This window comes from Phyllobacterium myrsinacearum (assembly GCF_014138285.1).
Classification (GTDB): domain Bacteria; phylum Pseudomonadota; class Alphaproteobacteria; order Rhizobiales; family Rhizobiaceae; genus Phyllobacterium; species Phyllobacterium myrsinacearum_A.
The window spans coordinates 288358-344612 of sequence record NZ_JACGXN010000003.1 but is presented as its reverse complement, the minus strand read 5'-3'; the positions used below and the strand labels follow the sequence as shown (position 1 = coordinate 344612).

Here is a 56255-nt window from a genome sequence, read left to right as displayed (position 1 = left end):
CAAATTGTTTTGGTTTCCCGATCAGCAAAGCTTTGGATCATAACGTGAAAGATACCTTGTTCTGCCCTATAACGCAATGCGTTATAGGGCAGATTCCGAGTGCGAGGTCACCTCGCCAAAATGGCTGCAGGATTTCAAGGACGCCATCAACCTTGGTTCGACGGAAGATGCTCAAGCATTCTTACGTTCGGTTCTGCAAGTTTGGCACGATCGGTATCGGATTCAAGATCGAGGCAGATTGCGGGGCGTTGTTCGGCAATCTCAAGCGCCAGCGTTGACTTCCCAACTTGTCGAGGCCCCAGAAGTGGACGGCAGGTGTGGTTGAGGAGTTCTTGGAGTTCGGCGGTAATTCTGCGCTTAATCATCCTTGCAATATTGGATAGTAATTCCAGTATTGCGACGATATTGCCGCGATGCTCTCATTTTATCCAGTTATATCTAGGCTGGAAGCGGGCATCCAACCCATCATTGGAAATCAACATAAAGCTTCTTCATTGACTTTAACAGCCTTATGGCCTTTTGACCTCGTCATGCGTTTGCGAGGATCAGGGCGAGCAAGCCGGGGAACTTTGTTTCAATCTCGGCCCGCCTCAATTGAGACTTACGGCAGTTCCCATAATCAATCTGACGTATTAGCCCCGCCTCGCGAAGAACGCGAAAATGATGAGTACGCGTTGCTTTGCTAACAGGCAGGGCAAAAGAAGAACAGTTGCGTTCTGCACCATCAGGTTCGCGTGCCAACTCGGCCACGACGTGACGGCGAAGTGGATCGGCAATCGCCATTAGGATGGGACCCAGTGTCAACTCCTCCGATTCTGGGTGTCCGCCACTGTCAGCCATTGGAAATTCCATAAGGTATTAATTGCATCGTACCTACAATTCGGTTAGGTATGATGTATATCAAACCTGCCGGAGCAGTTCAATGGTGCAGCTATCAATAGATGAAGGCGAAAGGGCCTCCAGCGCACCCCAATGTGGTCCGGAACAAGGTGGATATTCAGGGCGCGCAGCGCCACTCGTTGCTCTTAGTCTGGGTGTAGCATTGGTTCAACTGGATGTGAGCATTGTCAATGTTGGTCTCGACCAGATGCGAGGCCTCATGCACGATGGTGTCACTGGACTTCAATGGGTGGTAAATGGTTACACGCTCGCTTTTGCGAGTTTGCTTCTCACTGGCGGAGCTCTTGGCGACCGGTTTGGCGCCCGCAGGATCTATCTCCTCGGTATGGGGTTGTTTACGCTGGCATCTCTGGCGTGCGGTATTGCCAGCACGGGATCATTTGTCATCGCGTCGCGTGTATTGCAGGGTTTGGGGGCGGCGATGCTGATGCCCTGTTCGCTGGCGCTTCTCGTGCACGCCTATCCCGATGAAAGAGAAAGAGCCAAAGCGATTGGAATCTGGGGTTCAGCCGGTGGTCTCGCCATGGTAGCGGGACCAGTGATGGGGGGTATTCTGATATCCTTCTTCGGATGGCGGAGTATATTTTTGATTAACCTTCCGATAGGGGGCATCGCTGTTTGGTTGACAATGCGCTACGCCGTAGAAACTCAAGAGAGACACAATAGGGGCATTGATCTGGCAGGACAGATTCTAGCGGTTGTCGCTCTGGCAGCACTAACGGGAGCCATCATCGAGAGCGGGCCACTTGGCTTGGGGCACCCGGCGGTGATAACAGCTATTTGTGTGTTCAGCATCGCGAGTATCAGCTTTGTTGCAGTCGAGATGCGGATGCAAACTCCAATGCTGCCCCTTGGCCTATTCTGCAGCCCGATATTTTCAGGAGCGGCTTTCATAGGCTTTGTACTGAATTCCGGCTTTTATGGCACACTTTTCCTGCTCAGTTTATATTTTCAGGATAGTTTAAAAATGTCTCCCCTGGTCGCCGGTCTCGCCTTCCTGCCTATGATGGGACTAATCGCCCTAACCAACATCGTTTCCGGTCGTATCGCCGTGCGTTGGGGTAATCGGCTCCCGATCACATTGGGTCTGGGCTTGACCACCATGGGTTTCGTTGGTCTTGCCACCAGACTGAGTATCGAAGCCGATTATAGAAGTATCTGGTGGGCGCTTCCACTCATTGGTTTGGGAACAGCTCTCACTGTCCCCCCAATGATCGGTGCACTACTCGCAACAGTGGAAAAGAAACACGCTGGTATCGCCTCCGGCGTCCTTAATGCTTTGCGCCAGACTGGTGGCGCCATCGGGGTAGCTGTATTCGGCGTCCTCGGCGCCGGCGCAGCGTCGATTGATGGAATGCGTCAAGCCATGCTGGTGGCGGCCGTTGCAACCCTGCTTGCAATGTTTGTTGCTCTGCTTTGCATCCGGCCAAGTCGAAATTAATGGGAGGAGCATGGTTTCGTTCGAGAAGCACGATCCGTCCTCATCATTAAGGCCAACACCTATCTCTTAATGAGCGTGCCCACATTAATCACCACGATTAGTGAAGCCGGGTGATTTCAATTGCTGGATAATAAAGAGACCGGAAACCGTGTGCCACAATCTGGGGCAACAAACACAACCTCTGTATCCTAAATAAAGTGCCAAACTGATGCACTCTGGAGTGAACCCCTCGGGCTGGACCAGCGAGGCGCATCAAACTAAACCGCCCGACGGGCAAGTTGGGTTTCAAATTCTTCTGGTGCTCGATAGCCGAGCGCCGAGTGAAGGCGCCTGGAATTGTAGACATGTTCTATGAACGTCGGCAACCGCTCGGCGACATCCGAGAAGGTCCCGTAGCCAGCGGGGTAGATATCCCGCAACACAGCAGGCGATCCGTATCGCTGCGGAAGAGTTCGCCAAGCGCGGCCTGTCCCCGCGATCGTGTAAGGAAGTAAGCGAATGATAGATCGACGTTCAGGGGGCAAGAAAAAGAGCTGTTCTCTTAGGTGCGCTAAGATAATTCAAAAATAAATTCAATATGTTGTTTGCTATCTGCAAAGATGGGAGGTATCAGTCAAGTCTTCTAAACGTCTTCGGGAATTGTGTAGGCAGCCAGCTCGTCTGGTGTACCATTTGGGAATGCCTGTTTGAGAAACTCCAGGAAAGCCGACACGCGGGCACTAAGCAGCCTTCGCGATGGATAGAGCACCCATAGCGAGATCTCCGATCCTTCGATATCGCCCCAGTGCAGCAAAGTGCCATCGGCCAGATCATGGCTCACCAACGAGATCGGCAAACGTGCGGCGCCGACGCCGGCTCGCACTGCATCTCGAACCATCAGGAGTGATGACAGGGCGAGGACCGGCTCGATCTTGATCTTCGCAACCCCTTGCAAGGACATGATATTCCAAGTCTGTCGATCGGCGGTTCCCCGCACGACGCCCGGCACTGGCAAGTCGCCGGCAGTCCGGGGAAGATCGGGGCTTGCAACCACAACCAGGCGGTCGTGGAGAAAGGCGCGGCCGACGAGGCTTTCGTCCGGATCCGGATTGACCCGGATCACGAGATCATAGCCTTCCTCAATCATGTCTACAGCCCGGTCTTCCGTGGTGATCTCCAGCCTCACTTCCGGATATTTGAGCGCAAAACCCGCCGCAATCTTGCCCATGGCGGTATGCGACAAGTGGAGTGGGGCGCTGATGCGCAATCGGCCACGCGGCTTCTCAGCACGAGATGCAATGGCGGCGGCCGTCTCTGCGAGCTCCGTCAACAGCGCGGCTGTTCGCTCAAATAGGGCGCGTCCTTCCTCGGTAAGCTTCAGGTTGCGAGCGCCCCGTTCAAAGAGCCGAAGCTGAAGTGCGGCCTCCAGTTCCGTGACGCGTCGAGACAGCGTTGCCTTCGGCCGGCCGGTGGCGCGCGCTGCTTTGCCGAAGCCCCCATGGCGGGCCACAAGGTTGAAGTCAGTAAGAGCAACGAGATCCATTGTCCGTTCCACTAGTGAGACGCAGTGTCTAGATTGATGGTCTATTGGATTGACAATGAGCCATCCATATTCGGGGTGTCAAGCATAACCAACCCGGAGAAAATCCAATGACCATTCTCGTTACCGGCGCCACAGGCAACATCGGCAGCCAAGTTATCCAGCACCTCGTCGACCGTGGCGCAGACGTCCGCGCTCTCGTTCGCGATCCTTCCAGGGCCAGCTTCCCGGCGGGGGTCGCCATCGTGAAAGGTGACTTCCTCGACGTCGACTCGCTGCGTAGCGCTTTCAACGGCGTATCTACGTTGTTCCTGCTGAATGCCGTCGTACCGGATGAATTCACCCAGGCATTAATTGCGCTCAATGTCGCCCGCTCGGCCGGCATCGAACGGATCGTCTATCTCTCCGTAATTCACCCGGACGTCTACGTGAACGTGCCGCATTTCGCCGGCAAGTTCGGCGTCGAGCGAATGATCGAACAGATGGATTTCCACGCTACGATTCTGCGTCCGGCCTACTTCATCCAGAACGATCTGACAATCAAGGACGTCATCACCGGCTACGGTGTCTACCCGATGCCCGTCGGCGACAAGGGCCTTGCCATGATCGACGTGCGCGATATCGCGGAGATCGCCGCCCTGGAGCTGTTGCGCCGCGAACAGGCTGAACAGCCGCTACCGCTCAGCCGCTTTAACCTGGTCGGCCCCGAGACACTCACCGGACCAGATATCGCCGCCATCTGGAGCAACGTTCTTGGTCGCCAAATCAACTACGGCGGCGGCGATACGCAAGCGTTCGAGCAGAACCTCGGACAGTTCATGCCCGCGTGGATGGCCTACGACATGCGTTTGATGGGCGAACGTTTCCTGACAGACGGCATGCTTCCCGAAGGTGGCGACGTCGAGGGCCTGACGGCACTACTGGGCAGGCCGCTCCGCTCCTATCGCAACTTCGCCTCCGAAACTTCTGCTTCTGCCTGATGTAGTCGTCGCGCATTCCCAAACAAGGACCATCGTCATGATCTATTGGATCGCAATAGTGCCGATAAATCCGGACGGCGTAACAAAGCTGACCCGCGAGCAGGCCTGGAAGGGCCTGCTCTGATCACCACCAACCACAACGCCGGAAGGGCGGCCTTTTGAGAGGCGCCCCGTCTGTTCAAAGGACCGAAATCATGACCACGTCAGCCACTGAAACACATTTCGCTGCCGGACCGAAGATCCTGGTCCTCGGTGCCACCGGGCCGACAGGCCGCCATATTGTCAGCCAAGCTCTCAGCCGCGGCTACGATGTCACCGTTCTGGTGCGCTCGCCGGAAAAGGCCACGGATCTAGAAGGAGCAAAGCTTGTGGTGGGAGACGCCAGGGATGAGAAAGTGCTGCGCCAGGCCGTCAAAGGTCGGGATGCCGTGATCAGCGCACTCGGCACACCTGCGAGCCCGTTTCGTGAGGTCACCCTTCTTTCCACAGCGACCCGAGCGCTTATCAGTGCCATCAAGGCAGAGCGGGATTTACGTCTTGTTGTCATCACCGGTATGGGCGCCGGCGACAGCGCAGGACACGGCGGCGTTGTTTTTGACAAGCTGATCTTCCCTCTGCTCCTGCGCAAGGTCTATGCCGACAAGAACCGCCAGGAAGCCATCATCAAAGACAGTGGCCTCGATTGGACCATCGTTCGGCCATCGATCTTGAACAATAAGGTCGGACGCGGTGCGATCCGGACGCTCACAGACTTGAGTGACTTCCATGGCGGCGCCATCGCGCGTCAAGACGTTGCGACGTTCGTGCTGGATCAAGTGACCTCCAGGGAGTGGTTGCGGAAATCGCCGTTGCTTACGTGGTAATGACCGAGAAAGAGGTGGATGCGTTCAAATGTGGCGAGCTGAAGTCAGCACGGTCCCGCGCGTCGGCCACACGCTCTGGACCGAAGAAGCGCCGAGAGCAGTTTCCCAACGGCGGGAGTTGGTCCATAAGCCGCCATCATCCTCGGCTGACAGCACTGCGCCGTGAAGGTCCGACTATCGGAGCGTGGAACTTCCTCAAATTGGTTGCTGTCGTTATGCTCCCCGCTCTCGGGTTTACCCTTGCCGTCCTGCTCGTCCAGTAACGCCTGCCGAATACTGAAAATCCTGACCCGGCTCGAAGTATAACATTTGACATAGTGCACGGAACAAATCCTCACTCGAAATCTCTAAGGCGCATTTTTGGCGAATGGACAGTTGATCCAGCCCTTTGAGGTCAAGGGTTCCGATGGCGACGGCTACTGGCTGGTGCATATAGAAAGCCGACGAAACGCCCCCAAGATCGAGGTATTCCGGGCAGTTCAACGAGAGGGTCTCTTAGCATCGCGGACAAGATGTTCTGCCTGTGCGGCGGCATTGAGGATGGATATATGTCCGAGGAAATCGTCCAGAATCGTCGCGACACCAAGAAGCAATTGCTGATGCGCCTGTTTCAATGGCAGCGTAAGGCAGCGAAATGGATGATCACTGACAAGCTGCAATCTCATGGGACGGCAAAGCGCCGGGTGATACCGCATGTCCGGTACATCAAGTTATCGTCACCGTATGAACACCAAGGCAGAGTGGAAAACCGACACCAATACACTCGCCTGAAATTTATGGTTACCAAAATTGCTGCAATCGTTCTTGGATAACGTGGGATCACCAGCACGAGTTTTGAAGGAGACTGTCGCAATCCAAAGATTGTCCCTTAGCGAACAGAGCCTTGACGATGATCGCTATCAGGCATTCACTCAATCCGTCTCTGGCCTCGTTGAGCCTACGCGCCGTCAATAGATGGGCGCCAACGTCAAAACGTGTGGGCTCACTTGGCTCAATATCAGAGCGTTCGCGGCCGAAAGGAGTAAATGCGAATGACGAAGCATGGAAGGCAGCGCCGCAAAACCGATGACCAGTTTATTCTAGACAAAGCAATGGAGCGCGCTTCGGGCGTGCTTGGACGACATGCAGATTATGATCGAGTGCGATCCGCAATTACAAAGTTTCTAGACCTTGGCGAGCGTGACTTTGGTCGATTGGCCGACATGGCGGTCAAGGTGGAACTTTCTGTAGCTCGATACGAGGCGACCCAGCGTGCCGCCAACACCAGCGACATAGTCTCAAACGATATACGCTCCCGTATGAATTAAGCTATGTTCATCAGGTTTTCATATTCCTGTTCAGCTACGCCATAGTAACCACCAGCGTCCTTAACCAATCCAGCACGATTTATAATAGTTATCTTTCCTCTGGACGAGCGGATATAGCCTTTCCCTTCGAGAACATGCAGAGTTTCCGTCACCCACGGCCTGCGAACACCAAGCATCACAGACATAAACTCGTGCGTAAGAAACAAGTCGTTGCCGTTTGTGCGGTCATGCACCATCAGGAGCCATCGTGCCAGACGTGTTTCAGCGTTTGCTCTTCCGTTAATAAGAGAAGTAGTGGCTGATTGGATTATAACCGATTGAATATACAGAAGCAGACGGCGGCGAAGCGTATCGCTCGAATCCACCGCAGCACTAAGCTTATCCGTCGAAATTCTGTATCCCATACCTTCCAATTGAATATAGACGGGTAGCGGGCTCAACGTGGTCCCGAGGATTATGGAAGATCCAGTCATCCCCTCCCTGCCGGCAATACTAACTTCGATATCTTTGCCGCCGGGAGTTTTTGCTACGGTAGAGGCGATACCGGTTTCCAGGAAAATAGCATATTTGATTTCCTCACCAGGCGTTTGGATCACATCACGCAATTTATACCTGACTAATTCAAGATCGGGCGCTAATAATTGGTAGTCCTCTGGCTCAAGCCGCGCGAGCAGCCTGTTTTGGACGGTAAATTGGTTGATATTCATCAGGTCCTCCCGGCGAGGAACAAGATGGCGATCCAACGCTTCTTCAAAAGAAGATTGAGTAGACGATTGAACAACCGTATCAAGGTATTGTCCGCCAGAGGACAAAACATGCGATGGATTCTAACCAAGCCTCTGAGAGTACATCAATGGTTCAAACCGCAAAGTATCGTAGGCTGTTGCCCGGCCATCCTATACCTCCTGATGCAGTTCGCATAAGGATATTTCAGGAACGTGGTACGACGGTTGCAGAGGTGGAGTGGCCAAGCAATGAGCTGACCAATGCAGGGGACTATTTTTATGCCACTCACGTGCCATTGGCCTTTGAGCGAGCGCTGGATGTTCAAGAGAATTATGGATTTAAAGAAATAGTCGTTATTCTCGACGAGCCGGTATCCTGGGATGACAAATGGGGTGTGCTCGAAAGTGAATAGGCTACACAGTGTAGTAATGCCTGAATTGCGCAGCAGGAGGCGTTTCAGCCTGATTGTGATCACACGTTAGCTTCTTAGACGTCATGATCGAAAGCCCTTCTGTCCCATCGATTATTCTCGTCTATCACAACAATTTCCGCGAAATTATAGTGTTTTGCCGCGTCATAAGCTCTTTCAACGGATGAGCCCGGCTAGTCGCGGACCAACGCTCGCGCAACTACGAACTCAGCATCGGGTCCCGCACCCATGATAAGCGCGGAGGCGCGATTGCGTTGCCACGGTCGCCCGACATAGAAGAGGCCTTTCAAAGGCGATACTCCTTCGTATTGAAGGACGGCGCCATCGTCGGATTTCGTTCCAGCAATGTCGATCCAGCTGTTTTCGTCCACATAACCAGTCGTCCAAATGACAGACGAAATTTCCGTTGAGGTCTCATCTGCGAATATGGCGGTTTGGCCTGCTGCTGAGAAGAGGCGCGGTTTGATGGTGATCCCTAGCCTTGTTAAATTACCGAGGCTGCGTTCACGATCGGGGAATGGATCGGCCTTGCGCATGAATCGTCCAATGACGGAATGCGGGCGTGCTTGCAAGAAGCGAAACTTTTCAAGCCACCACCAGATATTTCGGCCAAGTATGGTCTCTGGAAGCAGTCGGCGCTGGCGACCCGTGGCAAGAAGGACTTCGTGGGTCGTCGCGAGATCGGCTGCAATATCGCGGCCGCTAGCGCCGTCGCCTATGATGAGCACTGGTCCGTCGGTCACCTGCATGGGATTGCGATACGAGGATGTGGTAAGTTGAGTGACTCGGGATGAAAACCCGTAAGCTTCGGTAGGCAGCTTTGGTCGCTGGAAGGCGCCCACGGCAATGATTACCCTGCGGGCTGTGATGGCGCTTCCATTTGCAAGCCGCGCAACGAAAGCGCTCCTGTCCAGTTTCGCCAACCGGACGATAGGTGTCCCAAGCCTGATTGGCAGTTCCAGCTTTCGAGCATAATTTTGCAGATAGTCTGCAAATTCATCGCGGTGGGCATACCCATCCGGGTCGCCTTTCAGTTCGAGACCTGGCAACTGGCTGAAGGCGCGAGGCGTGAACAGGGTCAGTGCGTCATAACGGTTGCGCCAACTGTCGCCCAACTGCATGCCCCCTTCTACGATCAGAAAATCAACCCCGGTCTTCTTGAGGTGGTAGCCTGCGGCGAGCCCAGCCTGTCCTCCGCCGATCACCAGCACATCGAGATCACCGAGTTCTCTATCTTTTTCTGCCACCTGGCCGGTTCTCCTCACCAATTTGGGCAAAGCCGTACACCCTCTAGTCACTAGAGGATCAAGGGCTGAAATACCCATTGGACGAATAAGGTGCAAAATATCTGATGATATCGCGGTGCAGATAAGGGGGTATAGAATGTTGCCGACGATAGCACGAGTATCTCTTCGGGCTCCATTTGAAGAGGGCAATCGCTATTAGGGGTGGAGAGCCAGAACTGTTCTTCCCAGACACGCTAAGGTTGAACGGACCGTAAACCTTCGTCGGGAACGCGCATAATGGGGCCATGACAAGAACATATCGAGGCTTACGGTTTAATGGTTCCAGGTGCTCATTGTTCGGCTTGCCAGGATTATCGATTGTAAAGTGTAGCCTCGGTTCCTACCTAAAACTCCGGTACGGGGCGCTGAGCCTAGATTACGTCCAGGATGAAACGAGGACTTAATGAGACTTTTTTTCACGGCCGGTGGTCTTGGCGTCTGGACTTTGCTGGTTTACGCAATTTATTGGGTGTCTGACGGAGCTATTGGCTTGGGAGTGGCCAATACCGGTTCAATCGTAGAAACCGGTAGACAGGTCGCAGGCAATGAAGCTGGTCGATATCTCGAGAATATGAATGTCGATGAGTTCACTCAGAAGGGCCTTTCGCTCCTGCAGGGTATTATAGGCCCATTGTTTGCGATCGTATGGATGATCGGTGCTGCACTCCTCGTAAGTATTCCATGGCTTGTTTCACGCTTTGCCGGATTCTTTAATGCGCAACGATCAAAATGAGTAACTCGCCAAAAGAGCGCGTTTCTATCTCGCGCTTGCAAAGCGACCGCTCAGGGAAATTACATCTGTGTTTGCTGTGACGCTGTTAAGAAAATGAACATTCAGGCTGATCATTTATCCCAAAGCGAGGGAATAGCTTCAACACGACTGCATGAACTGGCAAGCTCAGTCAATTGCGGGACGGTCTTGAAATTGGAGAAGTGCTATCGTCCATGGGACAGACAGGCACTTCCTTTTTGATCCTATTTCTGGCGTTGCCAGCCATTACCCCTATCCCTGGCCCGTTCGGTATGGTGTTCGGCACTGTATTGGCGCTGATCTCGCTGCAAATCATGGCTGGTCGCCAGACCATTTGGCTGCCGGGAATATTAAGTCGAAGACGGCTCTCCCACTCGATCATCAGCAATATCGTTCGCTATGCAGCACCCATCATCAAACGAGCAGAAAGTTTTATGCGTCGCGATCGGCTTGCAGCTTTCACCGGCCATTCAGTGCAAATGCTACTGGGCATACCGATTTTCTTGCTTGCTGTTATTATTGCTTTGCCGATCCCCTTCGGAAATCTTATCCCGGTGCTAGCCTTAATCGTTATAGCTGTTGCCCTGATGGAGCGCGATGGTTTGATTACATTGATCGGGCTCGGGCTATCCTTCCTCGCCATCGTCGCAACTTTCGGATTGATTTATGCTGGCTCTTCACTACTCGCGGGAATACGGGCATCGATCTTTAGCTGAGCTGCATTTCCAGCTCTTACGTGTACTTCGAAGGGCTAAATGGGGGATTAGGGAATTTATGGCTCCAACTGAAACTATCTAAAACTGATGATTGTCGGCAGATACACAGCGATCTGGAACAGCCGAGTATAGATTTGATCCTGATCAGCCGCTTATCGCATCATTCCTTACTTTGGTGGTACTGGTTTGAACCGGAAGTCGTCGCTCCCGGTCTCAATGTTTTAAGTGGTCGACCAAAAGGCCCGAATATGGTCGCACTGGAATATAACTATGCGGGTTTTATAGTGGCCGTGTCATGCTACCTCGGCCGAAAAACGTTTGAAGTGCGCGATTAGACGCGGATGGTGGCTATCAGGAGTGTTTGTTACTGCAAGCTGCCTGCCGGATCGTCTTTCGCGACGGAGCCATTCACTGATTGTTTCGGTGCATGTGTGATCCAAAAACTGAAGATCAACACAAACGATTTCAACCATTTTGTCCTTCGGCAAGGCTTCCAATGTGGTGAGTAGTCTCGGCACGTCCTTGTACGTTCCTGCCCCCTTCAACCTGACACTGATCACGTTGTCCTTATCGTCCTCGCCGATATGCAGCCGTTGACGCAGATATGGCAGGATTTCCATAACTGACAATGCCAAACCTGTTGCAACGCCGATCAGTAGGTCCTGAATAACCACCAGAGCAACGGTTGCTACCCATATACCAACCGGTATCCACCCGTGATGATCAAAGAGGTGGCGGACATGATGAAGACTAATAAGTCGCCAGCCTGTAACGAGAAGAACCGCAGCGAGAGCTGTTAAAGGCACCATGCCGAGCAACTGCGGAAACATCGCCACGAGCGCAAGAATCCATACACCGTGCAAAATCGTTGAAAGACGAGTTCTGGCTCCCGCTTGAATGTTGGCAGACGATCGAACGATAACCCCGGTAATGGGCAAGGCCCCCAGTATGCCACATATGCTGTTTCCTACACCTTGAGCAAACAGCTCTTTATTAAAATGCGTGCGCTTGCCATCATGCATGCGGTCGACCGCCGCCGCGGACAGGAGCGTTTCGGCACTTGCAATAACGGCAATGACCAATACCGTGATCATGATCCCCGGTTGGGCGAGTAGCAGGAAATCTGAGATGTTCGGAAATGACAATCCTTGCAGCAGGGTGTCCGGCACTTCAACTCTTGCAATTGGCAAATGAAGAGCAACGGCCAACACAGTGCCAAGGCCAACACCAACCAGTGCCCCTGGCACGAGTGACAGTGCCTTTGGGCGAAATTTTTCCCAAGCGACCATGGCCGCGAGCGAGACAACGCCGATACCAAGCGCTATCAGCGCGTTGGCGTCTCCACGCCATAGATTGCCGACGCTGTTATCAAGTGCGGCTACATTCTCCAGGCCGCCGGCAGATGGTTCTGCACCCATCACCACGTGAATCTGTCCCAGAATGATCAGTATTCCGATACCCGCAAGCATACCATGAACGACAGCCGGAGAGATGGCACGAAACCAGGAGCCTATTTTCAAAAACCCGGCCAATATCTGCAGAAGCCCGGCGGCAATCAAAACTGGCCCAAGCATTGCCACGCCATACTGCTGCACAAAACTGAAAACGATGACTGCAAGTCCGGCGGCCGGACCAGACACCTGAAGTGGCGAGCCTGCCAACAATCCGACAATGATACCTCCGACGATGCCGGAAACGATTCCCATGGCAACGGGGACGCCTGACGCGACCGCTATGCCAAGACACAGAGGCATAGCCACGAGAAAAACAACCAACGAGGATGCCAGATCGCGGGATAGTGAAGTGTTGGTCATCAGCTCATTACTCCCCCAGCGCGATTTGCTGTCTGGTGTGTGATGCGAGGCCTGCCACGCCCTGTTACGGCTGCCGGCAACGGTTGATCTTCCTTTACTTTTATGAATGCCGAAACTGCGCCATCGTAGACCTGAACCTCGCCGGTCTCGATGTCGAAGAACCAGCCATGCAGGACTATTTCATTGGTGGCGAGTTTGGCGGCAACCGAAGGGTGTGTACGCAAGTGGTCAAGCTGCACTATGATATTTTCCATTGCGACAGCACGAACACGATCAGGTCCGGAAAGGTCGGCAGGATATGCCTCACAAACAATGGAATAGGCCGCATGACTATGTTTGAGCCATGCAGCCACGTTGGGCATAGGGGTCAGAATTTCAGGGTGGCAGAGACCTTTCATGGCTCCACAATCGGAGTGCCCACAGACGATTATGTCACGGACACCGAGCGCAACAACTGCATACTCGATCGCAGACGATACGCCGCCATTGGCTGTTGAAAACGGGGGGACGATGTTACCCGCGTTGCGACAGACAAACAGTTCCCCCGGGCCCGATTGGGTAATGGTTTCCGGCATTACCCGACTGTCTGCGCACGATATCATCAGAGCCTGTGGCCGTTGTCCCTCTTTTGCAAGTTTTTGATAGAGAGCGGAGTCATTCGGAAAGACTGCGCCGTGGAATGTCGAGATGCCTTTTAGTAGATTACCCATGGTGAGTACTCTCTCGTTGCCAAGCGTTGCGTGAACATCAAATGTATCATTTGACGAATTCATTGCGGCGAAGGGAGGATTCCTTCGCACATGCGAAGGTAGGTAGGAATGATACGCAGTAACAGGGTGATATTATATATTGATACCAAAAATATATCACAAGTTAGTTACTTTAGAAAGCTGGATACAAAAGAATATTATCATATACTATAGAAATTATACTATTATTTTTGAAGTATATTTATAGTTTGATCGAAACCGTAATGTCGCGGGTAAGCCTCTGCACTTTCCCGTTTTGGAAGAAGCCGAGCTTTATGGCGCATCGTTCAATAGGGTAATTCCCGAGCAGTGTATCAACGCCATTATTGATACTGACAACCGCTTCGCTGCGGATGACTTTGAGAGCAGTGCTACACTTTTGACTAGTGTGTTCGAGTGCGCCGAACAGTTGGATTTCTTGTTGGCAAGGGCGAGCCAGTTCCATAAATCCCGTTGCGTGATTTGCCATCCACCAAACGTGTCGATGGCAATGGCAGAACGGGCCGCGTTCTGAATCTGCTCTACCTCGTTGACAAGGGGCTGCTCGAGATTCCCATCCTCTATCTCAGCCGTTACATCATACAGCATAAAGCAATCTACTGTCAGCGCCTTATGTCGGTAACGACCGATGGCGACTGGGAACAGTGGATCCTCTTTATCCTCGACGCGATAAAGGAAACAGCATTTTGGTCCACAGCAAAGATACGAACCATTCGCGATCTTCTTGACGCGACTGCCACCCAGTTGCGCGAGGAACTGCCAAAGATCTATTCCCGCGAACTTGCTGAAGTCATATTCGTCAACCCCTATTGTCGTATTGGCGATCTTGTCGCTGCGGGTATTGCAAAAAGACAAGCTGCTTCCACCTACCTAAAATGCTGGTTGGTGTTGGTTTGCTCCAGGAAGTCCGCTCCGGGCGCGAAAACCTGTACATCAATCCAGCCCTGTTGGACCTTCTGTCTGAACGAAGCAAACGCAGCTCTAAATAGGGGCGGTGACGAGATTGCTACGGAACAAGTTGCTAGAGGCAACTCAGATTGCGATGACAACGACGGACAAGATAGTCGCATCGCTGTGCATGGCGGGTTCAGTTACTAGGTATGCCAGCTTCGCTTAGGTGATACCGAGCCGTTTACGAAGGTCAGCGTTTTCTGCACGGAGTTTGGCAGCCAATTCCTTACGAAGGCGTTTGTTGTCTTCCTCCAGCTGAAGAAGCTCAGCCAACTCATCTGTCGCCGAAACAGGCTTAGCTGTGATCCTCCTTGCCGTTTGCCCCACATTCTTGCTTCGCGGCTTGCGTCGCTTAACTACAGGAGATGCTGCTTCTGCGGCTGCTGCGATGGCAGCTTTTGTACGCCTTGGTGCACGTTGTTTCTTGGACGCCGCAACGCCACGGTCTGTAGATGCCGTTACGTTTGCCGTTGGTACATTTTCGTCAGCCATCAGTCATTCTCCCACTTTAACCTGAATGATTTTGTAGCCCAGCGCCAGAGCGAGTCAATATTCTTGTGGTGAGGGTTATCCCTTCTACTTCTGATCTAATGATCATTATCTTCTCTTGCTCGATCTCTCACGCCGGCAAACTGCGAGCCTCATGGCTTAATCCATCACTTTATCACGACTTACGGGTTTTTACTGGTGGCTTTCTTCTGACCTGCAAAAGCCGCAGGTAGTGAAGAAGCCCCGGCATAGCCAAGTAAGCGACGAGGCAAATCCAGTTGAGAATGCCAAATCTGTTTCTCAGGTTCACGGTATATCAACCGACACCCGAGGCTTCATGTCTAGCGGTAATGTCATTCATCTCTGCAGAATCGTCTTAACAGACAAACCCGATTGACAGGGGATGCATCGCTTGCTGGAGCCATGCAAGTCTGGCACGGTCAATGATTGAACACACGCATCCAGACCGACCATCATAATTGGGGATCTCCATGAAATACCACATCGCAACGGCCCTTAAGGCCACCATAAGGACGATCCGGCTCCGCCCGCCGCCGCTTGTGTCGTAAGCACCGCGGCCGCGGTCTCACCTTACCAAATGAGACAGGGAAATCATAAGACAAGCATAAGCATTTGTGGGGCGGTCAGGCGGCAAGTGCTGCTTCTTCGTATTTTTGATTGTTGTTTATCATGCTCGTGTACCATCGCTGGAAGGACGATCGACCGGACCATCCATCCCACTTTGAGTGTAACAAATATCCTCTGCAGTCTCACATGAAGTGACACGATGCGCACTTCGGTCTCACGTAAGTTATTGAAAACATTTAATGCGTGAGTCTTAGTTTGAACTATAAATCGACACTCGTGACAATGGCAATTCCCAGAACGAATTGTCACGAAGTATCTTTCTTCCTTTTGCAGATGAGGCGTCCATGCGGAGATTCAGGTTAACTGATTTCCTCCGGAATAAAGCCGCCGGTCTGGTGTTTCCACAAACGGGCAAACAGGCCATCCTGTTCGACCAGTTCGTCAGGCCTGCCTTCTTCCACGATGCGCCCCTGATCGAGCACGACGATCCGGTCCATCCTGGCAATGGTTGAAAGGCGATGTGCGATGGCGATCACCGTCTTCCCGTCCATCACCAGATTGAGCTTTTCTTGAATGGCCGCCTCGGATTCACTGTCCAGGGCGGAGGTTGCCTCGTCCAGAACCAGGATTGGCGCGTCCTTCAGCAGCACGCGCGCGATGGCGATACGCTGGCGCTGACCGCCGGAGAGCTTGATGCCGCGATCCCCGACGAAAGCCTCATAGCCTTTGCGGCCTTCGACGTCCGCGAGATCGGCAATGAACACGTCGGCCCTTGCCGTCTTTGCCGCCTGTTCGATCTCATCCTGCGTCGACCCAGGCCGGCCGTAACGGATATTGTCGCCGACCGATCGATGCAGCAGCGCGACGTCCTGCGCGATGACGCCGATGTTTCGGCGAAGGCTTGCCTGCGTGACCGTGCGGATGTCTTGCCCGTCGATCAAGACCGTGCCGTCTCGTATGTCGTAGAAGCGCAGCAGCAGGTTGACCAAGGTGGTCTTGCCGGCGCCGGAGAGGCCAACCAAACCTACCTTTTCGCCGGGCCGGACTGTCAGGGACAGATCATTGATAACAGACTTGCCGAACTTGTAAGCGAAGCGGACGTTTTCGAAACGGATCTCCCCATCATTAACCGTCAGTTCAGCTGCGTCCGGTATGTCGGTGATGGTAGGCGGCGTCGTCATCACCGGCATAGCATCCTTGATGGTGCCTATTGCCTGGAAGATCTGCTGGCCCATCTGCAGGAAGGTGAACGTGTGCCCTGACAGCCGGTGGAGAATGTAGACCGCTGCCACGAACTCTCCGACCGTGAGAAAGCCGTTGACGAGCCCCGAGAAACCGATCGAAATCATCGCCAGCCAGAGCGCCATGTTGAGCGCCACAACGATCAGTTCGGATGTCCGGTAGATGCGTTGTTCCTCGTGCTGTGTCCGAACAGCCTTCTGAAGAATGCGGCGGATTGCGCCCGCCTCGCTATCCTCGGCCGCAAACTGTTTGATCGTCTGGATATTGCTGTAAAGATCAGTGATGGTACCGGCGACGAGACTGCGCTGCTTGGCGGTGCGACGTGACCGTTCGGCAAAGGTCGGCGCCAGCCTGACGGCGAGCGCAATGTTGAGCGCGATCCAGACGAGGACCGGTAAAGCAAGCTGCCAGGACAACGCGCTGAGCAGTGCCAGTGAGCCGGCCATCTGCAGCAGGAAGCGCGGGATGGACTGAAACGCGGCAATGATCTGCTGTTGGACGGCAGACGCCACCTGCGATAGCCGCGAGGTTACCTGTCCGGCGAAAAGATCATGAAAAAAAGCGAGATCCTGCCGCTCCACCGCCTTGTGCCCCTGCCACTGGATGGCGGCGGGCATGCCGACGCCGAGCGTATGCGAGGTGAGAGTGTTCGTAAGGAACGAGGCAACCGGCATCGCCGGAAAGATCAGGAGGCCGAGGAAAGCAAGCAGTGGCCATTCGCTATGCAGGAACGCGGGGGCGCCCATTTCTGTCACACCATCGACGATGATCGAAAGCCCCCAGACAATCGCCAGATTAATAGCCTCGACCGCCATGGAGCAAAGCGCCAAGGCGATCAAAACACCGCGGAACATCGAGATGAAGTGAATGAGAACCGCCACCGGTCCCTTGGTAGGCAGCGGCTGGTAAGGAATGTCGAGCGGCCGGATCAGCCTTTCGAACGGACGGTAGATTACATCTGAAATCGACACGGCTCACTCGGGGTAACAACGGGAAGGAGGGCGAGGGACTCAGCTACGCTGGCGGGAATGGCATCTCGGCTGGGCATCTTAGCAAATGTCAGGAATTTCGCCACAGCAACTCTCATTGCAAGTTCAAGCAAACAATCGGGTGGTGTGGAATTATTGATCACGATAGTCGAGCCATTGACCAGGAGGGCTGCGTCCTCGGTGGCATTTTCTCTGGGCAATTGTTTTCGATGGCCTTGTCAGCCGTCAGATTCGATTCTATTAGAACCGGGCACAGGACGACCTGTGTCGATGCGCACCATCGGGGACGGCCCCTCCATAAAAGGGGGTTCCTATGGCAGGTCCGATCGAGCAGTTCGAAATCAAATCACTTGTCAGTTTTGGCGAAATCGGCGGTTGGGAAATCGCCTTTACGAATTCGTCAGCCTATATGGTTGTAACGGTCGTAGTCGCAAGCGTATTTCTCTTCCTTTCTACGAATGGCAGGAAGCTTGTTCCAAACAGATGGCAATCGTCTTCTGAAATGCTCTATGAGTTTGTTGCAAAAACCTTGCGCGATAATGCAGGGGAACAGGGAATGCGTTTTTTCCCTCTTGTCTTTTCCCTGTTCATGTTCGTACTGGTGGCCAACCTCATCGGTATTTTCCCTTATGCATTCACCGTTACCAGTCATCTCATCGTAACGTTTGCACTTGCGATGATCGTTTTCTGCACGGTCACGCTCTACGGCATTGTCCGGAACGGCTTTGGTTTCTTCAGGCTTTTTATGCCCGGCGGCGTGCCGCTTGTGCTTGCCCCCATTATCGTTCCGATTGAGATGGTCTCTTATATATCGCGGCCGATCAGCCACTCCGTGCGTCTGTTTTCGGTGATGCTGGCAGGACATATCACTTTGAAAGTGTTCGCGGGATTTGTCGTCTCCCTTGGCGGATTTGGTGCGATCGGTATCCTTGGTGCGCTCTTGCCCCTGGCCATGACCGTCGCGCTCACTGCACTCGAAATGATGATGTCTGTCATTCAGGCTTATGTCTTTACGATGCTTACCTGCATGTATCTAAATGACGCGCTTCATCCGGGACATTGAACCGGGTGTAAGCGGAGATCCATGGATCTACGCTTTCGATCAGAGGACGACCTCCCCAACCGGGTTGAATGTTCGGGACGGCCCGAGTTTTGAAAGGTTTACACTATGGCTTGGGTCTATCTCGTTACGGCTGGAATACTGGAAATCATTTGGGCCTATTCGATGAAAAAATCGGATGGTTTTACGGTCTTAATCCCAACGATTGTGACGATCATATTCATGTTTGGCAGCTTTGCTTTGCTCTCTTTGGCCATGCGTACGCTACCTTTGGGCACAGCCTATACAATCTGGACTGGAATAGGTGCAGTTGGGGCTTTCCTTGTGGGTATCCTGATACTTGGTGAGCTGGCCAGCCCCATGCGGATTGCCGCGGCAAGCCGGATCATTGCAGGACTTGTGATGATGAAACTGTCATCGAGCGCCTGAAAATGAGCTGGCCGGAGCCTTGCTCGCGCTCGTCAATAAAGACGTTTGCCTCGGTCATATTACGCTATGGAGTTTATCCATAGCTTTTGTTCGCAGGGATAAAATGGTTCGCCCGCCATGGTCACGTATTCGGCCCGAGGCAACTATCAAGCCAGTTCAAAAATTGAATTGGTGCAGTCTGATGCGATCATGACTTTGACGACCATTGCGCCGGATGCATAGGTGGAATGAGGGATTGTGCCTGTTTTAAACCGATTGAAAGGCTTATATCCCACTCATCGAAACGACGCCGGGGCCAAGCAAGGCTGCTGACGTCAGACAGCCCTCAGAAAGGGGATTATCATGAACGTAGCACGCTCCTTCAACAACTGGCTCAAGTTCCGTCAGACCGTTACCGAACTTGGCCGCATGTCCAGCCGTGAACTGCAGGATCTGGGTATTGACCGCGCCGACATCCGTAGTGTTGCCCGCGCATCGGTTACCCGCTAATCACACTGGACCAACTGACCAGCAACTGTTCGACGCCCGCTTTCAATGCGGGCGTTTTTGTATGGCGACAGCGTGCCTCTAAGACTGAACCACGATTTCCCCTTAGCTTTCAACAAACGGAGAAGGCCCCAATGACTGGCGAGACCGTGTCATAGAAGAGGCCCGACAATAACGGGGATGGGATTGCCGAGCCTCGCGTTGACACTGGAGAGCGACAACGACCAAAACGTGGGCTTGAGATGTGGCATTTTCAAGAAGAGACCCATGAAGGAACCCCGGGCTCAACGGAGCTCGCTCGCCATATCAAAGTGCAAACTGACGGCGACGGTTCTGGATATAGTCCAGCAGCGCCCGCAGCTTTGGCGCAAGATTCCTTCGGCTCGGATAGCAAATGTAAAATCCTGGAAATTTGGTGCAGAAGTCCTCTAACAACGGAACAAGCTCACCACGCTCGATATGCTGGCGAAATGTTTCCTCCATGCCGAAGGTGATCCCCCCACCGGCCACGGCGAGGCGGACCATAAGTCCCATGTCATTGGTTGTGATTTCAGCCCGAACATCGACGGTGAACTCTCGTCCCGCTTCGGTAAACTCCCAACGAAAAGGGGCGACGCGAGGGCTCGGCCGCCAGTTGATGCAACGATGGGCCGCCAGATCGCGCGGATGATTTGGGGTTTGCCGGCGCTTCAGATAGCTTGGCGCACAAACCGCAAGCTGACGTTGGTCGCCGGAGACGGGAAGGGCGATCATGTTTTGTTCAATGACCTCCTCAAGTCGTACAGCCGCGTCGTAGCCCTCTTTGATGATATCAATCTCATCGTCAGTGACGAGCACATCGAGTTCCACGTCTGGAAAAGCCTCCGCAAACCCCGCCAGAAGCGGGCCTGAGAGAAAACTTTCGGCAATGGATGATACCGTCAGCCGCAATTGCCCGCGTGGCTGGCGTCCCAGATCGCGCGCCGCGCCCACGGCAGCCTGAATCGTGGCGATAGCCGGGGCAATTTCGGCAAGAAGCTGTTCCCCCGCCTCTGTCAGACTGACGCTGCGTGTCGTGCGGTGCACAAGCCCGATGCCTATCCTGTCTTCAAGCCGCCGGATCAACTGACTGACCGCAGAGCGCGTCACCCCCAGATGGTCTGCTGCGGCACGGAAGTTCCGCTGCTCGGCGACCACCGCGAATACCGTCAACTCATTAAGATCCGGCTTCATTGTTTATCCCCTCTAACCACTGCGTCGAGTAATGACAGTATTCTCGATACAATAGAACGGGATTAGTTTCCAGGTCCAGCCCAACCAGTCTTCCCAAAAGGGTTGCTGGCCGGGAAAAGCAAATGGAGATAACAATCATGGCCCTTGAGAAGACTATTCTTATTACTGGCGCATCCAGCGGCATCGGTGCCGGAATTGCGCGCGAACTCGCTGCGGCTGGTGCCACACTCATGCTCGGCGCCCGCCGTACTGACCGGCTGGAAGCTCTGGCAGGGGAACTGCGCAGCAGCGGCGCCCGCGTCGAAACGCGTCGACTGGATGTGACGGATCGCGCCGATGTTGCAGCTTTTGCCGAGGCGGGCCGCGAACTCTTCGGTCAGGTCGACGTTATCGTCAACAATGCCGGTATCATGCCGCTGTCGCCTCTGGCCGCACTGAAGGTCGACGAGTGGGACCGGATGATCGATGTTAACATCAAGGGTGTGCTCTATGGCATCGCGGCCGTACTGCCTGAAATGGTTGCACGCGGCTCCGGTCATATCATCAATATCGCTTCGATCGGTGCGCTGGCTGCATCGCCAAACGCTGCTGTCTATTGTGGAACGAAGTTTGCAGTGCGGGCGATTTCAGACGGCTTGCGTCAGGAACATACCAATATCCGTGTCACCTGCATTCATCCCGGGGTGGTTGAAAGTGAATTGGCCAATACCATCACCGATCCGGATGCGGCCGCCGCAATGAAGATCTGGCGCGCGGTTGGGCTTCAGCCCGACGCCATCGGCCGGGCAGTGCGTTATGCAATCGAGCAGCCTGATGACGTCGACGTCAACGAGCTGGTGGTGCGACCCACGAGCGTGACACTTTATTGATGCGCGCGCTCCTGAAGCCAATGGCGGTGGTCCTCGCGGCCGCCACTTCTTCCTCTTTGCATGCGGAGACGACGATGACAGAGAAGACGCATCCTTATGTTGGCATGTGGGTGACCGACGACAATCATGTGCGGCACGAGTTGCTGCCCAATGGCCGCTACGACGAAGCGCGCGGCCTTCGAGAAAGCGCCTATCAGGGGCGTTACGAAATAAAGGGTAATCATATTGAATATTGGGACGATACAGGATTCACTGCAGATGGCGACTTCGTTGACGAAGACACCTTGCATCATGGCGGTATGGTGCTACGACGCGTTCGTGACAGGCGTTGACCGCGCAATGAACATTTCATCAAGGCCCCCGGAACTGACCAGAGACATTCTTACACGGGTATGTGGTTCACTTCCGATGCCCGTGTCAGCCACAATTTGTTGCCGAATAGGCCGAATGTAGAATGACCCTGTTTCAACATCATTTGCTGAAACCGGTAGAGTTGCCAAACCCGACAACATCTACAGGGTTGTCAAACCCTCTCAATGCATGATTGCCGAATGTGTTGCATCGTACGCCGGCCTTACCGGCAAGGTCAGAAGTCATGAGCAGCTCTGCACCGAGATCCTTGGCGAGGACTTGCAGACGGGCGGCCCGGTTGACCGGTGAGCCGATGATCGTAAACGAGAATCTGCCAGCTGAACCGATGTTGCCGTGCACGACTTCCCCTATGTCGATTCCAACTCGGGCACGCAATTGCGGATTCTTATCTCGTGACGAGCTGGCGTTCAACACGTCCAATGCTTTTAGGCCTTCCAAGGCAGCATTTACCGCCGTGGCACACAAGGCCCTCTCGTTGGCAGGATCGGGAATCGGGAAGAACATGACAACGCCATCACCAACATATCCAGACACCTGCCCGCCAGCGCGCGATAGAGGTCTCGTGACCGTCTCGAAGAAAAGATTGAGATCGCTGATGAGCGATTGGGCATCAAGCATCTCTGTCATATGGGTAAAATCGACCAAATCACAAAAAAGCACAATGGCGCGAATTTCCTCGACTTCACCAAGCCCCACGCGTCCGTCAAGCATTGCTGTTGCAGCATTGCTCCCAAGATAGGTCTGGAGCAGGGTGCGCGCAGCAGCGGCGTTTAACCGTGCGCCCAGCGCCAGCGCGAAAACGGGCGTCACGAGATGAAGCAAGTCAATGTCTGAGGGTTTGAATCCACCGGGCTGTTCCGTGGCGAATAAACTCATCACATCATCAAAAAAACCGATCGTGACATCGGGTTCAAGATGGTTGGCGAACGCAATTGCATCCGTATCTCTTCCCTGTAGGGCAGATGCAAATCGACCGGTTTCAGCATTGAGGCGGAGCACCGTTATATCCTCCTCCAGCATATGCGGGAACACATCGACAGAAAGATTGGTGTTTCCCGTATTGACTGTATTTTGATGCCATCGCACCCGGTGCAGTTCCACTTCAGGATCGACGACGTCACAGGCAATCTCAATAGTTGAGATGTTCACACCGGCCTCCAACAGTTTTGTACCCAGAACCGCTGTAATCTCGATATCAGTCATCCCATCCAACGACGCCTTGACGAGATTCTGGCTGATCTGCAGAAAATATGACGCCAGGCAACTGGACTTAAGGTGTTCATGCGGGAAACGGGCATGGTTGTCGTCAGTTTCTCTCGTCGTCATTTGCCTCGGTCCTGTTTTCCGGCGTGTACGTCCGCAATTTTGCATAGGGAAGCAGAGTCGCTGAAAATCGATGCAATCGCTGGGAAAATCCCGGTTTGCTTCCCAACTTCACTGCGTCTTCTTCGGACATTGCATGGCGGAACGGTAGTTAGAGTGTTCATCGTGGCTTACGGTCTGAGGTGAGCTTTGGTTCGTGCCCGTTTAAAAGTACAACCGAATAGCCATATTTCATACTCACATCCTCTCGAACTACCATGAACCATTGCCCAAATCTTGGATTTCCTTGAGAAAACAGTCGCAACAGGCTCGCTCTGCGGAACTGTTGACCGCAAATTGGAGGCCTGCCGTTTGGGTTTTGGCGAAGATGCTGGTGCCAAGGCGCGATGAGAGAAAGTCAGCAAATTTCGAAGTGTGAAAGTGCAGGTGTATTGCAGCCCTGGTTGTGCCGCTCACTCTGTTGACACTCGCTCCGAGTCTACTTAATGAAGGCAGACGCCAATTGTATTGGCCGTAAGCGTTCAACGTTAACCAACGCACTCAACGATCCTCGTCGATCGGAGTGCGTTTATGTTGCGCTCTGTCGATCGAGGAAGTGCCGGAGAATATCATGGCTTTCCAATTGACACGCGATCCGCAGCAGGGCCGCTTATTATTGCTGACTGCGGTTCTTTTCATTTCTTATCTTTGCGTCGGCATGTCTCTTCCAATCGTACCGATCTACGTATCCAAGGAACTTGGACTCAGTAACGTCTGGGCTGGCCTGGGCGTCGGCATTGCGTTTTTTGCCACTATTGTCACTCGAGGACATGCGGGTAGCTTTTCTGACCGGCGTGGCCCCAAAGCCGCAGTAGGGCGAGGTCTTGTATTTTATGTGGCGGGGGCGCTCACCACACTGACGGCGGGCCTTCTGTTAAACATGCCATTAAACGCTTTTCTGATCCTCCTTGCAGGTCGGCTCCTTCTTGGGCTCGGCGAGAGTCTGGTCGCAGTCGGGGTGATCGGCTGGGGTATAGGCCTGGTCGGTCCGGCCCGTTCGGGCAGGGTACTGGCCTTGGTCGGTGCAGCCATTTATGGTGCTCTCGCCATTGGCGGGCCCATCGGTTTGGTACTGCTGGACCGTTTCGGTTTTGCCGTCGTGATGGGAATCAGCGCGATGCTGCCGTGCCTTGGGTTACTGGCAATTTGGCGCATTGCCGCTGTTGCTCCGCATCCCGATGCCGAGCGTCCGCCCTTCTGGAGCGTGATTGGCAGGATTTGGCAACATGGATCGATTATCTGCCTGCAGGGAATTGGCTTCGCAGCCATCGGGGCATTCTTCACGCTCTACTTTCGTGACCAAAGCTGGAGCTATTCAACACTGGGTTTGACGGCTTTCGGCGGCGGTTTCGTTCTGGTTCGCGTGCTGTTCGGTCATCTGCCGGACCGCGTGGGTGGCCTGGCAGTGGCGGTCGGGTCACTGGCTGTCGAAACAGTTGGTCAGTTCTTGATTTGGGGTGCCACCGATCCGATCCTCGCTCTTCTGGGTGCGTTTCTGACGGGCCTCGGCTGCTCATTGATTTTTCCGGCGATGGGCAGGGAAGTTGTCCGTCTTGTGGATCCGCATCTGCGCGGTACAGCCTTGGGCGGGTTCTCGGCGTTTCAGGATCTTGCCTATGGCTTGACTGGTCCTTTGGCAGGTCTTTTGGCTGACAGGGCTGGATATGGCAGCGTATTCCTGATCGGTGGTGCGGCAGCAGCAGCCGGGTTTCTTATAGCGGTCTTCCTTCGACGCGCACAGACAACCCTCGCCGTACTCCAGTAGCGCAAATATGGTTCTCCACCACTCGGCGGAGGACCATCCGACAGAACGTCGCATTTTGCGGACGGATGCACGTCCATAGCGGTCAGATGCAATCGTTCTTCCATACCGCCCGACCTTGCCGGTACTGGTTACATCGGCGAACACTCGGGGCTTGAATGATGACATGGGCACTGGTTTCTCACGCGTCTGCCATCACCCTTTCAATATCGCGATTCCTCATGATCATGATCATCGTAAGTTGATTGCTTGCGTCAGCCCTCGTTCATCCCCACGTTAACAGCAGTACCATGTTTATTGGTACCTTCCTTGGCCCCGTTTAGGTCGTCCAACAACGAGTAGAAGGAACATGCTCTATGACTATCGAAAACCACCTTGCATCGCTTCGCACCAAACATGAAGACCTTGAGCGTGAAGTGGAAGCGCTTGAGGCAGCTCCGGCGGCGGATAACCTTCCCATTGCTCAGCTTAAAAAAGAGAAGCTACAGCTGAAAGAGAAAATCACGGCCTGCGAAGCGGAAGTCGCCGACCAAGACGAGGTTATGTCTCGCTAGACATTGAGATAATAAATGCATCGGAAATGTCCGGGTTGAAACCCGGGCTCACCGATAGGATGACTGGATTTCGGCGCCGTATGAGCCGATCCGGGAGATACAGACGATTGCTAGGATAGCTCCACCGAGTAACAGGAAACCGGTTGTTATAAGCGGCAACTCTTTCCGGTTTGAACGAGACCTGATGCAGACCGCTGGCTTGGGCCGGCAATAAGTGCTTGTCTACAACTGCGCTTCGACGGCTGCCTTATCTATAACAGACCAAACGTGTGCAATTTTTCCGTCAATAAACTCATAGAACACATTTTCGGAAAAAGAGACCCTCCTTCCGTTTATGGCAAGCCCAAAGAACTCGCCCCGCGGGGTGACGTTGAAGTTTAGTCGGCTGGCAATATAAGGCGGATCAGACGTTAAAAGCTGGGTGTGGAATACAAGATCGGGGATTTCCCGGAAATCCCTTTCCAGCATGGCGCGGTAACCTTCCAGGCCAACTGTCCTGCCATTGTATGTAGCGTCATTTGCGACGAAGTTTCCAAGATTTTGCCAGTCTTGACGGTTGAGGCAGTCAATATAGCCTCGATAGGTCCCCGTGAGCTCCTTTTTATTCATTGAGTTACTCCTTCAAGATGATGGCGGCGGTGTTGCGTTCGCGATGTCCAGTGAACGTTGCAAAAGTATTTCGCGCACCTGGTCTGCGAGTTCAGGGCTAAGTCCAAAGACCCATGCACGAGTTGCGGTTTGTTTTCAAAGTGCGGGATTTACCACAACGACGATAATATCCGCCGCAGATGCGGACACAATATGTTCGTTGAAGGAACGCCCCGATCAGAGTTCATTGTGCTGAATGCTCAACACCATAGCCATTCAACGCGTCAGCGAATTTTCGCATCAGTCTGACAAGCGCATCGATGTCATCGGTATCCCAGCCTTCGAGAATTGATTTACCGATCCTGTCGCGGGCGCTATCAACCGCATCCGTCATCAGCTTTCCCTTTGGCGCAATTACCGCCTCACGTACGCGCCGATCCGTGGCACCGGCCTGACGGGTGACAAGATCGAGGCTTTCCAGTTTCGCTACCTGCCGACTGACGGTCGTATAGTCACGCCCGACACGATCCGCCAGATCGACAACGCCGATCGGGCCGAAACGTTCGATCAGCACCAGCAGCGGAAAAAGCGCCCTGTCGAGCGGAATCCCGGCCTCCTTAATCATCATCTCGTCGCGTTGGGGCCGGTTTATGACACTGACGATGTCCAGCACCGCCATATGCAGGTTGCGGAACTGCAGTGTTATATGTGTATTTTGCACATTATTTCTTGACGTCATCGACTGGCTCCATTATATGTGCATTATACATATAATTGTCTTGTTCAAAAGGAAATAGGGCATGAAAGCCGCAGTCGTACAGAGCGCAGGGCAAACGCCTGTTTTTGCCGAGTTCAACACGCCCGCCGCCTCTACCGATGAAAATCTCATCGTGGTCACTGCATCCGCAATCAGTCAGGTTGTGAAGAGCCGGGCCTCTGGAGCGCACTACAGTTCGGGCAGTCAATTCCCGTTCGTGGTTGGGATCGATGGCGTGGGTCGACTGGATGATGGTCGACGCGTCTATTTCATTTTGCCGACGGCGCCCTATGGCAGCATGGCGGAAATGGCTGTCGTGCGATCTCACCAATGCATTGTGCTTCCGGATGCCCTGGATGACATAACAGCGGCTGCGATCGCCAATCCGGGTATGTCATCATGGGCCGCCTATAGCGAGCGCGCGCAGCTGAAACCAGGTGAGACCGTCTTGATCAATGGCGCGACCGGGACTGCGGGCCGCCTGGCTGTCCAGATCGCTCAATATCTTGGCGCCGCCAAAGTCATTGCTACAGGTCGGAACACCGAAAGTCTCAAAGATCTTGAAGCACTTGGTGCGGACGTCATCATTCCGCTTACCGGGGATAGATCGGCCCTTGAAGACGCGTTCAGGGAACAGTTCGCCTCGGGCGTGGATGTGGTCATCGACTATCTATGGGGTGACAGTGCCGAAAGCCTTCTCATCTGTGCCGCCAAGGCCGGCAAGGACGCAGTTCCGATACGTTATGTCCAGATAGGCTCGATCAGCGGCCCCGAGATAAGCCTTCCAGGCGCTGTGTTACGTTCATCCGCTATCACCCTTATGGGTAGCGGCATCGGAAGTATCGCTCTCGACCGGCTCGTTAACGCAACAGCGGAACTGCTGCACGCAACTGTTCCCGGAAACTTCAAAATTGCCCACAAGGTCGTCCCTCTCTCCGAGGTCGAAAACGCTTGGCCGCTTGATGACAGCAACCGGCGGACGGTCTTCAAGGTCAAAGGCGGGGCTTAACCGCGGCCAATGACGTTACACTGCTAGATGAATTGCTTTATATCTCAAAATCTCATGTGTTGAGTTCGTGAATTCGGACACTTGGCAGAACCTTCTGTGCGATCTCGCAAAGATGTCTGTGGTGCGTAAGATAAATGACCTGTCCGATATCAGCCATTTCTGCCAATAGTCGAAACACCTCCTCAGAGCGCGGCTCGTCAAACGTCTCCATGATATCATCGGCAATGAAGGGTACGGATGGGCGAACTTGTGCGAACTCCTGATAGCCCGCAAGACGCAGTGCGAGGTAAAGCTGGAACTGTGTTCCCGTTGACATTGCGTCTGACATTTTCGAGGCGCCGTTCTTGGAAACACCGATCAGGATTTCCTTGTCTTTCTCCGGCTTGGCAGCAAGGCCTGAATATTCGCCGCGGGTAATCAAACGAAACGCGTCCGATGCTCTGTTCATCATTGAGGAGCGATGTTTGTCGCGATAGAGATGCAAGGCATTTTCGGCAGCGAGTGCGCCGGTCTTCAGTCGCAGATACTTTTGTGCCAGTTCCTCGATTTCAAGGAAGATTGTTCGCCGCTGCGCTTCGATCCTGGCGACAGCATCGTCTCCGCCAACCCGTTCGATTTTTTTTCTGGCCAAGGTGAGGTCGGCGAAGAGCACACGGGTTTGTTCTTCCAAATCATTGGAACGGGCAGTCAGTTCTGCTGCTTGCCGTTCAATCTCCGAGATATCGACTTCAGCAAGCATTGCTTCTGCCTCGTCAAAGGTCGCAACGCGCAACTCTTCTGCGACCTGATCGGCGATTTCCGCAACACGGCGTTCAAGCCGAACTTTATCAGCGGTCTGTTCGAGCTTGCCACCAACGTCTGTCAGCGTCTCGACACCGAAGAAGGAGGTCAGTTCGTTTTTGCGTGCTTCATGGATGGCAAGTTCCTGTTCCAGCTTCCGGTGGTTTTCGGAAAGCCGCTCACGCTCTTCCAGTTTCATCGCATGGATACTTCGAGCACTCTGGCTGTCCTGATATCGCCTTATAAGGGTTTCCGCTCCCTGCAAACCTTGTGCGGGATCAAAGGTCTCGCCGAGGACTTCCAGGATGCCAGACACTTCTTGGCTGAAGATAGTCTGGTCATTTTCCATGGTAACGATGCGCTGCACCAGTTGATCCCGCTCGCGCAAGAGAGCAGGCAGATCAGCAAGCATGTTGAGAATCTCACGTACTGGCGGCACTTCTGACGTCTTGGCACCAAACCAGGTTTTTGCCAGCACCGCTTTCCAATGAGTGTCCCACTGTTTTGCTGCGTTATCGGCTCGTGAGAAATCCTGTTGGCGCTCAGCGAGCTCTCGTTTCTGTTTGGCCAGATTTGCAACGACGTTTTCTGCCTCGGTGCGTGCACTGACGGCTTCCGACAAAAATACGCTCGCAGCTTGCATCAATGCGGCTGGAGACATGGTTTCGATACCGTCGATAGCAGTGATGCACATCGCACGAACCAGAGCCGAAACGTCATCGCCCAGTTCAGACTTTGCCTGACGGATATCCTCTTCAACCTGCTGCAGCGCATTCCATGCGGCCAGTGTTTCCTTGCGGTTGGCACTCCATTGCCCAAGACATGACAGCCAATCTTCGATCGTTGCGTTGTCTGGCAATGCGATAGCATGGGGCGCAGTGGCGTGAATGCGGGCCTGAAGCTGCGACAGCTCGTCTGACGCTTCAGCCAGCAATTCCTGTTCGCTTTCAATGGACGCGGCACTGATTGATGCTGCCTGCGTTGCCTGACGCAATTCGGCCAAATCGCGTGATCGTGCCAGCCGGGTCTCACTCAGATCATCATGCGTTCGCATTTTCTCTTCGAACGCCTTGGCTGTTGCCCTGTCGAGCTGCTTGAGATGTTGATCCCAGGCTCGCGCGCGAGCTTCACGGGATCGATGTGCTTCAACATCATCAATATGGCCTGCTGCTGTTTGGATTGCGTCGATACGCGCCCGAGCCTCCCGCTCTTCCGTTACAAGCTTGCGAATGCTCTCCTTGTGTTCCCGGATGCGTTTTTCGATTAGCAGGGCTTCACTGCGCCAGGCTTCGATCCGACGAGGGTCTGGCAGATCGAGGGCAAGCAGTTCTGCTCCATCTCCTGTCCATCGCGGCAGACTGTTCAAGAGGCTGTCGTAGTTACGGGACAACTGACCTCGATCCCGTTCGGCTAAGCGCAGGCGTGCCTGATGATCACTTCGCTGCAATGTGCCAAGTGCGAGCTCCACGGCTCGAATATCCTTTTCACCGATCAGTGTGCCACGTGATGCGAGAGCATCGTTCTCTTCGACTGTCCGTTCAAGCAATTGCGTGGCTTTGGCGAGTTCACGCGATGCCGACTGCAGCGTTGCGTCAATGCCGGAACGTGTCTCAATAAGACCGCGCAATTCTCCAATAAGGACAGCAGGAAGGACAAGTGCCTCCGGTATCTCGTTGCCATCTTGCTCCAGTGAACTGAGGAGATTTGTTACGGCACTGTTTTGATCGTTCAAAGAGGCCCGGCGTTTTGGCAGGTCTCCTTCAGCACTGCGATAGCGCGCACGTCCGTCCTCAAGTGCGAGAATGCGCGCGGCGACTGACTGGAGCCGATCATCAATCTCGATTGCGTCGATCTCGGATTGAAGGCGAGCGAGCTCCTTTCCTGTTCCATCGATCTGCGTTTGTATCCTTGTCTGATCCTTCGTTAACTGCGGAAGTTCCATAGTCCATTCAGCTGGTGGTCGTGGCAGATCGGCAAAATCGGCAAGTTGGGTTGTGAGGCGCGAATACTCACCGGCCAAGGGGAGAGCCCGTATAATGCGCGATACGTCACCAAGGCTCGTCCGGGTTTTACCGAGCTCCGCCATCGTCCCGTCATAGGCCGATTGCGCTTGATTGCCGGTGGTCACAAGATTTGCATAGGCTGAAGCAAACGTATCGATATCATCGCGCTGTGCCTTAAGATCGGCCAGCCTTTGCTTAAGCTCAGCAACAAGCGTGTTGCGTCCTCGCTTCTTGTGAATGAGGTTGGCTTCCTCCGCTGTTGCTGCCAATGTCTGGCTCAGATCGGCAAGTCCTGCACTGGCAGAAAACAACAGTTCTCCCAAATCACCCTTGCTTTGAATGATGGCGTTGCCGCCGTCTTTCAGTGATTGCTCGTCGAGGGAGAACATGGTGCGGTAAGCTTCGCGGCCGATGCCGGCAAGCGGTGTCCCAAGCAATGCCTCGTTGACCGGCTGACCGCGTTCATCCTGCAGGGAGCCTGTTCGCACTTTTGTACGGATCAACTGACGGGTCTGTCCATCAAACTGAAGCGAGCCCCCGATCTGCATCACCGTGTAAGGATGCAGGAAGTTGAAACGGCTGCGTTCTTCAATACCGAAGAGGAAGTCCAGATAAGCCGCAAAGGCGGTCGATTTCCCGGCCTCGTTCAAACCATAGACAATGTGCAGATCAGGTAACCCGGCGACAGCCTCACCAAAATCAATGGTATAGTCGGTGAACTTGCCATAACGGGTAAGATCAAGCTTGCGCAGCCGCATTATTGCGCCTCCCGGCCGGGGGATTTGAGCCGTGCGATAATATCTTCGCCACTCTGTGTCATCAGCTCATCGACGAAGGTCTCGAATTCAGCTTCGGAGTTGCCGGCAAACTTGCGGCTTTCGGGTGGCAGGTCGTCAAGCAGGTCCTTGATCATCTGGCGCACATCCTCGCGAAACCCATATGAGGTCATGACGTCGGAATGCATCAGTTGCCCAAGCTCAACGAGGGGATCAGCGGTTGCTGCACTCGCCGTCTCGTCGGCTGAACTCACGCCCAGTTCGATCTTCTCTACCCAGGTGTGACCAATGCCTTGTGCCCGTTGTTCCGCTTCTGCCTGTAACAAGTCGGCATCACGGCGAAGCTGCCATGCAAGTGGTGTATTGCCGATAATCTTCAACCTGCCAACCAGATGTTCCGACCTTGTTTTGCCGCGCTGCTCAACCAGTGCCGTTTCAATGGCAGTGACAGCATCCCGCCATTCCCGTGTGTTGGTCACGTCAACGGTCACGCGTTCGAACTGGGCAATGCTCGTCAGGCGTTCTTCAACTGTGATCGATTGGTCATCGCCAACAGTGACGAGCGATACCGATTTCTCGCCTGCTTCATTGATATCCCGGCCTTGTGGCATGCCGGGCATGATTACAGTCTTTGTGCCAAGATGGTGCGTGCGCAGATGGATATGGCCAAGTGCCCAGTATTCAAATCCGGAAGCATGGAGGTCCGACACGTTACATGGCGCATAGGCGTCGTGCCCCGGAGACCCGGCAAGACTGGTGTGCATGATCCCTATGTTCACGGCACCCGTCACAGGTGGCTTGAATTTCGGCAGAAGACTCTCCGGTGCATATGGTTTGTTAAAGCTCAAACCGTGCATGGCAATGTGGAGACCATCTTGTCGCAGCTCAATCGCTTCGGCCCTGGCGCCAAATATCTTGACGGATGGTGGCAGCACCAGTTCCTGGGTGATCTTCGATAGCGCATCGTGATTGCCACGGATCGTGTAGATGCTGATGCCGGCCTCGTGCAGCCTTTGCATTTGCGTTGCCAGAAACCGGGCGGTTTTCATGGAGGTCTGGTCGCCGTCATAGAGATCGCCAGCGATCACCAGTGCATTGACCTGTTCTTCGAGGCAAAGGTCAATAATCGCAATTAGCGCCTGGCGCGTGGCGTCACCGATCAACGAGCCAAGATTAGGGTCGCGCAGTGACAACGACCGCAGTGGCGAATCCAGATGAATATCAGCGGTGTGGATGAAACGGAACGGCATGAACCCTTTGGATATCCGGCAATGTGGCAAGTTGCAAACTATCGCATGTCACAACCTGTGCGTCACGTGAGGAGAGGCCGGGAAAGGGAGTTTTCCAGTGGATCATCCAGAAATACACGAATTCAGATTTTCGGTGAGGAACATGTTTCCTGGACGGAGCGTTGGCGTCCGAGCTGCAACATCGCGATGCTGCCAAGGATCAGGATGACTGCCGCCAATTCCAATATGCCGACATCTTCGCCATTGATCCATCCAATCAGCAGCGCGACGACTGGCGTGATATAAGTCGCGCCTGAGGCGGCAACAGCCCCAAGCTTCTCCAGCAATTGGTAATAGAGCAAAAAGGCAGTTCCGGTTCCCAGGACACCAAGACCAATTACCAAGCCGATAGCCGCGTGCGTATTTTGAGTTATCCGCCCGATACCTGTGAGGTTTGTCACAAGGAGAAGGATAAACAGCGCGAGTCCCATCTGCCAGGTAACGAGTGCGAGTGGTGGTAAGTTAAGCGGTGACAGGAAACGGCGAACATAAACATACGACAGTCCAAGGATGACCGCGCCGGACAACATCCAGAAAACACCCATGGGATCGATACGGTTACTTGCGCCCTCCCAGGGTCGTGCAATCATAACAATGCCGGCAAAACCCAGCGCGACACCAAGTGCCATCAATCTGTTGAGTTTTTCCGTCCGCAGAAATACGAGCGAGGAGATTGCAGTGAACAAAGCAATGGATCCGCCCAACACACCCGCAATGCCTGAGGGAAGCAATGCCGTGCCCTTTACAATGGCAAAGTAGTAGAGAGCCGTTGCCACAGAAGCCATGGCCAGGAAATGCGGCAGATGGCGCAATTGGCTACGATCGATCGCGCCTTTGCGCCATGCCGCAAATGCCAGTGGAAGAAAACCAAAAAATACCCGCAAAAGGACTATTTGTTCAGGGCTGATGAGGGCTGTAGCCCACTTCATATAGATGAAGTTCGATCCCCAGATGAGACCGAGTAATATAAATGCACCATAGGTAAGTATCATGACGCAAATCCTGCGATCCTGGCGGGGCCTGAAGAACTGTCTTGTGAAATGTATTGCTGGATCCCTCGCGCTCGAACAGAATGGATGCGTCAATTCGATGTTATGTAAGCGACACCCCGAAGGAAAGTATTCATGCGTGAGCGCTGGCCAATAAAAGCCGTCCGGAAAAGCGAGGAAGCTCCGAGGCTATCCGTCGGATTCATTTTGGCGCGGCATTTCACGCTTAATGCTTTCGCCAATTTCGTCGATGTTCTGCGGCTGGCGGCGGACGAAGGCGACCGCAGCCGACCGATCCGCTGCGAATGGAGTGTGTTATCCAACACGATGAACCCCGTGGCTTCCAGCAGCGGTGTGATGGTCGAGCCCAACGAGCGGCTTGGAGATCCCAGCAAGTTCAACTACATCGCGGTTGTGGGCGGACTTATCGATGAGATCCCCAATCTTAATCCCGAGTATCTTCGGTACCTTCAGCGTGCCGCAGCGGCCAAAGTACCGCTTATCGGGGTTTGCACCGGCGCATTTGCTCTCCATCATGCCGGGCTGATGGACGGTTATCGTTGTTGTATCAGCTGGTTTCACCATACGGATTTCCTGGAGCAGTTCGATGGTCTCCGTCCGGTTTCCGATCAGATATTCATTGTCGATCGTGATCGTCTCACCTGTCCAGGCGGTGCGAGCACGGCACATTTGGCTGCATTTCTGGTCGAGAGGCACATCGGCAAAGCGCCGGCGATTAAAAGCTTGCGCATCATGATGATCAACGAAGCAGAGGTAGAAGATTCCCCGCAGCCGAGCCCAATACTCGATCTGAGCACGAACGATCCCTTTGTCAGGAAAGCGCTGCTGTTGGCGCAGCAGAGCCTCGATTCACCAATCTCTGTGGATCAGATCGCCAAGCATCTGGGTATTAGCAAGCGGCGCCTCGAACGGCACTTCCAGAGGGCACTCGGGACCTCGCCCCAATCTGCCTTCATTGACATGCGGCTCTCGCTAGCGCGTCAGCTGATAGAGAACACCGACAAGTCTTTCACCATGATCGCGGTAGAATGTGGTTTTGCCGATTCCTCGCATTTCAGCCGGATGTTCCGCCGCCGTTTCGCATGTACACCGCGCGATTTCCGCAGGTTGACTCTGAAACCGCCAAGCCCATGAACTGATCGACCGCACACCGCTGGAGAACGGCTGGTGTTCGCGCTCCCTGAGCTTATCACCGGGACAGCAACAGGGTGCATCTTCGTTGGTGCAGGCCAACCCAAGACCCGAACTCATTCCCCGCAATGGTTATTGCCAGCTGGCAGGTGAATTGACCCACTCGCGGGACCAAGACCAAGCAGGCCCCTAACGCAGATGTATTAGCGGCGCCCAACCGTTCGTAGCCCCCCGTAGCGCTCACGATTTCTTTGCCGGGTAGCGCCATCCAGCGGAAATTATGAACTCGCTTGTTATTTGTATTACTATATTATAGTAGTATCTCGAGGTCTGGGAGGATCTTGAAAACTTGACCAATTTCGGGAGGAGAAGTCATGATTTTTATGAAGAGAATTCTGCTTGCCAGCACGGTTGCGATGGCTTTTGCCGGGTATGCCAATGCTGCAGATTTGACAGTTGGATTTTCACAGATTGGTTCGGAGTCAGGCTGGCGTGCCGCTGAGACATCTGTATCGAAAATTGAAGCAAAAAAACGCGGTATTGATCTCAAGATTGCCGATGCTCAGCAGAAGCAGGAAAACCAGATCAAGGCGATCCGCGGCTTCATTGCTCAAGGTGTTGATGCCATTTTCATCGCCCCCGTTGTGGCGACGGGATGGGATACAGTTCTCGCTGAGGCCAAGGAAGCAAAAATTCCAGTCATTCTTTTGGATCGCACGATCGAAACAACGAATGACGACCTCTACTTGACGGCCGTAACGTCCGACACGGTGCATGAAGGCAAGGTTGCCGGCGAGTGGCTGGCCAAAGCAGTAGCAGGCAAAGACTGCAAGGTAGTCGAATTGCAGGGAACGGTTGGTTCAAGTCCTGCCATCAATCGCAAAAAGGGTTTTGAGGAGGGGATTGCCTCTGCCTCCAATATCAAGATTACCCGCAGCCAGACAGGCGACTTCACCCGGTCCAAGGGTAAGGAAGTCATGGAGGGCTTTCTCAAAGCCGAGAGCGGTGGCAAGAATATCTGTGCTCTCTATGCACACAACGACGATATGGCCGTCGGTGCAATTCAGGCTATCAAAGAAGCCGGGTTGAAGCCCGGCAAGGACATACTTGTCGTGTCAGTTGATGCGGTCCCCGATATTTTCACGGCGATGTCGGAAGGAGAAGCGAATGCAACGGTTGAACTGACCCCGAACATGGCAGGGCCAGCATTCGACGCATTGAAGGCATTCAAGGATAGCGGAAAAGCTCCGCCGAAGTGGATACAGACGGAATCGAAACTCTATACGCAAGCGGATGATCCTAAGAAGGTCTATGAAGAGAAAAAGGGTCTGGGATACTGATCAGGACCGTCGTGCCAGCCGTCCCGTTCGGACGGCTGGTCACTGATCGAAAATTCGCTCGGGGAGAGGGCGCAATGACGGACAAACCTGGTCTTCTGACCGTCGAAGGCATCTGTAAATCATTCATTGGATTTAAAGCACTGGATGGTGTCGATTTTACTGTCCGGTCAGGCGAGATTCATGCGCTTCTCGGTGAAAATGGTGCAGGAAAATCGACACTCATCAAAGTGCTGACAGGCGTGCATCAGCCGGATTCGGGTGTGATTAAAATCGACGGGCAGGCTGTAAACGTGCGCGACACCCAACATGCGCAAAACCTTGGTATCGGCACAGTGTATCAGGAAGTAAACTTGCTTCCCAATATGTCAGTTGCCGATAATCTGTTCATCGGCCGCCAGCCGATGCGGTTCGGTTTCGTCAATCGCAAATTGATGGAAGAACGCGCGCGGGAATTGCTGGCGCAATATGATCTGCATCTGGATGTCGCATCCGATTTGTCCCGTTACTCTGTCGCTGTCCAGCAACTCGTGGCAATCGCGCGCGCTGTCGATATGTCGGGGCGCGTTCTTGTGCTTGATGAACCGACCGCCAGTCTTGATCGTCATGAGACCGAGATCCTGTTTGCCATACTTCGCCAGTTGCGCGCACGCGGTCTTGGTATTGTTTTCATCACACATTTCCTTGATCAGGTTTATGAGATCTGTGACCGAGTAACGATCTTGCGCAATGGAAAGCTGGCGGGCTGTGCATTGACCGCAGAACTTCCAAAGATCGAACTCGTTTCACTGATGCTTGGGCGGACATTGGCCATTGCCACACACAATACGCGCCGTGATCGGCCCGTCCCTGCAATCAGACAATTCTCTTTCAAAGGCCTTGGACGCAGCCGCAGCATCGCGCCATTCGATCTCGATATCGGCGAAGGCGAAGTCATCGGCATGGCGGGGCTTTTGGGTTCGGGACGGACGGAGACCGCCAAGATCCTGTTCGGCATCGAGACGGCTGACACGGGACATGTTCATATCGACGGAAATCCGGCACTCATTCGAACGCCGCAGGCAGCAGTGGCCTGCGGTTTCGGGCTGTGTCCGGAAGATCGCAAGTCTGACGGAATTATCGGAGACCTTTCCGTTCGGGAGAACATCTCCCTTGCGCTGCAGGCTCAACGGGGCTGGTTCAACCGGTTGTCGGGGCGTGAGCAGACCGTCTTGGCCGATAAATTCGTCAAGGCGCTGGATATTCGAACCACGGATATTGAGAAGCCCGTCAAATTTCTATCCGGCGGCAACCAGCAGAAAGTCATTCTTGCCCGCTGGCTGGCAACCAATCCGCGATTTCTTATTCTTGACGAACCAACCCGCGGCATTGATGTCGGGGCGCATGCGGAGATTATTGCCCTGATCAATCGGCTTTGCGATGACGGTATGGCGCTGCTCGTTATCTCCTCGGAGATCGAGGAGATCGTCGCCTATAGCACCCGCGTTGTTGTCTTGCGGGATCGCGCCCATCGCGGAGAGCTCTCCGGTGACGAAATCACAGCGTCAAATATCCTGGGGATGATCGCTGCTGAACCCGAAGGAGCCTCGGCATGAGCCGCCTGAATACCGCTGCGCTGACGAAGGCAATGCCACAGCTGCTTTCGCTCATGCTCATATTGTTTCTCAACTATCTGGCGTTTCCTGGTTTTTTCGAAATACGCCTTCAGGACGGGCGATTGTTCGGCAGCTTGATCGACGTGCTCAACCGCGGTGCTCCGGTGATCATTCTTGCGATCGGTATGACCGCGGTCATTGCCAGCCGCGGTGTCGATCTTTCGGTTGGCGCTGTCATGGCAATTTCAGGGGCGCTGGCCGCGACAATGACTGTTTCCGGTTATCCTGTCCCCATTGTCATCCTTGCTGCGCTTGGTGCAGGTTTGCTTTGCGGCTTGTGGAATGGCATTCTTGTGGCTTATTTCGACCTGCAACCCATCGTGGCGACTTTGATCCTCATGGTTGCCGGGCGTGGTATCGCGCAGCTTATTACTGAAGGGTCCATCGTTACTTTCAATGAACCTGGACTGATTTTCTTCGGAACCGGGTCATTTGCCGGCATTCCGATGCCCATCTTGATTGCGGCATTGCTTTTGACTTTGGCCATTGCCGTCGTCCGGCGAACCGCACTCGGGCTCCTGATTGAATCCATTGGCATCAATCGTAGCGCGAGCAGTTATGCCGGGCTGAACAGCAAATTGTTATTGCTCGTAATCTACGCCTTCTGCGGTGTCTGCGCTGCGTTGGCGGGTATTATTATTGCGGCTGATATTCGCGGAGCTGATGCCAATAACGCGGGTCTTTGGCTTGAGCTGGATGCTATTCTGGCGGTGGTTGTCGGGGGTACATCACTTTTTGGCGGCCGTTTTTCAATTCTCATGTCAGCACTTGGCGCTGTTATCATTCAGGCGATGAACACGGGGATATTGCTGTCGGGTTTTCCACCCGAATACAACCTTATCCTGAAAGCCTTGGTCATCATTGTGATTTTGCTGGCGCAGTCATTTTCATCCCTGGGCGGATGGGCGTTTCTTAAGGGAGAATTCCGCTCGAAGGGGGCAAACAGGCAATGAACACACGTGTTTTGCCCCTCTATGCCACATTGCTGATTTGTATCATCGCCTACGCGGCCTGCGTTTTCCAGTTCCCGGCGATGTTCTCGACCCGTGTTGCCGGGAATTTGCTGACCGACAACGCTTTTTTGGGAATCGCTGCTGTCGGAATGACCTTTGTCATTCTTTCAGGCGGTATTGATCTCTCGGTTGGATCGGTGATCGCCTTCACAGGAGTGCTGCTTGCTGTTCTCATCACCCGGTATGGCGTCCATCCCCTGATTGCCTTCGCCATCGCGCTGCTGATCACTACAGTGTTCGGCGCAGGCATGGGCGCTATTATCCACTATCTCGAGGTGCCCGCCTTCATCGTCACCCTGGCAGGGATGTTTCTGGCGCGAGGCTTATGCTTTGTGATGACGACGGATTCTATTCCAATCGATCACGAATTCTATGCGATGTTACAGGGGCTGTTTTACCGGCTGCCCGGCGGTGGGAGGCTGACCTTTATTGGCCTCCTGATGATGGTCGTATTCATAATCGGTATCGTGATGGCGCATTTCAGCAAATTCGGCTCCTACGTCTATGCCGTCGGCGGGAACCGGACGTCGGCTGAACTGATGGGTGTGCCGGTCGCCAGAACGACGATCGGTATCTATGCGATGTCTGGTTTCCTTTCGGGGCTCGCAGGCATTGTTTTCTCTCTCTATACGTCTGCTGGTTATTCTCTCGCAGCCGTTGGCGTTGAGCTTGATACCATCGCGGCTGTTGTGATCGGGGGGACGTTGCTGACTGGCGGCGTTGGTTATGTCGCGGGTACGTTCATCGGTGTGATCATTCAGGGTATTATTCAGACTTACATTGTCTTTGACGGAACCTTGTCCAGCTGGTGGACAAAAATCGTTGTTGGTGTCCTTCTCTTCTCGTTCATTGCCTTGCAGCGCATATTGGTGTTCCTTTCATTGAAAAGAACAACGGCGACCAGTGGGGGATGATTTGCCACGCAACGACCTTTCAAATTATGATTTTCGAACTGCAGGCCATTCGCATACACATCATGGCCATGTCATGCGGGCACTCGGCTTGCGCATTATCAGCGGTGATTATGCTGAAAACAGTATTCTGCCCGGAGATGCCGAACTGTTTGATCGGTTTGGCGTGTCGCGTACGGTGCTGCGTGAAGCTCTGAAGACCCTGGCGGCGAAGGGCTTGATTCAACCTCGGGCAAAAATTGGCACGCGAGTGCTTGAGCGCTCGCATTGGAATCTCTTCGATCCGGATATTTTGGTCTGGCATTTCGAGGCTGGCCCCACTCCGGAATTTTTGTCGAGCCTTCTTGAGATGCGACTGGCACTTGAACCTGAAGCGGCGGGTCTCGCCGCGCGCCGCAGAACGGAGGCCCAGCTTGAGAAACTTTATGAATGGGTTGAGAAAATGGGGGAGGCGGGCCAATCCGCATCCAGCTTTGTTGACAGCGATCTGCAATTTCATATCGCCATTGCCGACGCATCGCACAACCCGTTCATGCGCTCGATCAGCGCATTGATTGAAGTAGCTTTGGTGACCACGTTTACGATCAGTTCGCCAATACCCAATCCCGAGCGGCACAGCTATTCGGTGGCGCGGCATAGGGCGATTGCCGATGCGATCAGAGATCGCAACGCACGTGCTGCCAGAAAGGCCATGCGCGGTGTTATCGATGATGGCGCGGAGCGTGTCCTTGCAGCGACGAAGGAAGAGACGCATTAAGCTGGTGGGTGTTCAGTCGTGCCTATCAGGTGTGTTCTGTCGTGAGGGAACCATCGAACGGATTTTGCCGTCAACAAGTTCCACAGAATCGATGCCGAGCTTCTCAGGTGGTCATTTTCGCAATCTCCTGATTGCGCAGGATGAAGCGCTGGATTTTGCCGCTCGGCGTCTTGGGCAGGGCATCTATGAACTCGATTTCTCTTGGATAAGAGTGTGTCGACATGCGCCGGCGGACATGTTGCTTCAACGCCTCGACGAGTTCATCTGTCGGAAACTCGGCCGCATGAAGAACGACGAAGGCTTTGACGATCTCGGTGCGCTCGGGATCTGGCTTTCCGATCACGGCAGCTTCCATCACGGCAGGATGTTCGATAAGCGCGCTTTCAACTTCAAATGGGCCGATGCGGTATCCTGATGATGTGATGACATCGTCTGAGCGGCCGACGAAGCTGATACTGCCATCCTCGTTCAGCTCTGCGGTATCACCGGTTATGTAATAGACATCGCCGAGCGAGGGTGTGTCACGGTGCCTGTATCCCGTGAACCAGAGGAGAGGTGATTGCGTGCGGTCAACGGCAAGGTTTCCGGGAATGCCGCTTGGTTGTTCCTGATCCTCTTCATCCACGATAACCACACGATGTCCCGGTACCGCAAATCCGGCCGAACCTTCGTGCACTGTGTGGGTCAACGCATGATGATTGCACAAGACCATGCCAAGCTCAGTCTGGCCATAGTGGTCATGGATCACCGTATCAAGATGTTCAGCAAACCAGCGAATGACCTCGGGATTGAGTGGTTCTCCGGCGCTGCTGACAACGCGCAATTGTCCCTTGATCGGAGCCACGGTATCTGCGCCGGCTGCGATGACAAGCCGAAAGGCGGTCGGCGAGCCTGCGAGATTGGTGACATCATATTTTTGGATGACACGCACAAGGCTTTCAACGTTGAAACCGCCCTCGTAGAAGAGGGTTGAATGGCCAAGTGCCAACGGTCCTGTCACTGCATAATACAGACCGTAAGCCCAGCCGGGATCTGCGATGTTCCAGAAGTTGTCTTCCGGTGTCAGATCGATCGCGTGACGCATATACCCCGTGAAGGCCATGATGGCGCGCAACGGAACCTCAAGCGCCTTGGCAGTACCTGTCGTACCGGAGGTAAACATCATCAGGAAGGGGTCGTTACCGCTGCGGAGGATAGGTTCAAAAACGGACGGTTGCCGTTCGAGATCCGTCCGGAAATCGATATCGCCAGCTTCTGTGCTGCCTCCGTCGATTGCACTGACGGTTACGATTCGGGCCGAGTGAGACACGTCTGCGAGCTTTGGCCGATTGTTCGCATCCGTGACGATGATCTTCGCGCCTGATTCATTGATGCGATGCTCTATCGCTTTCGATCCAAATGCGGTGAAGAGTGGCTGATAGACAGCACCGGCCCGCCATGTACCCAAAATGGTTATCAGAAGCTCGGGAATGCGCGGCAGTAATCCAGCCACGCGGTCGCCCGGTTTGACACCCAGTTCAACCAATGAATGGGCGAATTTTGCCGATAACGCAGATAATTGCTCAAACGTATAGGTCAGGGAGCGGCCGTCTTGTCCTTCCCAAAACAGAGCCGGGAGATGGGAACCCATATGTCTGTCGCAACACTCCACGCAGGCATTGAGACCGTTTTCCAAGCTGCCGTTCAGGAATTTGGTTTCGACGCCGATATCAAAACTCTCATATGCCTGCCGATAACTCACCATGCTGGTTCCTCCCCCGAAATCCGGTGCAATGCTCCCTGCTGGCAGGTTTCTCCCGAGAACGGCACTCTCGATTTTATGACATGGAAATGAGCGTCGGCACAGCCCTGTCACCCGCCTCAGGCCATTAGCTGTGAATGCCGGGTTCCGGTTGCATGGAGCCAAGGGTTTGCGATCGGAACAGCGTTCGAAAAAAGATGCCGTCTGATATAGCGGAAATTGTCCGGGCAATGAGCGCAGTTGCAAGTATGGCAAAGACCAGACGACCGAAGAAAACGCTGGTGAAATCGGCGCCCAGCGAAACGACGATCAACGTGTCCTCGATGATGCTGTGGGCAAATCCCATGAAGACGCAGGCGAGGAACATCTGACGCGGCGGGACACACGTGGTACGCGCCTCACGATACAGCAAGCCTCCGCCATAGGAAATTCCAAGGAACAGGCCGACTGCAACAAATGGTATGGTCGGTGCCTCAATCCCGGCAATTCTGAAGAGGGGCGCAAGCGCTTTATTCAGCAAGCCCAGAATGCCCGAAACCTTGAGAAGCTCCATCAGCCAGCTCAATCCAATCAGTATGATCAGCATGGTTGCCAGGGTTTTGAACATACCTTGAAAAAAACCGATCCATCCGGCGTTGTCGTTCATTGGTAGCCAGGCTGGTTGCAGTGGTGCAGACAGCCAACCGGTAACCGTAAATATCTGATGCAAGACGATGGCAAAGATCAGCCCTCCGCCAATGCGAAGCGCTGCTGTCGCGACAAAGCCTGGCCCAACCTTCTGGATGATGCGCTGTTCAATCGGAATAGCGTGCGCGAACAGCAGCATTGCCGAAAATACGGTCATATCGGCAACGCTCAGTGTGGACACCGGCGTCAGCGTAAACAGAGACAGCAAGGCTCCCCACGGCCCGACCAGCAACCCGGTCAGCCAGGCGAGCGCGAGTTCTGGCGGTAGTCCCAGCAATTTCATCAGCGGTGCAAAGAACGGCGAGACAGCGCGGATGACCCCAAGCTCCACCAATACTTGCGTGAACAGGGCAATGGGTACGATGATGCGAACCAGTTCCCAATAGACCTCGAGCGTCTCCAAAGTTTTCCGGTAAAGGGCAAATCGCACAGGCATGGCACTATCTCCGTCATTGTTGCCAATACCGCTAGCGCGATACCTCTCGCATTTGTGGTCAAAATTTGCAGATCTATGCAATACTATTGCATAGTTGTTTCGCGCGTGAGGAGGGGTGACTTGGACGGCATTGACAGGAAGTTGCTGGGTCTTTTGCAGGAGGATGCGTCGCGAACCAACGCCGATATGGCAGAGGAAGTAGGATTGGCGCCTTCGAGTTGTCTGCGGCGCATCCGCCGGTTCAAATCAACCGGCATCATCGATCGCATCGTTGCCATTCTCAATCCGGCAAAGGCCGGTAAGGGAACAAAGGCAATCGTCACGGTCGAGCTCGAGCGCCATGGTGAGCAGCACGCACGTCGCTTTCTTGACCTCGTCATCAAAGAACCGGCCGTGATGCAGGCCTACAGCGTGAGCGGCGAAACCGACGTTGTTCTCATGGTGCGCGTCGCGGACATGGAGGAATTCGATGCCCTGTGTCTTCGACTGTTCCAGGATGGCAGTAACGTTGCGCGTTACTACACGATGTTCGTCATCCGAACTGCCAAGGAAGCAACTGCAATCCCGTTGTAGTTTGTCGGTGCCAACATGCCAACCGGTACGGTAAGAGATGCACGCGATGCATCCCCCGTTTATGTCATGCGTTCGAATTGCGTCTGCGGATACGCTCGTAAGCTTCCGTAAGACGGGCCAGTACCGCTGAAGTGCGTTCGCCGTTCGCACCATGGATGGGGTCCTTGATGTGGATTTCCCGCAACTCGTCCATAAACGCATCCCACATCGGCTGGCCGCCTTCTTCAAGAAGCTGTGCTCGGATGCTGAGTTCTTCAGTGACCGGCAGATGCCTGCGTCCCCAGGCGCCGATCATGGCAAGAACCGGCACCAGTTGGATGGCTGGATCAGTGAGGCTGTAAATCGCTTTCTGACTGTGACTGGGATCGTCCTGTTTGCTGATCAACCCGAGCGATACCAGGCGTTTGAGCCGGGCGGAAAGAATGTTCGAGGCAATTCCTTCTTCGGAATGCGTGAGAAGATCGCGGAAATGCCGGCGGTTGCCGAACATCATATCGCGGATAACCACAAGGCTCCATTTATCGCCGATCACTTCCAAGGAAAGATTGATCGGGCATCCCGATCGTTGTTCGATATCCACGTACTTTCTTCTCCGAAAAACCAGTTGCAATGTAAGATCGGTTGTGAGATATTGCAACCAGTTGCGAAATGCAATCAGTAGGAGGATGGTATGGCTAAGGTACGGGTTGCGGGTTTCTCCATTTCCATTGATGGCTTTGGCGCCGGGCCGGAGCAGAGCATGCAAGATCCGCTCGGAAAGCGGGGGATGGAGCTGCATCAGTGGGCCTTCGGTACACGGACGTTTCAGAAGATGTTCGGTAAAGAAGGCGGATCGCAGGAAGTCGATGACGATTATGCCAAGCGTGCAATGGCGGGATTTGGCGCCTTCATCCTCGGGCGAAACATGTTCGGACCTGTGCGCGGTGACTGGCCGGATGAATCGTGGAAAGGTTGGTGGGGCGATAACCCGCCTTATCATGTACCGACATTCATTCTGACACATTATCCGCGTGAACCCATAGTCATGGAGGGCGGCACAACCTTCTACTTCGTTACCGAGGGTATCGAAGTTGCACTTGAACAGGCGAAGACAGTTGCAGGCGAACAGAATGTGAAGATTGGCGGCGGTGTCAGTACGGTGCGCCAGTATCTGCAGGCCGGCTTGGTTGACGAACTGCATTTTGCGGTCGCACCAGTGGTCCTCGGACGTGGTGAAGCTATGTTTGCCGGGATTGATTTGCCGGGCCTTGGCTTTCGCGTGGTCGAACATGTTGCGACAGATCTCGCGACCCACATCGTACTTGCCCGATAGGAGGCCGACGATGACCATGGCGATGTATCTCCATCCGCTCTCGTCCTATTCGCAGAAGGCAAAGACCGCTTTCTATGAAAAGGGTGTTGATTTTGAGACGAGAATGCTCGACGGAAGCGAGCCGATAGCAAGCGCATTCGCAGCGCTGTGGCCTATCGGTAAATTCCCCCTGCTCACCGATGGCGACAAGATGGTCTTCGAGGCAACGAGCATTATCGAGTATGTCGATAATCTCTATCCGGAGACATCACGTCTCATACCCGAAGATCAGGCCAAGGCAGCTGAAGTCAGGATGTGGGACCGTTTTTTTGATAATTACATCAACTATCCCCAGCAGCGAATGGTTTATGTTGCTATCGGGCGCGAAGCAGACGACGGAGAAGACTGTGCGAAATGGAAGGCTGCCTTCGAGGCTGCTTTTGGCGTACTTGATCACCGTCTGAAGGGACGGGAATGGGTGGCTGGTGATACGTTCAGCCTGGCCGACTGTGCGGCGGCACCGTCTCTCCTCTATGCGGATTGGACCCATCCCATACCGAAAAGCTACAAAGAGGTTTGGACTTATCGCGATCGTTTGCTAGCCCGGCCCAGCTATGCAAGAGCACTCGACGAGGCGCGCCCCTACCGGCATATGTTCCCGCTCGGTGCGCCGGTCGGACGTGATTGAAGAACGAAATGGAGCGTTGTCTCGCCCTGTTGAAGCGGCTGCTGTGCCATGGATCAATTGCATGCTCACGACAGGCGCCCGATCAGCGTCGAACTCGCCTGATTGAGGCCGATCAAGTCAACAGTGATGCCGTGTGTTTTGAAGCGTTGCACCACCCTGTCCAGAGCCGCTACCGCAGTGACGTCCCAGAAGTGTGCTTCCGACAGATCGATCAGAACGGTTTTGCCAACGGCGTCGCGCGTATCGAACGCTTCGACAAACAAGTCCGATGAGGCGAAGAAGACCTGCCCCAGTACGCGGTAGGTCAGCCGTCCCCCTGCATCCTTCTCAACGTCAACACGAAACAGGCTGGCGACTTTGAATGCGAAAAATACCCCACTGAGAAGAACGCCAACCGTCACACCGAGAGCCAGATTGGAACTGGACACAGTGACGACGACGGTGGCCAACATAACCACGCTCGACATCTTCGGGTGAACTACAACTGTGCGCAGTGATGACCAGTCAAACGTGTCGATCGCTACCATGACCATGATAGCAACCAAGGCTGCGACCGGGATTTGCGAAACCCATGGCTTGAGTAAAACCATGAGGATCAAAAGGAAAGCCCCGGCGAAGAGCGTGGAAAGACGCCCACGCCCTCCATACTTTACGTTGCTGACGGTCTGGCCGATCATTCCGCACCCGGCTATGCCGCCGAACAAACTTGCTGCGGCGTTTGCGATGCCAAGTCCCGTGCACTCTCTGTTCTTTGAACTCGGGGTATCGGTAAGTTCGTCGACGACGCTCGCCGTCATCATGGATTCGAGTAATCCCACCATCGCTATGGCAAGTGCGGGGCCCGCAATGATGGTCAGTGTTTCGAACGTTAACGGAACTGCAGGCCAACCAAAGGTCGGAAGTGCATCGGGTAGTTTTCCAAGATCGGCGATTGTTTGAACCGGAAGGTCCAAGGCGATGCAGGCGACAGTGAGGATAAGGATACAAATCAAGGGGGATGGAATTGTGGTTGTTATACGGGGAGTAAGGTAAATCACGGCCAGCCCCGCTGCCAGAAGGACGTAGGCGAGCCCGCTTCCTCCCAGGATATGCGGCAACTGAGCCGCAAAAATCAGTATCGCCAATGCGTTGACAAAGCCGGTGCGCACGGATTTCGAAACGAAACGCATGAGGACGCCGAGGCGAAGCAGTCCGAACAGGATCTGTATCGCTCCCGCGAGCAAGCCGGCTGCGAAGAGGTATGCCAGTCCATGTGCGTGGACTAGAGGCGCAGCAACGAGAGCAACCGACCCTGCTGCAGCCGAAATCATGGCGGGACGCCCGCCGCTGAAAGAAATAACGATGCCGATGACGAATGAAGCGAACAGCCCGACTTGCGGGTCGACACCAGCGACAAACGAAAATGCGATGACCTCGGGGATCAACGCGAACGTTGCTACGGCGCCGGCGAGCATCTCGCGCATGGGATTGGCGGACCAGTCCCGGCTAATGGATAGGCGTTGCATGTATTGAATTCTCGCAAAGCATGGCCGAACGACACTCTGTGAGTGTTACGCATTGGCATGCAGGTTTTGCGTGGTCCGGCGGATCGGCGGCCGGAATAGCCACCCGGAATTTCACCGGGTCCAATCGAATACGTCCGTTATAAACTGCACGTTTGCCGCAACGCAACATCCAATCGCCCATCGGTGCGCATTTGTGTTCCGGCAAGGCGAGTGCTGCGCGATGAAATTCAATGCGCAAACCATAATCATTGAAAGCATATAATTTGTATGCTATCTATTTTTCATGGACTCAATCGATACATTAAGACGGGCTTTTACCGCGAATCTGCTTCAGACCGGTCGCCACTGGCGGCGACTTGTCGATCAAGCATTGATACCCCACAACATCTCGGAAGCTTGTGGGGCGCCCCTGGTCTGGATCGGGAGGCTTGGTGGAGGTGTGCGCCAGAATAATCTTGCCACTTATGTTGGAATTGAAGGTCCGTCCCTTGTCCGTTTGCTCGACCAGCTTGAGGCGGGAGATTTTGTAATACGCAAGGCGGATAAGGTTGACCGGCGGGCAAAGACTCTATGGCTAACCAAAAAAGGCGAGCAAACAGCCGCAATGCTCGAGAATATACTTGTTGGCCTGCGCGGTGAAATATTGGCTGATGTGAGCGAGGAAGATCTCACGGCAGCGCTTCGCGTGCTTTCCGCTTTTGATCGTGCCGGGCATACCATGATACCTTCAGTCGGTGAGATTGAGACAACACCGTGACCATGCCGTCCTGGCGGGAGTGGTTGTTTTCGGCCAAAGCCTTCCTCGCTTCAATGATGGCCCTCTATATTGCGCTGTGGTTCGACCTGCCACGGCCCTATTGGGCTATGGCTGCAGTCTATGTCGTTGCCAATCCCCTTGCTGGTGCAACAAGCTCAAAGGGCCTTTATCGCGCGCTCGGAACGATCATCGGCGCGAGCGCAGCCGTCATTTTCGTGCCCCTGTTCGTCAATGCTCCGGAACTTCTGTCTCTTGTTGTTGCGCTGTGGACCGGCACTTTGCTTTACATATCCATGCTGGATCGAACACCCCGCAGCTATGTCTTCATGCTTGCCGGATATTCATTGCCGCTCATCGCGCTTCCCACCGTCATGACTCCCGACGCCATCTTTGACACGGCGGTAGCACGTACCGAGGAGATCATTATCGGCATTACATGCGCCACGGTTGTTGGATTAATCGCATTCCCTGTCAGTGTCGGAACCGCCTTGGGGGCCAGGATATCCAGTTGGCTTGACGATGCGGCAGACTGGGGTGATGAAATATTGCGCGGTGAAGGGGCAATCCCTGTAACACCAGCGAAACGCCAGCGATTAGCCTCCGACATTGCAGGGCTCGACCTCATCATCAGCCAACTGGCCTATGATGCGGGTACCCGCGATATCACGCGTCACGCTAGGGAACTTCGCGGGAGGCTCATGATGCTTCTGCCCCTGTTCTCATCGCTGGCCGATCGACTGCATGCATTGAAGTCCGATGGTACGCCATTGCGGCCGGATCTGGCCACTTTGCTCTCAAACGTCGCTGATTGGTTGCAATCGAAATCCGTATCGGAACTTGAGTTGGCGCGATTTTCTGCCGAGATCAACAGGCTGGAATCGGCAACTCCGGAACCGGGCTGGAAGCGCTTGATTCTTTCAAGTGCAGTAGCCCGGCTACGGGAGATCATTGATCTCTGGCACGATTGCCTGACGCTGAAGGAGCAGATCGCGCAAGGTCGGCAGGCAGGCCGCTGGATGCCCGCATTTCGTCACCGCCAGGTCGTTGGCCGCAACCGGTATCATGATTATGCCCTGCTGTTTTTTTCGTCAGCATCGGTTGTTGGCGTGACATTTCTGGCCTGTTTCATCTGGATTCAGACGGGGTGGCAGAGTGGTGCAGGTTTCGTGATGATGACAGCTGTCGCCAGCTCATTCTTCGCGGCGATGGACAGGCCCGCGCCGTTCATATTCAAAATGTTGGTGTGGAGTGCCATCAGTTTGGCCATCGCCTTTCTTTACCTCTTCGCAATTCTGCCGGCTCTGAGTGGCTATGAAATGCTGGTATTGGCATTTGCGCCACCCTTCCTGTTTATCGGCATTCTCATTCCACGTGCCCAGTTCAACATGATTGGCATGCTCCTTGCGGTAAACACTGCCTCATTTGTTGCAATGCAAAACCGGTTCAGTGCCGATTTCACATCGTTCACCAATGAAGGGATTGCTGCGCTTGCCGGGATCGGCCTTGCTTTTGTCTGGACGAATTTGGTCCGGCCGTTTGGTGCGGAGATTGCCGCGCAGCGATTGGTCCGGGCAGGTTGGGCGGATCTTGCCGAGACGGCTGCCGGATTGCGACAGGGTGATTATGAAAAGCTCAGTGGCCGGATGCTGGACCGGATGGGTCAGCTGATACCTCGGCTTGCCTCCCTGGAAGACCGGTATATTTCGGAAGTCGATGGATTTGTCGAAGTGCGTATCGGTCTCAATATTCTTGTCTTGCAGTCCGAGCGGAAAAGACTGCTCGACGACAGTTATGTCGATGCCGTTCTTGTGGGTATCGCTGATCTTTTCCAGCACCGGCTCATACGCAATCAGGCGGTCAAGCCCAAATCCGATTTGCTGGATCGGTTGGACAAAGCCTTGATCTTTGGCGATGCCGAACCGGGCGCAGCCAGCCGCAGCGTGCTTGATGCTCTTGTCGGTTTGCGGCGGGCTTTGTTCCCTTATGCGCCGGCACCTCGAACGCCGCTGGCCGGATACGTCGCCAGATCACCACAGTCAGAACTGCAAACTGCAGCGGAGTAGAATGTGATGTTGAACGAACTCGATATTTACGGGGTGTATGTACCGGGACTTCTCGGAGCGATGATGTTGACCCTCGTGCTTATGGGACTTGTTCGGAAGATCCTGGCCCTGACAGGAATTTATGCAATGGTCTGGCATCGCGGTTTGTTCGATGTCGCGCTCTATGTCGTGCTGCTTGGCGGTGTAACAACGGTTTATCAACGGATAATGTAATGAAGAAGAAAATTCAGCTCGCGGGTCGTGTGCTCGTGACGATCATCCTTGTCATGTGTGCGGCATTCGTTGGGCGAGAGCTTTGGCAACATTATATGAACGATCCTTGGACGCGTGACGCTCGCGTGCGTGCCGATATCGTCGCGGTTGCCCCCGATGTGTCCGGACTTGTCAGTGAGGTGCTGGTCAAGGACAATGACGCTGTCAAGAAGGGTGACATTCTTTTTCGTATCGACTCCCGGCGTTTTCAGATCGCCATGGAACAGGCGCAAGCCGCGGCGGAAGGTGCAAAGGCTACGCTGGAGCAAGCTACACGTGATCGGCAACGGCGTGATCAATTGGGCGGAGTAATTTCCCAACAGCAAAAGGAAGTATCGCAGGCCGCCGAGGCACAAGCCCAAGCCAGCTATCTTGGAGCCAATGCAAACCTGGAACTTGCCCGCTTGAACAGGGAACGTTCGGAGGTCAGGGCGCCGGTCAATGGCACCATCACCAATCTATCGCTTCGTCCCGGAAACTATGTGACCACGGGCAGTGCTCAAATGGCTCTGGTCGACACGGATTCGCTGCGTGTCGAAGGATATTTCGAGGAGACCAAACTGGCGCGAATCCATATCGGGAATCCCGTATCGGTAAAGCTCATAGGACAGTCTGAGATGATCAAAGGTCATGTCGAGAGTGTCGCTGCCGGCATCGAGGATCGCGAGCGCACCGCCGGATCTGGTCTGCTTGCCAATATAAATCCGACTTTCAGTTGGGTTCGTCTCGCACAGCGCATCCCTGTACGTATCGCGTTCGATAATGTTCCACTCGGAATCCAGTTGGTTGCGGGGATGACAGCCACTGTGGCGGTTTTGCCGGATAATTGAGGACTGGCAACAGTTCCTCACAACTGCTCCACATAAGGAGCTTGATGGCCAACGGAGCATCTCGTGACCCTGTTCGGCGCGGGTTTTCGACGATGAAGATCATGGGCGTTGCTGCGAATAATCTGAGGATTCGTGGGTAATTGAAGATCACTATTCGGTGCAGCTTGGGGCAGTGCTAACCCGACAAATTCATCCGAACGAAGCGCAGCTGCTTAGTCTGCGCAAGGGCCGTATTGCAGATTTTCATCTGTGCAAAATCAGCCAAAATTAACTATCTGTTAACCATTGGCCGCCTATACCGCCGGAACGAAAAATTAACTTAGATGAACAAAGTGCTAACAGATTCTCAACCAATACGACTTAAAGGCCGATCGTTTCTCGCCCTCGTGCTTTCGCCCGAAGCCCCGATTGATCGCTGGCTGGCCCAACTGGATGATCTTGCATCACGTTCTGCAGGTTTTTTCTTGGGCAAGCCGATTGTTCTCGACGTTGAGAACCTGCAAACAGATCGTGCTCAGCTAACGCTTCTTATCGAAGAGCTTGCCAAGCGCGGCGTCTCGTTAATGGGTATAGAGGGTGCGCGGCCATCGCTGCTTGCTCCTGGTATGCCGCCGGCCATGAGAGGCGGAAAATCTGCAACTGATTTCCAGGCGCCGGTAGCAAAGCCGGTTAACGAAACACTTGCTGGGAATACCCGGCCTCCGGTGCCCTCTGCCAGCTCTTCCGACGGAACACAGATTCGCGTGATGCCGTCCATCATCATTAAAGAGCCGGTGCGATCGGGGCAGTCGGTCATCTTCCCGGAAGGCGATATAACGATCATCGGATCAGTGGCCTCAGGCGCTGAAATAATCGCCGGCGGTTCCATCCACGTCTATGGCACACTGCGAGGCCGGGCTATGGCAGGATCGGCCGGGAACGCATCGGCGCGTATTTTTTGCCGCAAACTGGAAGCAGAGCTGTTGGCCATTGATGGCCTTTACAAGACAGCTGAAGATATGGAGCCGCGACTTCGAGGGAAAGCTGTACAGCTTTGGCTCGAAGGAGACTCCATATTGGCAGAAACATTCGGTTAGGTCAGTGCTCGGGTAAGATAGGAAAAGAATATGGGAAAAGTGATAGTCGTTACCTCGGGCAAGGGCGGTGTTGGCAAAACCACATCAACCGCCGCACTTGGCGCTGCACTCGCTCAGCGTAACGAGAAGACAGTTGTCATCGATTTCGACGTGGGACTACGGAACCTGGATCTCGTTATGGGTGCAGAGCGTCGTGTCGTCTTCGATCTGGTGAACGTCATCCAGGGTGACGCTAAATTGCCACAGGCTCTCATTCGCGACAAACGGCTCGATACCCTTTTCTTGCTGCCCGCATCCCAAACCCGCGACAAAGACAATCTCACTGCTGAGGGCGTCGAGAAAGTCATTGAAGAGTTGAAGAAAACCTTTGATTGGATCATCTGTGATAGCCCTGCAGGAATTGAACGCGGAGCGACATTGGCGATGCGACATGCCGACGTGGCAGTTGTCGTAACCAATCCGGAAGTCTCGTCGGTTCGAGATTCAGATCGGATTATTGGTCTTCTTGATTCAAAGACAATGAAGGCTGAACGCGGTGAGAGAATGGAAAAACATCTCCTCTTAACACGCTACGATGCGACCCGGGCGGAACGAGGCGACATGTTGAAAGTCGATGATGTTCTCGAAATTCTATCTATTCCACTGCTGGGTATCATTCCGGAGAGCCAAGATGTCCTGCGCGCGTCGAACATCGGCTCGCCAGTAACCTTGGCCGACAAGGATAGTGCACCGGCCTTGGCATATATGGACGCTGCGCGACGCCTCGCGGGCGAAAATGTCCCCATCACGATTCCGAGCGAAAAGCGCAGTTTATTGGGTAAAATATTCCGACGGAGGGCAGCATGAGCATTTTCCGTTTCTTCAACAAGCAGGCTTCGGCACCCAAGGCACGCGAGCGTCTGCAGATTCTGCTTGCCCATGAACGTGCATCACAAGGGCATTCGGATTTAGTTCTTCAATTGCGGGAAGAAATTCTGGCAGTTGTCGCCAAGCACATACAAATCGATCGAGAGAAAGTTCGAGTGAAAATGGGTAGCGATGATCAGGTATCGACGCTGGAAGTCGACATTGACATCCCCTTGAAGGCAGGTGTCCGAGCCGCGTGACGGATGCCAGCCAAGGAGATTGGGCAAAGCAAAGCCATTGAATGAAGGGAGAGTAGTATGAGCCGGGTTGAACTTCTTGAGCGGCTGAAGGAACTTCAGGGAATGCCAAAGTTTCAGAAGCGCGATATTTGCACGATCAGTGCAATCCTGCCAATTGATGCGTTGGCCAGACACGTTGCTCTTTGTGAACAGGCTGTTGGAATCGACCTTAAGACTGGCGAAGCACATTCTGCATCTTGATGGTGGCTTCCAAGGTTCTGCGCAAATCATTGAGGGCTCAAATCTAAGCCTGCTCGATTTTCTCATTTTAACGGGAGCAGGCTGTTGTCACTCCGCCGCGATTATGGTTCCGGTTGGATGGCCGAATGCAATGGCAGGTGCCGACAACGTCTCCAGTTCGGCTCTGCCATTGCGAATATCCAGGATGAATGAGTAAAAGTTGAAACCGTCCAACGATTTGGGTGGGTCCTGGTCATGCATGACGCTGATGACGGTGGCCGCGGGACAGTGATCCTTGATTGCTTGGTGAAAGGCAATCTTCGAATGTGGATCGAGTGCACTTGTTGCTTCATCAAGAAAAAGAATGCCCGGTGCATGCAGAAGAATTCTTGTCAGAACGAGTTTTTGTTTTTGTCCGCCGGATAACATTTGATCCCAAGTCGTGCCGTCAATCCGTTCGGCATGAAGGTGCTCTATGAGATCGCCCATTCCGGCGCGATAAAGGGCTGTCGCAATAGCGGTGTCCGGGAACTCTGTTTCGTTCATGGGAAGACTGATGAGTTGCTTGAGAGAAACGCTGGGAAGTTTGATGTCCTGAGCCGCATACAGCGTTGTTACACCCTCAGGAAATGTAATATCCCCACGTCCATGCGGCCAAAGACCGTTGATTGCTTTCAAAACACAAGATTTTCCGCTGCCGGATTCGCCTTTCAAATAGACCCAGTCTCCTTGCCGGAATCGCATATTGGTCAGCGATAGAAAGGGTTGGGCGGTCGTCTCCCGATGCATCAGTTCAAGATTGCGTATCGTCAAGCCAAAAAACTCGTGTTGCGTGCCGTATCGAAATTCGCTCACTCCGTTTGTTTGATAAAGTTCGGATGGCTTCTGGACGAGATTGATGGCGCCGGCGAGCTCGGTTACCCGCCCCGCATTGGCTTTCAGATTGGCGATCGCAGGCATGACCTGAATAAACCAAGAGCAATCATTGATCATCGAGCCAACGAGTTCGGCTCCGGTAATGTAATTCTTGAGGCTGATTGTATTGCTCATATAAGGGAGAAGGCCGGGCAAATAAGCCACGATCCGGGCGGCGAAGAAATTGTAAACCGCCGTGAAGGACATATAGCCCGCATCGTATTTGTTTAATTGTGACCAGACCTTGTCGATATCGCCGTAGAGCTCTCCATTGACGGATCGCTGGACACCTTCACCACGGGAGGCCGCGACCTGAAAGCTGCGCCGCAGGAAGATAGTCAGTTCTCCTCGGTAGCTGCCTTCGGTCTGTTGGAGTTTTAAGGTAAGCTTTTCCAGGATTCGGCCAATCCGCGCAGCGATCCAGGTGCTGACCGGTACGTAGACTGCAATGGCAACGAAGGCGAATGTGGCACTTCCGTAACGTCCAAGAAACTCAAATCCCGATATTTCTGTCGAGAGTTGCAACAGGCTCTGGCCGATAAACACGACAGACGTGGCAACACCGGCAATGCCCATCGCCAGGCCTATTGCACCGCCTGTCATGCCCTTGATGGATTCATGAATCCGCTGGTCGATATTATCCGGCATCGCCGCCGGTGAGCCAGGTATTGTTGAATTACCCTGCTGCAGGTGGAAATGGGTGTGGTTCGTATCGAGCAAAGCGTCATTGAATCGTCCATTGAGCCATCCTCGCCATTTCCGATGCAACGTTGTCGACAGCAGGTGGCGCAGGCCAACAAATCCCACCTCCTTGATCAACACCAGCAGGACGAGGAAACCCGCGCTGGACAAGATGCCAGCGAGGGGATCGAGCACAAGCGGGTCGTGGATGTTGACAATTGAGTTCAGCAGTTCACCTGATGCTACTGCCATCCAGACACTTGTTTTGCTTGCTGCGGCAGTCAGCAGGAGAATCGCCAGAGTTAGAGCCCACGCCTCCCTCCAGCGATCTGAAACCCAATACGCGCGTATGAGACCCCAAAAACTGTGCATTGATGCGACAGGGCTGCTCTTTGCCGTGCTGTCAGCCTCAAATCTGCTGTCTGTATTGCCTTTATCCAACGAATTTCCCTGACTTGCGTATTCAGTACGGTAACACAATGTTACGCATTGCAACAAGTCGTGGTTAAAATTCGATTAAATTTTGTGAACTGGCATTAGGCAGCGGCTAAGCAACGCACTTTATCGACATG

56 protein-coding genes and 1 other annotated feature (2 of these 57 only partly in view) are annotated in these 56255 nt (G+C 53.9%); of the genes, 34 read left to right on the top strand and 22 right to left on the bottom strand.

From position 1 onward, the window contains the following. On the bottom strand, window positions 1-41 hold the 5' portion of the coding sequence (locus tag FHW16_RS13860) for a type II toxin-antitoxin system RelE/ParE family toxin (protein WP_182549792.1). Its footprint begins 241 nt before the window's first position; only the first 41 of its 282 coding nucleotides appear in the window; it begins with the start codon at window positions 39-41; the stop codon falls past the left edge of the window. Window positions 42-528: 487 nt separating this feature from the next. Further along, on the bottom strand, window positions 529-840 hold the full coding sequence (locus FHW16_RS13855) for an ArsR/SmtB family transcription factor (protein ID WP_182549791.1): 312 nt from the start codon (window positions 838-840) through the stop codon (window positions 529-531). A gap of 82 nt (window positions 841-922) precedes the next feature. On the opposite strand from FHW16_RS13855, the gene FHW16_RS13850 reads away from it, so the two are divergent. Further along, window positions 923-2341: an MFS transporter gene (locus FHW16_RS13850; protein ID WP_182549790.1), complete on the top strand. Its 1419-nt coding sequence runs from the start codon at window positions 923-925 to the stop codon at window positions 2339-2341. A gap of 622 nt (window positions 2342-2963) precedes the next feature. Here FHW16_RS13850 and FHW16_RS13845 read toward each other — a convergent pair. Continuing rightward, on the bottom strand, window positions 2964-3863 hold the full coding sequence (locus tag FHW16_RS13845) for a LysR family transcriptional regulator (protein ID WP_182549789.1): 900 nt from the start codon (window positions 3861-3863) through the stop codon (window positions 2964-2966). Between the two features lie 107 nt (window positions 3864-3970). Here FHW16_RS13845 and FHW16_RS13840 point away from each other — a divergent pair, with 107 nt between their 5' ends. The 4 genes from FHW16_RS13840 (at window position 3971) to FHW16_RS13825 (ending at window position 7010) form a co-directional block, all read left to right on the top strand. After that, entirely contained in the window at window positions 3971-4840 is an 870-nt protein-coding gene (locus FHW16_RS13840) for an SDR family oxidoreductase (RefSeq protein WP_182549788.1), read from the top strand. Window positions 4841-5034: 194 nt separating this feature from the next. After that, the gene (locus FHW16_RS13835) at window positions 5035-5703 is read left to right on the top strand and encodes an NAD(P)-dependent oxidoreductase (RefSeq protein WP_182549787.1); all 669 of its coding nucleotides are present in this window, start codon (window positions 5035-5037) and stop codon (window positions 5701-5703) included. 548 nt (window positions 5704-6251) lie between these two features. Then, window positions 6252-6515 carry a hypothetical protein gene (locus FHW16_RS13830; protein ID WP_182549786.1) on the top strand — a complete coding sequence of 88 codons (264 nt, stop codon included), beginning with the start codon at window positions 6252-6254 and terminating at the stop codon, window positions 6513-6515. Window positions 6516-6734: 219 nt separating this feature from the next. Next, entirely contained in the window at window positions 6735-7010 is a 276-nt protein-coding gene (locus tag FHW16_RS13825; RefSeq protein ID WP_182549785.1) for a hypothetical protein, read from the top strand. On the opposite strand, the gene FHW16_RS13820 is transcribed toward FHW16_RS13825, so the two are convergent. After that, window positions 7007-7717, bottom strand: coding sequence for a Crp/Fnr family transcriptional regulator (locus tag FHW16_RS13820; RefSeq protein WP_182549784.1), 711 nt, complete (start codon window positions 7715-7717; stop codon window positions 7007-7009). The genes FHW16_RS13825 and FHW16_RS13820 overlap by 4 nt on opposite strands. 146 nt (window positions 7718-7863) lie before the next feature. Between FHW16_RS13820 and FHW16_RS13815 the strand changes: the two genes are divergently transcribed. Then, the gene (locus tag FHW16_RS13815) at window positions 7864-8148 is read left to right on the top strand and encodes a hypothetical protein (protein WP_182549783.1); all 285 of its coding nucleotides are present in this window, start codon (window positions 7864-7866) and stop codon (window positions 8146-8148) included. Between the two features lie 191 nt (window positions 8149-8339). On the opposite strand, the gene FHW16_RS13810 is transcribed toward FHW16_RS13815, so the two are convergent. Further along, window positions 8340-9413, bottom strand: a complete 1074-nt coding sequence (locus tag FHW16_RS13810) for a flavin-containing monooxygenase (protein WP_348643889.1) — start codon at window positions 9411-9413, stop codon at window positions 8340-8342. 442 nt (window positions 9414-9855) lie between these two features. Here FHW16_RS13810 and FHW16_RS13805 point away from each other — a divergent pair, with 442 nt between their 5' ends. Together FHW16_RS13805 and FHW16_RS13800 are read left to right on the top strand one after the other, a co-directional pair. Continuing rightward, the gene (locus tag FHW16_RS13805; protein ID WP_182549781.1) at window positions 9856-10185 is read left to right on the top strand and encodes a hypothetical protein; all 330 of its coding nucleotides are present in this window, start codon (window positions 9856-9858) and stop codon (window positions 10183-10185) included. A gap of 212 nt (window positions 10186-10397) precedes the next feature. Continuing rightward, entirely contained in the window at window positions 10398-10919 is a 522-nt protein-coding gene (locus tag FHW16_RS13800) for an exopolysaccharide biosynthesis protein (protein ID WP_246711756.1), read from the top strand. A 293-nt stretch (window positions 10920-11212) separates the two neighbouring features. On the opposite strand, the gene FHW16_RS13795 is transcribed toward FHW16_RS13800, so the two are convergent. Then, window positions 11213-12733 carry a SulP family inorganic anion transporter gene (locus tag FHW16_RS13795; protein ID WP_182549780.1) on the bottom strand — a complete coding sequence of 507 codons (1521 nt, stop codon included), beginning with the start codon at window positions 12731-12733 and terminating at the stop codon, window positions 11213-11215. Continuing rightward, on the bottom strand, window positions 12733-13443 hold the full coding sequence (locus FHW16_RS13790; protein ID WP_182549964.1) for a carbonic anhydrase: 711 nt from the start codon (window positions 13441-13443) through the stop codon (window positions 12733-12735). The genes FHW16_RS13795 and FHW16_RS13790 overlap by 1 nt, the downstream gene beginning before the upstream one ends. 492 nt (window positions 13444-13935) lie before the next feature. On the opposite strand from FHW16_RS13790, the gene FHW16_RS13785 reads away from it, so the two are divergent. Continuing rightward, entirely contained in the window at window positions 13936-14580 is a 645-nt protein-coding gene (locus tag FHW16_RS13785) for a Fic family protein (RefSeq protein ID WP_246711755.1), read from the top strand. A gap of 15 nt (window positions 14581-14595) precedes the next feature. On the opposite strand, the gene FHW16_RS13780 is transcribed toward FHW16_RS13785, so the two are convergent. Further along, complete coding sequence (locus tag FHW16_RS13780; RefSeq protein ID WP_182549779.1) at window positions 14596-14925, bottom strand: hypothetical protein; 330 nt, start codon at window positions 14923-14925, stop codon at window positions 14596-14598. Between the two features lie 944 nt (window positions 14926-15869). Next, a complete protein-coding gene (locus FHW16_RS13775) occupies window positions 15870-17723 on the bottom strand; it encodes an ATP-binding cassette domain-containing protein (RefSeq protein ID WP_182549778.1) in 1854 nt (617 codons plus the stop codon). 331 nt (window positions 17724-18054) lie between these two features. Here FHW16_RS13775 and FHW16_RS13770 point away from each other — a divergent pair, with 331 nt between their 5' ends. From FHW16_RS13770 to FHW16_RS13760, 3 genes are all read left to right on the top strand, one after another. Beyond that, window positions 18055-18804, top strand: coding sequence for a F0F1 ATP synthase subunit A (locus FHW16_RS13770; RefSeq protein ID WP_182549777.1), 750 nt, complete (start codon window positions 18055-18057; stop codon window positions 18802-18804). Between the two features lie 105 nt (window positions 18805-18909). Beyond that, a complete protein-coding gene (locus FHW16_RS13765; RefSeq protein WP_182549776.1) occupies window positions 18910-19230 on the top strand; it encodes a DMT family transporter in 321 nt (106 codons plus the stop codon). Window positions 19231-19572: 342 nt separating this feature from the next. Continuing rightward, window positions 19573-19719, top strand: coding sequence for a DUF1127 domain-containing protein (locus tag FHW16_RS13760; protein WP_182549775.1), 147 nt, complete (start codon window positions 19573-19575; stop codon window positions 19717-19719). A gap of 303 nt (window positions 19720-20022) precedes the next feature. On the opposite strand, the gene FHW16_RS13755 is transcribed toward FHW16_RS13760, so the two are convergent. Next, complete coding sequence (locus FHW16_RS13755; RefSeq protein WP_182549774.1) at window positions 20023-20928, bottom strand: LysR family transcriptional regulator; 906 nt, start codon at window positions 20926-20928, stop codon at window positions 20023-20025. Window positions 20929-21065: 137 nt separating this feature from the next. Here FHW16_RS13755 and FHW16_RS13750 point away from each other — a divergent pair, with 137 nt between their 5' ends. Both FHW16_RS13750 and FHW16_RS13745 read left to right on the top strand, forming a co-directional pair. Then, window positions 21066-21797 carry an SDR family oxidoreductase gene (locus FHW16_RS13750; RefSeq protein ID WP_182549773.1) on the top strand — a complete coding sequence of 244 codons (732 nt, stop codon included), beginning with the start codon at window positions 21066-21068 and terminating at the stop codon, window positions 21795-21797. Continuing rightward, on the top strand, window positions 21797-22129 hold the full coding sequence (locus tag FHW16_RS13745; protein WP_432652028.1) for an Atu4866 domain-containing protein: 333 nt from the start codon (window positions 21797-21799) through the stop codon (window positions 22127-22129). The genes FHW16_RS13750 and FHW16_RS13745 overlap by 1 nt, the downstream gene beginning before the upstream one ends. Window positions 22130-22268: 139 nt before the next feature. On the opposite strand, the gene FHW16_RS13740 is transcribed toward FHW16_RS13745, so the two are convergent. After that, complete coding sequence (locus FHW16_RS13740; protein WP_182549772.1) at window positions 22269-23495, bottom strand: adenylate/guanylate cyclase domain-containing protein; 1227 nt, start codon at window positions 23493-23495, stop codon at window positions 22269-22271. A 607-nt stretch (window positions 23496-24102) separates the two neighbouring features. Here FHW16_RS13740 and FHW16_RS13735 point away from each other — a divergent pair. Together FHW16_RS13735 and FHW16_RS13730 are read left to right on the top strand one after the other, a co-directional pair. Next, window positions 24103-25296, top strand: a complete 1194-nt coding sequence (locus FHW16_RS13735; RefSeq protein WP_182549771.1) for an arabinose transporter — start codon at window positions 24103-24105, stop codon at window positions 25294-25296. Window positions 25297-25649: 353 nt separating this feature from the next. Then, window positions 25650-25847 carry a DUF465 domain-containing protein gene (locus FHW16_RS13730; RefSeq protein WP_182549770.1) on the top strand — a complete coding sequence of 66 codons (198 nt, stop codon included), beginning with the start codon at window positions 25650-25652 and terminating at the stop codon, window positions 25845-25847. 222 nt (window positions 25848-26069) lie between these two features. On the opposite strand, the gene FHW16_RS13725 is transcribed toward FHW16_RS13730, so the two are convergent. Together FHW16_RS13725 and FHW16_RS13720 are read right to left on the bottom strand one after the other, a co-directional pair. After that, the gene (locus tag FHW16_RS13725) at window positions 26070-26456 is read right to left on the bottom strand and encodes an ester cyclase (RefSeq protein WP_182549769.1); all 387 of its coding nucleotides are present in this window, start codon (window positions 26454-26456) and stop codon (window positions 26070-26072) included. A gap of 223 nt (window positions 26457-26679) precedes the next feature. Beyond that, complete coding sequence (locus tag FHW16_RS13720) at window positions 26680-27174, bottom strand: MarR family winged helix-turn-helix transcriptional regulator (protein ID WP_182549768.1); 495 nt, start codon at window positions 27172-27174, stop codon at window positions 26680-26682. A 61-nt stretch (window positions 27175-27235) separates the two neighbouring features. Between FHW16_RS13720 and FHW16_RS13715 the strand changes: the two genes are divergently transcribed. Then, a complete protein-coding gene (locus tag FHW16_RS13715; protein ID WP_182549767.1) occupies window positions 27236-28201 on the top strand; it encodes a quinone oxidoreductase family protein in 966 nt (321 codons plus the stop codon). Window positions 28202-28253: 52 nt separating this feature from the next. Here FHW16_RS13715 and FHW16_RS13710 read toward each other — a convergent pair whose 3' ends face one another. The 3 genes from FHW16_RS13710 to FHW16_RS13700 all read right to left on the bottom strand — a co-directional run bounded on the left by FHW16_RS13710 (window position 28254) and on the right by FHW16_RS13700 (window position 34041). Beyond that, window positions 28254-31742 (bottom strand): AAA family ATPase, encoded by a 3489-nt coding sequence (locus tag FHW16_RS13710; RefSeq protein WP_182549766.1) that lies wholly within the window; start codon window positions 31740-31742, stop codon window positions 28254-28256. Further along, window positions 31742-33010, bottom strand: coding sequence for a metallophosphoesterase family protein (locus FHW16_RS13705; protein WP_182549765.1), 1269 nt, complete (start codon window positions 33008-33010; stop codon window positions 31742-31744). Before FHW16_RS13705 ends, FHW16_RS13710 begins: the two co-directional genes overlap by 1 nt. Window positions 33011-33132: 122 nt before the next feature. Then, window positions 33133-34041 (bottom strand): DMT family transporter, encoded by a 909-nt coding sequence (locus FHW16_RS13700; RefSeq protein ID WP_182549764.1) that lies wholly within the window; start codon window positions 34039-34041, stop codon window positions 33133-33135. Window positions 34042-34173: 132 nt separating this feature from the next. On the opposite strand from FHW16_RS13700, the gene FHW16_RS13695 reads away from it, so the two are divergent. The 6 genes from FHW16_RS13695 to FHW16_RS13670 all read left to right on the top strand — a co-directional run bounded on the left by FHW16_RS13695 (window position 34174) and on the right by FHW16_RS13670 (window position 40863). Further along, entirely contained in the window at window positions 34174-35193 is a 1020-nt protein-coding gene (locus FHW16_RS13695; protein WP_182549763.1) for a GlxA family transcriptional regulator, read from the top strand. A 380-nt stretch (window positions 35194-35573) separates the two neighbouring features. Further along, window positions 35574-36530 (top strand): galactofuranose ABC transporter, galactofuranose-binding protein YtfQ, encoded by a 957-nt coding sequence (gene ytfQ, locus FHW16_RS13690; protein ID WP_182549962.1) that lies wholly within the window; start codon window positions 35574-35576, stop codon window positions 36528-36530. A gap of 74 nt (window positions 36531-36604) precedes the next feature. Then, on the top strand, window positions 36605-38122 hold the full coding sequence (locus FHW16_RS13685; protein WP_182549762.1) for a sugar ABC transporter ATP-binding protein: 1518 nt from the start codon (window positions 36605-36607) through the stop codon (window positions 38120-38122). Next, window positions 38119-39135 carry an ABC transporter permease gene (locus FHW16_RS13680; RefSeq protein WP_182549761.1) on the top strand — a complete coding sequence of 339 codons (1017 nt, stop codon included), beginning with the start codon at window positions 38119-38121 and terminating at the stop codon, window positions 39133-39135. The genes FHW16_RS13685 and FHW16_RS13680 overlap by 4 nt, the downstream gene beginning before the upstream one ends. After that, the gene (gene yjfF, locus FHW16_RS13675) at window positions 39132-40109 is read left to right on the top strand and encodes a galactofuranose ABC transporter, permease protein YjfF (RefSeq protein ID WP_182549760.1); all 978 of its coding nucleotides are present in this window, start codon (window positions 39132-39134) and stop codon (window positions 40107-40109) included. Before FHW16_RS13680 ends, yjfF begins: the two co-directional genes overlap by 4 nt. Before the next feature lies 1 nt (window position 40110). Then, window positions 40111-40863: a FadR/GntR family transcriptional regulator gene (locus tag FHW16_RS13670; RefSeq protein ID WP_246711753.1), complete on the top strand. Its 753-nt coding sequence runs from the start codon at window positions 40111-40113 to the stop codon at window positions 40861-40863. A gap of 103 nt (window positions 40864-40966) precedes the next feature. On the opposite strand, the gene FHW16_RS13665 is transcribed toward FHW16_RS13670, so the two are convergent. Further along, a complete protein-coding gene (locus tag FHW16_RS13665; protein WP_182549759.1) occupies window positions 40967-42607 on the bottom strand; it encodes an AMP-binding protein in 1641 nt (546 codons plus the stop codon). A gap of 124 nt (window positions 42608-42731) precedes the next feature. After that, window positions 42732-43727 (bottom strand): nucleoside recognition domain-containing protein, encoded by a 996-nt coding sequence (locus FHW16_RS13660; RefSeq protein WP_182549758.1) that lies wholly within the window; start codon window positions 43725-43727, stop codon window positions 42732-42734. Window positions 43728-43847: 120 nt separating this feature from the next. Between FHW16_RS13660 and FHW16_RS13655 the strand changes: the two genes are divergently transcribed. Further along, entirely contained in the window at window positions 43848-44300 is a 453-nt protein-coding gene (locus FHW16_RS13655) for an Lrp/AsnC family transcriptional regulator (RefSeq protein WP_182549757.1), read from the top strand. 64 nt (window positions 44301-44364) lie between these two features. Here FHW16_RS13655 and FHW16_RS13650 read toward each other — a convergent pair whose 3' ends face one another. Next, window positions 44365-44880 carry a winged helix-turn-helix transcriptional regulator gene (locus FHW16_RS13650; protein WP_348643888.1) on the bottom strand — a complete coding sequence of 172 codons (516 nt, stop codon included), beginning with the start codon at window positions 44878-44880 and terminating at the stop codon, window positions 44365-44367. Window positions 44881-44970: 90 nt separating this feature from the next. Here FHW16_RS13650 and FHW16_RS13645 point away from each other — a divergent pair, with 90 nt between their 5' ends. Next, on the top strand, window positions 44971-45612 hold the full coding sequence (locus FHW16_RS13645) for a dihydrofolate reductase family protein (RefSeq protein WP_182549755.1): 642 nt from the start codon (window positions 44971-44973) through the stop codon (window positions 45610-45612). Between the two features lie 10 nt (window positions 45613-45622). Next, window positions 45623-46279: a glutathione S-transferase family protein gene (locus FHW16_RS13640; protein WP_182549754.1), complete on the top strand. Its 657-nt coding sequence runs from the start codon at window positions 45623-45625 to the stop codon at window positions 46277-46279. A gap of 65 nt (window positions 46280-46344) precedes the next feature. Here FHW16_RS13640 and FHW16_RS13635 read toward each other — a convergent pair whose 3' ends face one another. After that, window positions 46345-47784 (bottom strand): SulP family inorganic anion transporter, encoded by a 1440-nt coding sequence (locus FHW16_RS13635; RefSeq protein WP_182549753.1) that lies wholly within the window; start codon window positions 47782-47784, stop codon window positions 46345-46347. Window positions 47785-47853: 69 nt separating this feature from the next. Further along, window positions 47854-47909, bottom strand: a sequence feature (sul1 is cis-regulatory element that is thought to sense ions involved in sulfur or methionine metabolism; They are found in Alphaproteobacteria). 158 nt (window positions 47910-48067) lie between these two features. On the opposite strand from FHW16_RS13635, the gene FHW16_RS13630 reads away from it, so the two are divergent. The 8 genes from FHW16_RS13630 to FHW16_RS13595 all read left to right on the top strand — a co-directional run bounded on the left by FHW16_RS13630 (window position 48068) and on the right by FHW16_RS13595 (window position 54108). Further along, window positions 48068-48541: a MarR family winged helix-turn-helix transcriptional regulator gene (locus tag FHW16_RS13630; RefSeq protein WP_182549752.1), complete on the top strand. Its 474-nt coding sequence runs from the start codon at window positions 48068-48070 to the stop codon at window positions 48539-48541. Then, window positions 48538-50604 (top strand): FUSC family protein, encoded by a 2067-nt coding sequence (locus tag FHW16_RS13625; protein WP_182549751.1) that lies wholly within the window; start codon window positions 48538-48540, stop codon window positions 50602-50604. Before FHW16_RS13630 ends, FHW16_RS13625 begins: the two co-directional genes overlap by 4 nt. A gap of 6 nt (window positions 50605-50610) precedes the next feature. Next, window positions 50611-50817 carry a DUF1656 domain-containing protein gene (locus FHW16_RS13620; protein ID WP_182549750.1) on the top strand — a complete coding sequence of 69 codons (207 nt, stop codon included), beginning with the start codon at window positions 50611-50613 and terminating at the stop codon, window positions 50815-50817. Beyond that, window positions 50817-51686, top strand: a complete 870-nt coding sequence (locus tag FHW16_RS13615; protein ID WP_182549749.1) for an efflux RND transporter periplasmic adaptor subunit — start codon at window positions 50817-50819, stop codon at window positions 51684-51686. The genes FHW16_RS13620 and FHW16_RS13615 overlap by 1 nt, the downstream gene beginning before the upstream one ends. 323 nt (window positions 51687-52009) lie before the next feature. Then, window positions 52010-52762, top strand: a complete 753-nt coding sequence (minC, locus tag FHW16_RS13610; protein ID WP_182549748.1) for a septum site-determining protein MinC — start codon at window positions 52010-52012, stop codon at window positions 52760-52762. Window positions 52763-52792: 30 nt separating this feature from the next. Beyond that, on the top strand, window positions 52793-53608 hold the full coding sequence (gene minD / locus FHW16_RS13605; RefSeq protein WP_182549747.1) for a septum site-determining protein MinD: 816 nt from the start codon (window positions 52793-52795) through the stop codon (window positions 53606-53608). Continuing rightward, complete coding sequence (gene minE / locus FHW16_RS13600; RefSeq protein WP_182549746.1) at window positions 53605-53868, top strand: cell division topological specificity factor MinE; 264 nt, start codon at window positions 53605-53607, stop codon at window positions 53866-53868. The genes minD and minE overlap by 4 nt, the downstream gene beginning before the upstream one ends. A 57-nt stretch (window positions 53869-53925) precedes the next feature. Next, the gene (locus tag FHW16_RS13595) at window positions 53926-54108 is read left to right on the top strand and encodes a hypothetical protein (protein WP_182549745.1); all 183 of its coding nucleotides are present in this window, start codon (window positions 53926-53928) and stop codon (window positions 54106-54108) included. A gap of 87 nt (window positions 54109-54195) precedes the next feature. Here the strand turns inward: FHW16_RS13595 and FHW16_RS13590 are convergent, their stop codons facing one another. Further along, the gene (locus tag FHW16_RS13590) at window positions 54196-56055 is read right to left on the bottom strand and encodes an ABC transporter ATP-binding protein/permease (protein ID WP_182549960.1); all 1860 of its coding nucleotides are present in this window, start codon (window positions 56053-56055) and stop codon (window positions 54196-54198) included. A 189-nt stretch (window positions 56056-56244) separates the two neighbouring features. Next, window positions 56245-56255, bottom strand: partial view of an invasion associated locus B family protein gene (locus tag FHW16_RS13585; RefSeq protein WP_182549744.1) — the final stretch only. 493 nt of this gene lie beyond the right edge of the window; only the last 11 of its 504 coding nucleotides appear in the window; its start codon lies off the right edge, out of view — the gene reads right to left on this strand; its stop codon occupies window positions 56245-56247.

Excerpts from the sequence above, each read along its gene's own strand:
- FHW16_RS13855 (WP_182549791.1), bottom strand. The coding sequence starts at position 840 with ATGGCTGACAGTGGCGGACACCCAGAATCGGAGGAGTTGACACTGGGT.
- FHW16_RS13850 (WP_182549790.1), top strand. The coding sequence starts at position 923 with ATGGTGCAGCTATCAATAGATGAAGGCGAAAGGGCCTCCAGCGCACCC.
- FHW16_RS13845 (WP_182549789.1), bottom strand. The coding sequence starts at position 3,863 with ATGGATCTCGTTGCTCTTACTGACTTCAACCTTGTGGCCCGCCATGGG.
- FHW16_RS13840 (WP_182549788.1), top strand. The coding sequence starts at position 3,971 with ATGACCATTCTCGTTACCGGCGCCACAGGCAACATCGGCAGCCAAGTT.
- FHW16_RS13835 (WP_182549787.1), top strand. The coding sequence starts at position 5,035 with ATGACCACGTCAGCCACTGAAACACATTTCGCTGCCGGACCGAAGATC.
- FHW16_RS13830 (WP_182549786.1), top strand. The coding sequence starts at position 6,252 with ATGTCCGAGGAAATCGTCCAGAATCGTCGCGACACCAAGAAGCAATTG.
- FHW16_RS13825 (WP_182549785.1), top strand. The coding sequence starts at position 6,735 with ATGACGAAGCATGGAAGGCAGCGCCGCAAAACCGATGACCAGTTTATT.
- FHW16_RS13820 (WP_182549784.1), bottom strand. The coding sequence starts at position 7,717 with ATGAATATCAACCAATTTACCGTCCAAAACAGGCTGCTCGCGCGGCTT.
- FHW16_RS13815 (WP_182549783.1), top strand. The coding sequence starts at position 7,864 with ATGGTTCAAACCGCAAAGTATCGTAGGCTGTTGCCCGGCCATCCTATA.
- FHW16_RS13805 (WP_182549781.1), top strand. The coding sequence starts at position 9,856 with ATGAGACTTTTTTTCACGGCCGGTGGTCTTGGCGTCTGGACTTTGCTG.
- FHW16_RS13800 (WP_246711756.1), top strand. The coding sequence starts at position 10,398 with ATGGGACAGACAGGCACTTCCTTTTTGATCCTATTTCTGGCGTTGCCA.
- FHW16_RS13795 (WP_182549780.1), bottom strand. The coding sequence starts at position 12,733 with ATGACCAACACTTCACTATCCCGCGATCTGGCATCCTCGTTGGTTGTT.
- FHW16_RS13790 (WP_182549964.1), bottom strand. The coding sequence starts at position 13,443 with ATGGGTAATCTACTAAAAGGCATCTCGACATTCCACGGCGCAGTCTTT.
- FHW16_RS13780 (WP_182549779.1), bottom strand. The coding sequence starts at position 14,925 with ATGGCTGACGAAAATGTACCAACGGCAAACGTAACGGCATCTACAGAC.
- FHW16_RS13770 (WP_182549777.1), top strand. The coding sequence starts at position 18,055 with ATGGCAGGTCCGATCGAGCAGTTCGAAATCAAATCACTTGTCAGTTTT.
- FHW16_RS13765 (WP_182549776.1), top strand. The coding sequence starts at position 18,910 with ATGGCTTGGGTCTATCTCGTTACGGCTGGAATACTGGAAATCATTTGG.
- FHW16_RS13760 (WP_182549775.1), top strand. The coding sequence starts at position 19,573 with ATGAACGTAGCACGCTCCTTCAACAACTGGCTCAAGTTCCGTCAGACC.
- FHW16_RS13755 (WP_182549774.1), bottom strand. The coding sequence starts at position 20,928 with ATGAAGCCGGATCTTAATGAGTTGACGGTATTCGCGGTGGTCGCCGAG.
- FHW16_RS13750 (WP_182549773.1), top strand. The coding sequence starts at position 21,066 with ATGGCCCTTGAGAAGACTATTCTTATTACTGGCGCATCCAGCGGCATC.
- FHW16_RS13745 (WP_432652028.1), top strand. The coding sequence starts at position 21,797 with ATGCGCGCGCTCCTGAAGCCAATGGCGGTGGTCCTCGCGGCCGCCACT.
- FHW16_RS13740 (WP_182549772.1), bottom strand. The coding sequence starts at position 23,495 with ATGACGACGAGAGAAACTGACGACAACCATGCCCGTTTCCCGCATGAA.
- FHW16_RS13735 (WP_182549771.1), top strand. The coding sequence starts at position 24,103 with ATGGCTTTCCAATTGACACGCGATCCGCAGCAGGGCCGCTTATTATTG.
- FHW16_RS13730 (WP_182549770.1), top strand. The coding sequence starts at position 25,650 with ATGACTATCGAAAACCACCTTGCATCGCTTCGCACCAAACATGAAGAC.
- FHW16_RS13725 (WP_182549769.1), bottom strand. The coding sequence starts at position 26,456 with ATGAATAAAAAGGAGCTCACGGGGACCTATCGAGGCTATATTGACTGC.
- FHW16_RS13720 (WP_182549768.1), bottom strand. The coding sequence starts at position 27,174 with ATGACGTCAAGAAATAATGTGCAAAATACACATATAACACTGCAGTTC.
- FHW16_RS13715 (WP_182549767.1), top strand. The coding sequence starts at position 27,236 with ATGAAAGCCGCAGTCGTACAGAGCGCAGGGCAAACGCCTGTTTTTGCC.
- FHW16_RS13710 (WP_182549766.1), bottom strand. The coding sequence starts at position 31,742 with ATGCGGCTGCGCAAGCTTGATCTTACCCGTTATGGCAAGTTCACCGAC.
- FHW16_RS13705 (WP_182549765.1), bottom strand. The coding sequence starts at position 33,010 with ATGCCGTTCCGTTTCATCCACACCGCTGATATTCATCTGGATTCGCCA.
- FHW16_RS13700 (WP_182549764.1), bottom strand. The coding sequence starts at position 34,041 with ATGATACTTACCTATGGTGCATTTATATTACTCGGTCTCATCTGGGGA.
- FHW16_RS13695 (WP_182549763.1), top strand. The coding sequence starts at position 34,174 with ATGCGTGAGCGCTGGCCAATAAAAGCCGTCCGGAAAAGCGAGGAAGCT.
- ytfQ (WP_182549962.1), top strand. The coding sequence starts at position 35,574 with ATGAAGAGAATTCTGCTTGCCAGCACGGTTGCGATGGCTTTTGCCGGG.
- FHW16_RS13685 (WP_182549762.1), top strand. The coding sequence starts at position 36,605 with ATGACGGACAAACCTGGTCTTCTGACCGTCGAAGGCATCTGTAAATCA.
- FHW16_RS13680 (WP_182549761.1), top strand. The coding sequence starts at position 38,119 with ATGAGCCGCCTGAATACCGCTGCGCTGACGAAGGCAATGCCACAGCTG.
- yjfF (WP_182549760.1), top strand. The coding sequence starts at position 39,132 with ATGAACACACGTGTTTTGCCCCTCTATGCCACATTGCTGATTTGTATC.
- FHW16_RS13665 (WP_182549759.1), bottom strand. The coding sequence starts at position 42,607 with ATGGTGAGTTATCGGCAGGCATATGAGAGTTTTGATATCGGCGTCGAA.
- FHW16_RS13660 (WP_182549758.1), bottom strand. The coding sequence starts at position 43,727 with ATGCCTGTGCGATTTGCCCTTTACCGGAAAACTTTGGAGACGCTCGAG.
- FHW16_RS13645 (WP_182549755.1), top strand. The coding sequence starts at position 44,971 with ATGGCTAAGGTACGGGTTGCGGGTTTCTCCATTTCCATTGATGGCTTT.
- FHW16_RS13640 (WP_182549754.1), top strand. The coding sequence starts at position 45,623 with ATGACCATGGCGATGTATCTCCATCCGCTCTCGTCCTATTCGCAGAAG.
- FHW16_RS13635 (WP_182549753.1), bottom strand. The coding sequence starts at position 47,784 with ATGCAACGCCTATCCATTAGCCGGGACTGGTCCGCCAATCCCATGCGC.
- FHW16_RS13630 (WP_182549752.1), top strand. The coding sequence starts at position 48,068 with ATGGACTCAATCGATACATTAAGACGGGCTTTTACCGCGAATCTGCTT.
- FHW16_RS13620 (WP_182549750.1), top strand. The coding sequence starts at position 50,611 with ATGTTGAACGAACTCGATATTTACGGGGTGTATGTACCGGGACTTCTC.
- FHW16_RS13615 (WP_182549749.1), top strand. The coding sequence starts at position 50,817 with ATGAAGAAGAAAATTCAGCTCGCGGGTCGTGTGCTCGTGACGATCATC.
- minC (WP_182549748.1), top strand. The coding sequence starts at position 52,010 with ATGAACAAAGTGCTAACAGATTCTCAACCAATACGACTTAAAGGCCGA.
- minD (WP_182549747.1), top strand. The coding sequence starts at position 52,793 with ATGGGAAAAGTGATAGTCGTTACCTCGGGCAAGGGCGGTGTTGGCAAA.
- minE (WP_182549746.1), top strand. The coding sequence starts at position 53,605 with ATGAGCATTTTCCGTTTCTTCAACAAGCAGGCTTCGGCACCCAAGGCA.
- FHW16_RS13595 (WP_182549745.1), top strand. The coding sequence starts at position 53,926 with ATGAGCCGGGTTGAACTTCTTGAGCGGCTGAAGGAACTTCAGGGAATG.
- FHW16_RS13590 (WP_182549960.1), bottom strand. The coding sequence starts at position 56,055 with ATGCACAGTTTTTGGGGTCTCATACGCGCGTATTGGGTTTCAGATCGC.